The 57,293-nt window shown below is 61.7% G+C and carries 52 protein-coding genes and 1 pseudogene (2 of these 53 only partly in view); 34 read left to right on the top strand and 19 right to left on the bottom strand.

Annotation, left to right across the window (positions count from 1 at the left end):
- Both smc and zipA read left to right on the top strand, forming a co-directional pair.
- Positions 1-2,678, top strand: partial view of a chromosome segregation protein SMC gene (smc, locus tag GSQ75_RS04355; RefSeq protein WP_158753272.1) — the 3' portion only. The gene continues 832 nt to the left of window position 1, outside the view; only the last 2,678 of its 3,510 coding nucleotides appear in the window; its start codon lies off the left edge, out of view; it ends in the stop codon at positions 2,676-2,678.
- 7 nt (positions 2,679-2,685) lie between these two features.
- Entirely contained in the window at positions 2,686-3,666 is a 981-nt protein-coding gene (zipA, locus tag GSQ75_RS04350) for a cell division protein ZipA (protein WP_158753271.1), read from the top strand.
- 74 nt (positions 3,667-3,740) lie between these two features.
- Here zipA and GSQ75_RS04345 read toward each other — a convergent pair whose 3' ends face one another.
- Positions 3,741-4,280, bottom strand: a complete 540-nt coding sequence (locus GSQ75_RS04345) for a DUF2058 domain-containing protein (RefSeq protein ID WP_158753270.1) — start codon at positions 4,278-4,280, stop codon at positions 3,741-3,743.
- Positions 4,281-4,549: 269 nt separating this feature from the next.
- Here GSQ75_RS04345 and GSQ75_RS04340 point away from each other — a divergent pair, with 269 nt between their 5' ends.
- Entirely contained in the window at positions 4,550-5,815 is a 1,266-nt protein-coding gene (locus GSQ75_RS04340) for a patatin-like phospholipase family protein (protein WP_158753269.1), read from the top strand.
- A gap of 111 nt (positions 5,816-5,926) precedes the next feature.
- On the opposite strand, the gene GSQ75_RS04335 is transcribed toward GSQ75_RS04340, so the two are convergent.
- Complete coding sequence (locus tag GSQ75_RS04335; RefSeq protein ID WP_216840603.1) at positions 5,927-6,958, bottom strand: LysR family transcriptional regulator; 1,032 nt, start codon at positions 6,956-6,958, stop codon at positions 5,927-5,929.
- A gap of 35 nt (positions 6,959-6,993) precedes the next feature.
- Here GSQ75_RS04335 and GSQ75_RS04330 point away from each other — a divergent pair, with 35 nt between their 5' ends.
- The 15 genes from GSQ75_RS04330 to GSQ75_RS04260 all read left to right on the top strand — a co-directional run bounded on the left by GSQ75_RS04330 (position 6,994) and on the right by GSQ75_RS04260 (position 21,197).
- On the top strand, positions 6,994-9,474 hold the full coding sequence (locus GSQ75_RS04330; RefSeq protein WP_158753268.1) for a PAS domain-containing sensor histidine kinase: 2,481 nt from the start codon (positions 6,994-6,996) through the stop codon (positions 9,472-9,474).
- 5 nt (positions 9,475-9,479) lie between these two features.
- Positions 9,480-10,193 carry a response regulator transcription factor gene (locus GSQ75_RS04325; protein ID WP_158753267.1) on the top strand — a complete coding sequence of 238 codons (714 nt, stop codon included), beginning with the start codon at positions 9,480-9,482 and terminating at the stop codon, positions 10,191-10,193.
- A gap of 323 nt (positions 10,194-10,516) precedes the next feature.
- Positions 10,517-11,230: a pirin family protein gene (locus GSQ75_RS04320; protein ID WP_158753266.1), complete on the top strand. Its 714-nt coding sequence runs from the start codon at positions 10,517-10,519 to the stop codon at positions 11,228-11,230.
- A 226-nt stretch (positions 11,231-11,456) separates the two neighbouring features.
- Positions 11,457-12,281 carry an alpha/beta hydrolase gene (locus tag GSQ75_RS04315; protein ID WP_216840638.1) on the top strand — a complete coding sequence of 275 codons (825 nt, stop codon included), beginning with the start codon at positions 11,457-11,459 and terminating at the stop codon, positions 12,279-12,281.
- Between the two features lie 30 nt (positions 12,282-12,311).
- The gene (locus tag GSQ75_RS04310) at positions 12,312-12,797 is read left to right on the top strand and encodes a hypothetical protein (protein ID WP_158753264.1); all 486 of its coding nucleotides are present in this window, start codon (positions 12,312-12,314) and stop codon (positions 12,795-12,797) included.
- 200 nt (positions 12,798-12,997) lie between these two features.
- On the top strand, positions 12,998-13,651 hold the full coding sequence (locus GSQ75_RS04305; protein WP_158753905.1) for a hydrolase: 654 nt from the start codon (positions 12,998-13,000) through the stop codon (positions 13,649-13,651).
- A 62-nt stretch (positions 13,652-13,713) separates the two neighbouring features.
- Complete coding sequence (locus tag GSQ75_RS04300) at positions 13,714-13,992, top strand: XapX domain-containing protein (protein ID WP_158753263.1); 279 nt, start codon at positions 13,714-13,716, stop codon at positions 13,990-13,992.
- A complete protein-coding gene (locus GSQ75_RS04295; protein WP_158753262.1) occupies positions 13,989-15,878 on the top strand; it encodes an amidohydrolase in 1,890 nt (629 codons plus the stop codon). The genes GSQ75_RS04300 and GSQ75_RS04295 overlap by 4 nt, the downstream gene beginning before the upstream one ends.
- Positions 15,857-16,321 carry a DoxX family protein gene (locus tag GSQ75_RS04290; RefSeq protein ID WP_216840602.1) on the top strand — a complete coding sequence of 155 codons (465 nt, stop codon included), beginning with the start codon at positions 15,857-15,859 and terminating at the stop codon, positions 16,319-16,321. The genes GSQ75_RS04295 and GSQ75_RS04290 overlap by 22 nt, the downstream gene beginning before the upstream one ends.
- Positions 16,322-16,352: 31 nt before the next feature.
- A complete protein-coding gene (locus tag GSQ75_RS04285; protein ID WP_158753261.1) occupies positions 16,353-17,282 on the top strand; it encodes a glyoxalase in 930 nt (309 codons plus the stop codon).
- A gap of 130 nt (positions 17,283-17,412) precedes the next feature.
- Positions 17,413-17,904: an ester cyclase gene (locus GSQ75_RS04280; protein WP_158753260.1), complete on the top strand. Its 492-nt coding sequence runs from the start codon at positions 17,413-17,415 to the stop codon at positions 17,902-17,904.
- Between the two features lie 11 nt (positions 17,905-17,915).
- Positions 17,916-19,334 (top strand): alginate export family protein, encoded by a 1,419-nt coding sequence (locus GSQ75_RS04275; protein ID WP_216840601.1) that lies wholly within the window; start codon positions 17,916-17,918, stop codon positions 19,332-19,334.
- 59 nt (positions 19,335-19,393) lie between these two features.
- Positions 19,394-20,071 carry a YoaK family protein gene (locus GSQ75_RS04270; protein ID WP_158753259.1) on the top strand — a complete coding sequence of 226 codons (678 nt, stop codon included), beginning with the start codon at positions 19,394-19,396 and terminating at the stop codon, positions 20,069-20,071.
- A gap of 43 nt (positions 20,072-20,114) precedes the next feature.
- Complete coding sequence (locus tag GSQ75_RS04265) at positions 20,115-20,516, top strand: OsmC family protein (protein WP_158753258.1); 402 nt, start codon at positions 20,115-20,117, stop codon at positions 20,514-20,516.
- Positions 20,517-20,567: 51 nt separating this feature from the next.
- A complete protein-coding gene (locus GSQ75_RS04260) occupies positions 20,568-21,197 on the top strand; it encodes a hydrolase (RefSeq protein WP_158753257.1) in 630 nt (209 codons plus the stop codon).
- A gap of 132 nt (positions 21,198-21,329) precedes the next feature.
- Here GSQ75_RS04260 and GSQ75_RS04255 read toward each other — a convergent pair whose 3' ends face one another.
- From GSQ75_RS04255 to GSQ75_RS04230, 6 genes are read right to left on the bottom strand one after another with little or no spacing between them, the layout of a single operon-like run.
- Positions 21,330-21,560, bottom strand: a complete 231-nt coding sequence (locus tag GSQ75_RS04255; protein WP_158753256.1) for a formate dehydrogenase subunit delta — start codon at positions 21,558-21,560, stop codon at positions 21,330-21,332.
- On the bottom strand, positions 21,557-22,420 hold the full coding sequence (fdhD, locus tag GSQ75_RS04250) for a formate dehydrogenase accessory sulfurtransferase FdhD (protein ID WP_254058431.1): 864 nt from the start codon (positions 22,418-22,420) through the stop codon (positions 21,557-21,559). The genes GSQ75_RS04255 and fdhD overlap by 4 nt, the downstream gene beginning before the upstream one ends.
- Positions 22,407-25,298, bottom strand: coding sequence for a formate dehydrogenase subunit alpha (gene fdhF, locus GSQ75_RS04245; protein WP_158753255.1), 2,892 nt, complete (start codon positions 25,296-25,298; stop codon positions 22,407-22,409). The genes fdhD and fdhF overlap by 14 nt, the downstream gene beginning before the upstream one ends.
- 28 nt (positions 25,299-25,326) lie before the next feature.
- Positions 25,327-26,886, bottom strand: coding sequence for a formate dehydrogenase beta subunit (locus GSQ75_RS04240; RefSeq protein ID WP_158753254.1), 1,560 nt, complete (start codon positions 26,884-26,886; stop codon positions 25,327-25,329).
- Positions 26,883-27,383, bottom strand: coding sequence for a formate dehydrogenase subunit gamma (locus GSQ75_RS04235; RefSeq protein ID WP_254058430.1), 501 nt, complete (start codon positions 27,381-27,383; stop codon positions 26,883-26,885). The genes GSQ75_RS04240 and GSQ75_RS04235 overlap by 4 nt, the downstream gene beginning before the upstream one ends.
- An 11-nt stretch (positions 27,384-27,394) precedes the next feature.
- Positions 27,395-29,044 carry an OFA family MFS transporter gene (locus GSQ75_RS04230; protein ID WP_158753253.1) on the bottom strand — a complete coding sequence of 550 codons (1,650 nt, stop codon included), beginning with the start codon at positions 29,042-29,044 and terminating at the stop codon, positions 27,395-27,397.
- 203 nt (positions 29,045-29,247) lie between these two features.
- Here GSQ75_RS04230 and modA point away from each other — a divergent pair, with 203 nt between their 5' ends.
- The 12 genes and pseudogenes from modA to GSQ75_RS04175 all read left to right on the top strand — a co-directional run bounded on the left by modA (position 29,248) and on the right by GSQ75_RS04175 (position 38,760).
- Positions 29,248-30,054: a molybdate ABC transporter substrate-binding protein gene (gene modA, locus GSQ75_RS04225; RefSeq protein WP_254058429.1), complete on the top strand. Its 807-nt coding sequence runs from the start codon at positions 29,248-29,250 to the stop codon at positions 30,052-30,054.
- Between the two features lie 6 nt (positions 30,055-30,060).
- Positions 30,061-30,747 carry a molybdate ABC transporter permease subunit gene (modB, locus tag GSQ75_RS04220; RefSeq protein ID WP_254058428.1) on the top strand — a complete coding sequence of 229 codons (687 nt, stop codon included), beginning with the start codon at positions 30,061-30,063 and terminating at the stop codon, positions 30,745-30,747.
- A complete protein-coding gene (modC, locus tag GSQ75_RS04215) occupies positions 30,740-31,858 on the top strand; it encodes a molybdenum ABC transporter ATP-binding protein (RefSeq protein WP_216840600.1) in 1,119 nt (372 codons plus the stop codon). The genes modB and modC overlap by 8 nt, the downstream gene beginning before the upstream one ends.
- Before the next feature lie 108 nt (positions 31,859-31,966).
- A complete protein-coding gene (locus GSQ75_RS04210; RefSeq protein WP_158753252.1) occupies positions 31,967-33,169 on the top strand; it encodes a molybdopterin molybdotransferase MoeA in 1,203 nt (400 codons plus the stop codon).
- A gap of 1 nt (position 33,170) precedes the next feature.
- Positions 33,171-34,226 carry a GTP 3',8-cyclase MoaA gene (gene moaA, locus GSQ75_RS04205; RefSeq protein ID WP_158753251.1) on the top strand — a complete coding sequence of 352 codons (1,056 nt, stop codon included), beginning with the start codon at positions 33,171-33,173 and terminating at the stop codon, positions 34,224-34,226.
- Positions 34,227-34,715 (top strand): cyclic pyranopterin monophosphate synthase MoaC, encoded by a 489-nt coding sequence (gene moaC, locus GSQ75_RS04200; RefSeq protein ID WP_158753250.1) that lies wholly within the window; start codon positions 34,227-34,229, stop codon positions 34,713-34,715.
- Entirely contained in the window at positions 34,712-35,314 is a 603-nt protein-coding gene (locus tag GSQ75_RS04195; protein ID WP_158753249.1) for an NTP transferase domain-containing protein, read from the top strand. Before moaC ends, GSQ75_RS04195 begins: the two co-directional genes overlap by 4 nt.
- On the top strand, positions 35,311-35,553 hold the full coding sequence (locus GSQ75_RS04190) for a MoaD/ThiS family protein (protein ID WP_158753248.1): 243 nt from the start codon (positions 35,311-35,313) through the stop codon (positions 35,551-35,553). The genes GSQ75_RS04195 and GSQ75_RS04190 overlap by 4 nt, the downstream gene beginning before the upstream one ends.
- Positions 35,550-35,954: pseudogene (locus GSQ75_RS19330) on the top strand (molybdenum cofactor biosynthesis protein MoaE); the annotation flags it as partial. The gene GSQ75_RS04190 and the pseudogene GSQ75_RS19330, both read left to right, overlap by 4 nt.
- An 81-nt stretch (positions 35,955-36,035) precedes the next feature.
- Positions 36,036-37,118 carry a HesA/MoeB/ThiF family protein gene (locus GSQ75_RS04185; protein WP_343160915.1) on the top strand — a complete coding sequence of 361 codons (1,083 nt, stop codon included), beginning with the start codon at positions 36,036-36,038 and terminating at the stop codon, positions 37,116-37,118.
- A gap of 14 nt (positions 37,119-37,132) precedes the next feature.
- Entirely contained in the window at positions 37,133-38,386 is a 1,254-nt protein-coding gene (locus GSQ75_RS04180) for a molybdopterin molybdotransferase MoeA (protein WP_158753246.1), read from the top strand.
- 23 nt (positions 38,387-38,409) lie between these two features.
- Positions 38,410-38,760, top strand: coding sequence for a hypothetical protein (locus tag GSQ75_RS04175; RefSeq protein ID WP_158753245.1), 351 nt, complete (start codon positions 38,410-38,412; stop codon positions 38,758-38,760).
- Between the two features lie 40 nt (positions 38,761-38,800).
- Here GSQ75_RS04175 and GSQ75_RS04170 read toward each other — a convergent pair whose 3' ends face one another.
- From GSQ75_RS04170 to GSQ75_RS04160, 3 genes are all read right to left on the bottom strand, one after another.
- Positions 38,801-41,098, bottom strand: a complete 2,298-nt coding sequence (locus GSQ75_RS04170; protein WP_158753244.1) for an FdhF/YdeP family oxidoreductase — start codon at positions 41,096-41,098, stop codon at positions 38,801-38,803.
- A gap of 75 nt (positions 41,099-41,173) precedes the next feature.
- Positions 41,174-41,761, bottom strand: coding sequence for a nucleotidyltransferase family protein (locus tag GSQ75_RS04165; protein ID WP_158753243.1), 588 nt, complete (start codon positions 41,759-41,761; stop codon positions 41,174-41,176).
- A gap of 38 nt (positions 41,762-41,799) precedes the next feature.
- Complete coding sequence (locus GSQ75_RS04160; RefSeq protein ID WP_158753242.1) at positions 41,800-42,891, bottom strand: XdhC/CoxI family protein; 1,092 nt, start codon at positions 42,889-42,891, stop codon at positions 41,800-41,802.
- Between the two features lie 300 nt (positions 42,892-43,191).
- Between GSQ75_RS04160 and GSQ75_RS04155 the strand changes: the two genes are divergently transcribed.
- The 4 genes from GSQ75_RS04155 to GSQ75_RS04140 all read left to right on the top strand — a co-directional run bounded on the left by GSQ75_RS04155 (position 43,192) and on the right by GSQ75_RS04140 (position 47,902).
- Positions 43,192-43,695, top strand: a complete 504-nt coding sequence (locus tag GSQ75_RS04155; protein WP_158753241.1) for a (2Fe-2S)-binding protein — start codon at positions 43,192-43,194, stop codon at positions 43,693-43,695.
- Positions 43,692-45,968 carry a molybdopterin cofactor-binding domain-containing protein gene (locus GSQ75_RS04150; protein ID WP_158753240.1) on the top strand — a complete coding sequence of 759 codons (2,277 nt, stop codon included), beginning with the start codon at positions 43,692-43,694 and terminating at the stop codon, positions 45,966-45,968. The genes GSQ75_RS04155 and GSQ75_RS04150 overlap by 4 nt, the downstream gene beginning before the upstream one ends.
- A complete protein-coding gene (locus GSQ75_RS04145) occupies positions 45,965-47,269 on the top strand; it encodes a c-type cytochrome (protein ID WP_158753239.1) in 1,305 nt (434 codons plus the stop codon). Before GSQ75_RS04150 ends, GSQ75_RS04145 begins: the two co-directional genes overlap by 4 nt.
- 120 nt (positions 47,270-47,389) lie before the next feature.
- Complete coding sequence (locus GSQ75_RS04140; RefSeq protein ID WP_158753238.1) at positions 47,390-47,902, top strand: molybdopterin-dependent oxidoreductase; 513 nt, start codon at positions 47,390-47,392, stop codon at positions 47,900-47,902.
- Positions 47,903-47,944: 42 nt separating this feature from the next.
- On the opposite strand, the gene GSQ75_RS04135 is transcribed toward GSQ75_RS04140, so the two are convergent.
- The 8 genes from GSQ75_RS04135 to GSQ75_RS04095 all read right to left on the bottom strand — a co-directional run.
- Positions 47,945-48,700, bottom strand: a complete 756-nt coding sequence (locus GSQ75_RS04135) for a molybdopterin-dependent oxidoreductase (RefSeq protein ID WP_158753237.1) — start codon at positions 48,698-48,700, stop codon at positions 47,945-47,947.
- A complete protein-coding gene (locus GSQ75_RS04130; protein WP_254058427.1) occupies positions 48,693-49,562 on the bottom strand; it encodes a cytochrome b/b6 domain-containing protein in 870 nt (289 codons plus the stop codon). The genes GSQ75_RS04135 and GSQ75_RS04130 overlap by 8 nt, the downstream gene beginning before the upstream one ends.
- Before the next feature lie 672 nt (positions 49,563-50,234).
- Positions 50,235-51,806 (bottom strand): APC family permease, encoded by a 1,572-nt coding sequence (locus GSQ75_RS04120; RefSeq protein ID WP_158753236.1) that lies wholly within the window; start codon positions 51,804-51,806, stop codon positions 50,235-50,237.
- Positions 51,807-51,860: 54 nt separating this feature from the next.
- Entirely contained in the window at positions 51,861-53,591 is a 1,731-nt protein-coding gene (locus GSQ75_RS04115) for a DUF885 family protein (RefSeq protein WP_254058426.1), read from the bottom strand.
- Between the two features lie 57 nt (positions 53,592-53,648).
- A complete protein-coding gene (locus GSQ75_RS04110) occupies positions 53,649-53,903 on the bottom strand; it encodes a hypothetical protein (protein ID WP_158753234.1) in 255 nt (84 codons plus the stop codon).
- A gap of 20 nt (positions 53,904-53,923) precedes the next feature.
- Positions 53,924-55,144 carry a Xaa-Pro peptidase family protein gene (locus tag GSQ75_RS04105; protein WP_158753233.1) on the bottom strand — a complete coding sequence of 407 codons (1,221 nt, stop codon included), beginning with the start codon at positions 55,142-55,144 and terminating at the stop codon, positions 53,924-53,926.
- The gene (locus tag GSQ75_RS04100) at positions 55,141-56,736 is read right to left on the bottom strand and encodes an aldehyde dehydrogenase family protein (RefSeq protein ID WP_158753232.1); all 1,596 of its coding nucleotides are present in this window, start codon (positions 56,734-56,736) and stop codon (positions 55,141-55,143) included. Before GSQ75_RS04100 ends, GSQ75_RS04105 begins: the two co-directional genes overlap by 4 nt.
- A 1-nt stretch (position 56,737) precedes the next feature.
- Positions 56,738-57,293: the 3' portion of a dihydrodipicolinate synthase family protein gene (locus GSQ75_RS04095; RefSeq protein WP_158753231.1), read on the bottom strand. It continues 350 nt past the right edge of the window; the window shows 556 of its 906 coding nt (coding positions 351-906); its start codon lies beyond the right edge, outside the window; it ends in the stop codon at positions 56,738-56,740.

The following is a 57,293-nucleotide window of genomic DNA, read 5'->3' as shown; positions in this document are numbered from 1 at the left end:
ATCACACCGGTGCCAGCGAGCATCTGAACGCAGTACAGGCTGAGGTGTACAAGGTCGGCGCCGAGATTGCCCGGGTCGAACAGCAGGTGCGCCACAACCGTGAAACCGCCGACCGACTGCAGCGCGCGCATGGCGACGCCGAGCGCGAACACGTCGAGCTGGCCGCGCACATCGCCACCGACAGCCAGCAGATCGAAACACTGCGCTTGGCGCTGGCCGAAGGCGAACCGAAGCTCGAAGCCTTGCAGCAGCTGCAGGACGACACGGCCGAAGCCCAACGGGACGCTGAGACCAAACTGGCCGACTGGCAGCAGCGCTGGGACAACCACACCCGCAACGCCGGCGAATCCAGCCGTGCGGCCGAGGTGGAACGCACCAAGCTCAACTACCTGGATCGCCAGAGCATCGATCTGTCCAGGCGCCGCGAAGCGCTGGAAGCCGAACAGAAAGCCACCGATGTGGCTGCGCTGGATGCTGCCGGTGAACAGCTGCATGGCGAGCACGACACCCAGCGTGAACGCGTCGAAACACTCGGCAGCCTGCTCGACCAGCACAAATCCAGCCACGAGAAAGTGCAGGAAGAAGAGCGCCAGGTGCAGTCGGCGCTAAACGAGGCGCGCCAGCAATTGCAGGCCGCCCGTGGTCGGCATGCCTCACTGGAAGCGCTGCAACACGCTGCGCTCGGCCAGGAGGAAAGCGCCGCCAGCGGTTGGCTGGCCCGGCTCGGGTTGGACAAATCGCGTCGGCTCGGTGAATCGCTGCAGGTCGAAGCCGGCTGGGAAACCGCCGTGGAAACCGCCTTGAGCGGTTTCCTGGACAGCGTGCTGGTGGACGGTTCGCACACACTGGCTGCCGAATTCGGCGCGCTCGACAACGCCGACGTCGCCCTGCTCGATGCCGCCGACGGTGGTGCCAATACAGCCGGCACCCTGGCTGCGCATGTGCGCGGACCGGCAGCGGCAATGGCGATCCTCGGCCATGTGCTGACGGCTGAATCACTTGATGATGCTCATCAACGTGTAGCTTCGTTGTCCGCACTGGCGCCGTATCAATCGGTGATTACCCGCAGTGGCGAGTGGCTGGGTCCGGGCTGGGCGCGCGTGCGTCGTGCGCAAGGCAGCCAGGTGGGCGTGTTGGCGCGCGAGCGCGAGATACGCCTGCTGGCCGAGCAGATCGAGACGCTGGAAGCGCAACTGGAAGAAGCCAGCGAACGGCTGGATAGCTTGCGTACCAGCAAGTTCGAAACCGAGCGAGCGCGCGATGATGCGCAGCGCGAGCTGTACAACGCGCATCGCCGCCAGTCCGAGCTCGCCGGGCAGTTGCAGAGCCATCGCGGCAAGCTGGAAACCGCCCGTGCCCGCGCCGAGAAGGTCACCGGTGAACTGGCCGACCTGGCCGCCCAGCTGGATGACATGCAGGGCCAGACCCGTGATGCGCGCGCGCGGCTAGACGAATCCGTCGGCCTGATGGGCGATCTGGAAGACCAGCGCCGCGAACTGGAAAATGAGCGGCGTGCGCTGCTCGAGGCGCGCGAGGAAGCGCGGATGAACGCGCGCGAGGCAGCCGACCAGTCGCACTCACTGGCGCTGGGTCTTGAATCGAAGCGTTCCGCGCTGGCTTCGCTGGAACAGGCGCTGGGTCGGATGGATTCGCAACTGCGCCAGATCGAGGCGCGTCGTACGGAAATCACCGAGCAGCTTGCGGCCGGCTCCGATCCGATCGCCGAACTGGAGAACGAGCGCCAGACCTACCTGGACCAGCGTCTGCTGGTCGACAAGCAATTGGTGGACGCACGCCGTGCGCTGGAAGATTGCGACCTGGAATTCCGCAAGCTGGAACAGCAACGCCATCTGGCGGAGCAGGGCCTGGCCACACTGCGCGAGAGCCTGTCCGAGAAACGCCTCTCCGCACAGGCATTGCATCTGCGCGCCGAACAGCTGGCCCAGGCGATTGCTGCCTCCGGCCTCGAGCTGGAAACGCTGCTGGCGGAACTGGCCGAGAACATCGACGCCGACCAGTGGCGTCAGCAACTCGGTGATCTCGCGCAGAAGATCGCCCGACTGGAGCCGGTCAACCTCGCCGCGATTCAGGAACATGCCGAGCAGAGCGAGCGCAAGACCTACCTGGACAACCAGCTGGCCGATCTCGTCAGCGCGATGGAAACGCTGGAAGGCGCGATCAAGAAGATCGATCGCGAGACCCGCCAGCGCTTCAAGGAAACCTTCGACAAGGTCAACGCTGGCGTGCAGGAGTTGTTCCCACGCCTGTTCGGTGGCGGCCACGCGTATCTGGAACTGACTGGCGACGACCTGCTGAATACCGGCGTGTCGATCATGGCGCGGCCGCCCGGCAAGCGCATCTCCAACATCACGCTGCTCTCCGGCGGCGAGAAGGCGCTCACAGCCGTTTCGCTGGTGTTTGCCATCTTCGGCCTCAATCCTGCACCGTTCTGCCTGCTCGACGAGGTAGACGCACCGCTGGACGAAGCCAACGTCGGGCGTTTCTCCAGCCTGGTCAGGGAGATGAGCGAGAAAGTGCAATTCATCTTCATCAGCCACAACAAGGCCACGATGGAAGCGGCTACCCAGCTGTGCGGCGTGACCATGAATGAGCCGGGCGTATCGCGACTGGTGCAGGTGGATCTCGCTGAAGCGGCTAAACTGGCAGGAGCTGCCTGAGGACTCCATGATGACGCAACCCTTGCTCGCTTTCGCCTGGAACCCGGTCCTCGGCATACCGCTGTTGATCGTCGGCCTGATCGTGCTGGCCCTCATCTGGCTGTTCGGCCAGCCGAAGAAGGAGCAGGGCACGCGACGTCCTGTCCAAGGTGAACACACAGGCGAACGCCGCGAGCCTACGCTGGGCGAACGGAGCCTGGCAGACGATCCGGTATTCAGTGCGCTCGATCAGTCCGGGTACGGCGATCATCATCACGATGCGCCACAGCCACAGCAGGGTGAGCTGGAGGTTGGCTTGCGCGAGGAACTCGAACGGCTGGGCGCCACGCTCTCTGGCGAACGTAATGCTGCCAAGCCGAAGCCCACGCTGGAAGGTCATGCTGCCTCCATCGTGGACGCGCTGCGGGCACCGAGCTCCAGTGGCGAACCCCCGCGTCCAGTCACCGCTCCAGTCACTGCCACCGCCGCAGCTGCCGAGGCGCCCACAACGGCGGCGAAGACTCCACCACGCTCGGATCTTGGTCGGCGTCCAGCCCAACTGCAGGTGGAACGCATCGTCACGCTGTTCGTGGTCGCGCGCGAAGGCGAGCACTTCAACGGCCCGAATATGGTGGTAGCCGCTGAAAAAGCCGGCCTCGAATTCGGCGACATGGGCATCTATCACCGGCTGGTCGACGGCAAGCGCGAACTTGGCCCGATCTTCAGCGTGGCCAACATGCTCAAGCCCGGCAATTTCGATCTGGGCAAGCTGGATACGTTACGTACGCCCGGCGTGAGCTTCTTCATGACGTTGCCCGGACCCTTGCCAGCGCTCGATGCATGGGATGCGATGCTGCCCACCGCGCAGCGGCTGGCTGAGCTGCTGGACGGTCTCGTGCTCGACGAGGAGCGCAACGCACTCGGGCGCCAGCGCATCGCGCATATCCGTGACCAGCTGCGCGGCTGGGACCGCGACCACGAAGGCAAGGAAATCATCTTCGGGCGATGAGCATCCGTCTGGTTGGCTCAATTGAAGGGCTGCTCTCCTTCAGTCGATAAAGGGCATAACTGGAAGATGGTTACTTACCAGATCAGATCGTCAGGGACTTGGAACTGTTTGTAGTACTCGTCGTCCCCGCTCGTCTGAGCGATCGCTTCGACGCGCCCATGGTCGAGCACGATCATGGCTGCGTCGCGATCGTAGACCTTGTCGGCAGCAGGGCGAGGCAGCAGTTCATAGCCTGAGTCGTGGCGGACGATAACCAGTGTGCCGTTGGCCAGCTGCGCGCGTAGCGGTTCGTTGACCAGCAGGCTCTTGATCATGTCGCCGTCGGTGAAGCGGTAAGCGATCTCGCCTTCGCGTTTCACCTTGTGCATCTCCACGATCTGACGAACCTGCGCGCGTTGCTCGTTGGCGCGGGACTGCGCGTTGCGTTCGGCAGCCAGCGCACGATCGCGTTCCGCACGCTCGACCTGCAAGCGCTGTGCATCCACCTGTTCGGTGCTGGGTGGCGCCGGCGTCTTGCCCTGGCGCTGCTTGGTCTGCTCACGCACTACCTGGGCGGCCTTGGCCTTGTTGACCAAGCCGGCCTTGAGCAGTTGTTCCTGCAGGGGATTACGCATACGAAGACGGAGATTGGCTTGGCGGGATTGCGGGGGCAATTGTAACGCTGTCGCCCACACGCAGCCCGATCCGACGCGTCAGTTGACTGACGAACGCCGTAATTGTACTGGGGTGAATAGATCAGAATGCCATCGGCCCGACCAACACCGATCGGAATGGGTGTTCAACATGGCCGAAATCCGCAACATAGCCATCAATTCGCTGCGACATGTATGTACTAACAAGGTGTGCGCTCATAAAGTTGCGTTGCAAGTTTGAGGGAAGCCCTATGCGTATCAGCAAGTCACTTCTTTCCCTGGCATGCCTGATTTCCCTGGCCGGTTGCGTCACTCACAGCCGCAAGCCGCCGCCACCCACGCTCATCTCGAACACGGCGCCTATCGGCTTCGATGCCAGCATACGTATCGTCACGACGGATCGGCATCGCTTCTCCACCATTTCACCACCCATTATTCAGGGATTGCGTCAGGTTGCACACGGCGGCCCGGTAAATATTCTCGCGTTGTCGGGAGGCGGATCCGGAGGAGCGTTTGGTGCTGGCGCCCTGGCCGGCATGACGCGAGGGGATAACCGACCGGACTTTCAGCTGGTTACCGGAGTGAGTGCTGGAGCTTTGATCGCTCCGTTTGCGTTCCTGGGTTCCTTGTGGGATCCCGCATTGCAGGATGCCTTCGGAGGTGAACGGAGCTACTTGATACATTCACCGAAGTCGAGCTTTCTGGCACGACTGCTCTTTCCTTCCGGCCTGGGAAACCACGGGCGGCTTTATGAGCTCGTGGATCACTTCGTTACACCCAAGATGGTCGCTGACGTGGCAGCCGAAACCTCGAAGGGGCGAAGGTTGATCATCGCCACGACCGATCTCGACAAGCGGGAAACGGTGCTTTGGGACATGGGCGCTATTGCGGTGCATGGTGGCACCGCAGCCAGACAGCTGTTCCGTGATGTGCTTATCGCGTCCGCGAGCGTGCCAGGCATGTTTCCGCCCGTGATTATCCACGTCAGCGATGGGGTTCATTCCTATGACGAACTGCATGTGGATGGCAGCGTGACCACGCCATTTTTCATCACCCCGCTGGTCGCGGATGTTGTATCGACGAGTCTCGATCAACTGAATGGATCGAACGTCTATGTGATCGTAAACAGTCAACTGGCGAGCCCGCCTCATGAATCGTCGCTCGAGACCTTCGAACTTCTCGGCAGGAGCTTCTCTGCACAACTGATGTACAAAACGAAGGAAACGATTGCCCTCGTCGACAGCGTGACAAGAGAGCATCACATGCAGCTTCGGATTGCCGTGATACCTGCAGACTATCCGGATCACAGCTTCGCCGACTTTCGTTTGAAGAGCTTGCAGCAGCTTTTTGATTACGGCGCCGACTGCGCCACACGCGGACTGTTGTGGGCAACACCAGAGCAAGGCATTCGGCGGGACCAGGCCACCATAATCGGTAGCCCGCATGCTGTGGTGTCTTGTCCGGGTTCGGCTGCTACGTCATCCAGACCCGATGGCGCTACGCAGCTTGCAAGGTAGTCCTTCTTTCCAACGTTCAAGCCGTTATGACAAGGACTTCGGCAGCCGCCTAGCCCGATGATGTCAGACAGTCATCCAACGATCCCAGGGTGGATCACCGGCGAACTCCTGTTACAGGAACTCTGTGAACGTGTGGACCTTCGCGGACACGAATCGACGTGTCGGGTAGATGATCACTGCATCGGTATGCGGTGGTTGCCATTTCGGCAATAGTGGCACCAACTCACCGCGCGCAAGATCGTCGCCGACGATGAATGTCGGCAACAGAATGATCCCTTGCGCTGCAAGCGCGGCACTGCGGAGTAGATCACCACTGTCAGCGCGGAAGTCCCCGCGAACGCGTACGGTAACGACACCGTCCGCGCCCTCGAGCGGCCAGCGACCTTCGAACCCGCCGCTCGGTAGCGTCAGGCAGTTGTGTTCTGCCAGGTCCTCTGGCGTGCGTGGTGTGCCGTGGCGCTTGAGATAGTCCGGCGCCGCGCAAACCACCAGTCGCACCACAGTCAGCCGACGTGCCACACAGGTGGGAGGAATCTCCAGCGACAGGCGCAGGGCGAGATCGAAGCCTTCCTCGATCAGGTCGACGCGCCGATCCGTGGCATGTACTTCAAGTTCCACCTCGGGATACTTCATGCGGTATCGGGGAAATAGGTCGGACAGGTGACGAACCCCAAACGAGAGCGGCACGCTGATGCGCAGCCGCCCTCGTGGTGTCGTCGTTGCTGAACCGACCTCGGCTTCCGCTTCTTGCAGGTCGGTCAGCAATTGCGTCGCGCGTTCGATAAAGCGGTGGCCGGCATCCGTCAGATGAAGCCGGCGCGTCGTTCGCTGCAGCAGGCGTGTGCCGAGATGCTCTTCGAGCTCGGCGATCAGCCGCGACACCGAGGTGGTCGACATGCCGAGCTTCTCGGCGCCGCGCACAAAACTGCCGGCTTCGACCACTTTCGAGAATGCCTGACCGCTTTCCTGGCCGGGAGATCCATGCCGGTCGTGCGCTACTACATTGGTGGTCAACTCGTGCCAAGCTCCATGGCGGTCCATGGTCATGCGTACCATTAATGGCGAGCCATGTAGATGCGACATTGCCAGGTCATTGCACTTGGTTCGACTGACCAGCTTACTTTTGGGGTTTTGGCAGCGCATGCTATGCGCGCAATGGCGCGGAAAAGACACTGGATATGGCAGAAACGCAGGATTCATCACACTCCGAATTGACACCGTGCCAGCGAGAACTGGAGGCATCTCTTGGTCGCTTGCTTCAGTTGGAGAGTCTCTTTACGCACATTGCTGACCCGATATTCGTTATCGAATTCGACGGTCGCATCATTGACGCGAATCCCGCGGTCTCTACGGCCTTGGGTTACACCCGCGACGAATTGCTGTCCTTCCATCTGTGGGACGTTGTGCTCGGCGCACCGAAGGAAGAAATTATTGAGCTTGTGGAAAGCAAGCCGCTTGGTGTGCCGGTTACGTTGCAAAGCCGCTGCAAGACCAAGAGCGGGTACCAGCCGATCATTGATCTGAGCCTGGCGCGCTGCGTTCTTGAGGAGCGCCATCTCATCGTTGTGACCTGTCGGGATGTCACAACACAATGCCTGGCGAATGAACAGCTGGAGAGCGCTCTGGCTGCGGTCAAGGAATCGAAAGAACGCCTGCAACGGAATGAGGCCTATCTGGCGGAGGCCCAACGGCTGAGTCGCACCGGCAGTTTCGGCTGGAACGTTGCCACAGGTGAGTTTTTCTGGTCCGCGGAGACATTTTGCATTGTGGGGTATGACCGAGAAACAACCCCGACCTTGGATCTTGTCTTCCAGCGCCTCCACCCGGAAGACATCGCGTTCGTGCGAGAGACGATTGATCGTGCGGCCCGTGACGAGGCGAATCTGGATTTCAAACATCGCCTCCTGATGCCGGACGGTATGGTCAAGCATGTCCACGTCCTGGCGCAACCCACGAGAAACCGAACCGGTGCGCTGGAGTTTATCGGTGCCTTGATGGACATCACTGACCAGAAGCGCGCCGAGGAAGCCTTGTGCCGGAGCGAAGCGTATCTGACCGAGGCGCAAAAATTGAGTGGCACGGGCAGCTGGTGTCTGCGCGTGGCCAGCCGGGAGCTCATCTCCTCTGCGCAGACCGTGCGCATAGGAGGGTGGGATCCGGGCACCAATCCCTCACTTGAGCAGGCGCTTGAGCGAGTACATCCGGATGACCGGATGCGTGTTCAAACAACGCTGGAAAAGGCACTGCAGGATGGAACCTTCCTTGAGTACGAACATCGGTTGTTGATGCCCGATGGAACGATCAGGCATGTGCACACGGTTGCTAACCCCATGCGGGATGCTGCGGGCCAACTGGAGTACGTCGGTGCCGTGATCGACATCACGGAGAAGAAGAAGTCCGAGGATGCGCTGCATGAGGCAGCCGAAGCCTTGCGTCTATCCGAGCATCTTGCCCGCGGTCAGTTGGCGGCGCTGACCCGCACACTGGATTCGCTTGCACAAGAATTCGATCCGGACAAACTGCCGAAGCACGTCGTGACGACGATACTCACTCAGATGGATGCGCATAGCGTCACGGTCTGGGAACGAAACGCCGATGTGCTGGATATCCTGGGCGTCGTAGAGGGAGGGCGCTTCAAGACGAGCATCGAAGCAGGGTATTTTGGGGGGAGCATCTCCATTCTAAAGAATACGCCGCCGCTCTGGAGCGATGCTCTCAAGGTTGGGATGCACTTTGTAATTGAGGACATCAGTAAGGATCCTGCGCGAATCATCCTTGCTGATGGCCGCACTGCCGTCTGGCCTACAGCCGAGTTGCCCAGACCGTTTGCCGATCTGAAGACGTATTTCATGACTTCGGGTGTTAGCGCATTGCTGATTGCGCCCATGGTGATGGCCGGTCAGCTTGTTGGCATCATCGGCATCCGCTTCACGGGCTCCCGGGTCTTCGGAGCGGAGGAGATCGAATTGACGAAAGCGCTTGCCCATCAGGCAACGCTGGCAATCCGGCTCATGCGCTTGTCCCAGCAGAGCCGGGAGGCTGCGGTATTGGCAGAACGCAACCGGATGGCACGCGACATCCATGACACGTTGGCACAAGGTTTTACGGGTGTCATCGTGCAGCTGGAGGCCGCGAAAGGCACGCTCCTGCGACATGACGGCACCAGTACGAACATGCATATCGAGCGTGCCAGCGAACTGGCACGTGCGAGCCTGCGCGAAGCGCGTCGCTCGGTGCGTGCCTTGCGGCCACATTCGCTGCGCAACGCGACTTTGTGCGCGGCGCTTGAAGATTTGCTCAGAAAAATGGCGGAATGCGCTCAACTGAAAGCGTCGTTTCGGGTCATAGGCCAGGAACAAGCGATGCCAGCACAGTGGGAAGAGGATCTGTTGCGCATCGCTCAGGAAGCGCTGACCAATACGATCAAACACGGGCAGGCACGACATTTCCGGATCACGCTTCGTTTTGGTCAGGAAGACATCGAACTGCAATTGGCCGATGATGGACGAGGCTTCGATGTGGATGCCGAACACGAAGGTTTTGGTCTGATGGGCATGATGGAACGCGTAGAGCGCATGAAAGGTGGCTTCGCGATTCGTTCGAAGCCAGATTCTGGAACCGAGATAGTTGTCATCTTGCGCATCCCGATAGACGAGTAGCAGCAATGGCGAGCTCCAAGAGAACTACCGGTGATGGTGTACTCCGTTCCGAAGTCGGAAACCACCAGCATGTCGATCGAAACGATAGCGTTACCAAAATCCGCTTGTTGATCGTTGAGGACCATACCGTCGTTCGCGACGGATTGATCGCGATCCTTGAACAGGAGACCGACATGGAGGTTGTCGCTGAAACGGGCAACGGGCGCCAGGCAGTCGAGCTTTGGAAAGAGAAACGACCCGACGTCACTCTGATGGACCTGCGCATGCCAGGCCTGGATGGCGTGGATGCGATCCATGAAATTCGCGCCGTTGATCCCGGCGCACGCATCATCATTTTGACGACGTACGATGGCGACGAGGACATCTATCGCGTCATGCATGCAGGAGCCAAGTCGTATCTGCTGAAAGACGTGGGACGCGAAGAAATGTGCCGATCCATACGCGAAGTGCATGCGGGGAAGACACTTGTTTCCCCCGCGGTTGCGATCAGACTGGCTGAGCGCATGCCGCTGGAAGAGCTGACTCCACGCGAATTGGACGTCCTGCGCCTGTTGGCCCTTGGCAAACCGAACAAGCTCATCGGCGCGGCGCTGGCGATCTCGGAAGTCACGGTCAAGAGCCATATGCAGGCCATTTTCAGAAAGCTCAATGTGCTGAGTCGCACCGAAGCCATCGCCGTGGCAAATCGCCGTGGTCTATTGCGTTCAATGAGTATCTGACTGAAGCGACAGTCCTCAGCGCATCCGTCGGCATGGTGCGGATGGACTTTTAGCGATCCGTCCGCATCCAAGCTCCGTTTTATCCAACGTCATCAGCGGCGCTTGCAAGCGATCTTGGTGGTCTTGCCGGTCATGTGCGACAGCGCGGCCTTATCCTACTTTCGAAGGGCAACCTTGCCCCTCCTATGTGCGATTTTTTCGAAGTCGGGCTTTGGATACGATTGCTGCATGGTTTAAGGAGACTTGGCCGGATGCTCAATTGTCCGTTGACCAGTTTCCACGCCAGAGTTTGGAACTGATTTGTATCCAGCGAGGCGACGCCCGTGCTCACTCGACGCTCAAACGAACGTGGCTACGCTGACTTCGGCTGGCTGCAAAGCCGCCATACGTTCTCCTTCGGACAGTACTTCGATCCAGATCACATGGGTTTCGGCCCGCTGCGTGTCATCAACGAAGATCGTGTTGCGCCTGGCGCGGGTTTTGGCGAACACCCGCACAGGGATATGGAAATTCTTTCCTGGGTGCTCGAAGGCACGCTTGAGCATAAGGACAGCCTCGGTACTGGCGCACAGATCCAGCCGGGTGAGTTACAGCGAATGAGCGCGGGTACCGGCGTGACGCACTCGGAGTTCAACGCTTCGAAAAATGAACCTGTGCACTTCCTGCAAATCTGGATCCTGCCGGAGAAGCTTGGTCTCGCGCCCGGCTACGAGCAACGCCATTTTGCGCTAGCGAAATCGATGAATCGGTGGCACTTGATTGGTTCGGGTAGTCCGCGCAATGGAGCCGTGAAGATTCATCAGGACGTTGATTTATATGCGGCGCGACTAGGCGCTGGGAACGAACTGGAGCACATCCCCATGGGCAGCCGAAACCTTTGGCTGCAAGTTGCTCGTGGCAGCGTGGAAGTTGACGGCGAGGAGCTCAACACCGGGGATGGCGCAGCCTGGACGACCGCCGGAAAAATCAGTGTACGCGCCAGGAGCGATGCGGAAATCCTGTTGTTCGACATGACGGTTTCTGACATGACGAACTGAGTCGATCAGCAAATTTGTGGTGAGGACACCTCAAGAGAGCATGCACTTACAGGGGAATGCCATGACAAACAGCGATCGATCCACCGATGTCAATGAAAGTCGTCGCGCCTTGCTTCGCGGGGCTGCCATCACCGCAGCCGTCGTGGCTTTTCCGATCGTCGGCAGCGCAGCCTCAACACGCCCCTCAGGCATGCCTTCTTCTCCATCCAATCGCGGGAGCCAGAACATGAGCAGCATCAGGACCAAAGACGGTGCTGAGATCTATTACAAAGACTGGGGACATGGCCAGCCCATCGTGTTTAGCCACGGTTGGCCGTTGTCCGCAGACGACTGGGACGCTCAGATGCTGTTCTTCCTGAGTCATGGCTATCGGGTGATCGCGCATGATCGGCGGGGACACGGCCGCTCCACGCAGACGGCCGAAGGCAACGACATGGATCACTACGCGGCCGATCTCGCGGCGTTGACCGAGGCCCTCGATTTGCGCGACGCCATTCATGTGGGTCATTCGACCGGTGGCGGCGAGGTGGCTCGCTACGTGGCTCGCTATGGCCAACACCGCACGGCGAAAGCCGTACTCATCAGTGCCGTGCCACCCATCATGGTGAAGACACCAAATAACCCGGGCGGACTTCCGATTGAAGTTTTCGATGGCTTTCGTTCGGCGCTCGCGGCCAATCGCGCGCAGTTCTACCTCGACATTCCCACGGGACCGTTCTACGGCTTCAATCGCCCGGGCGCAAAGATCTCCGAAGGGGTTATTCGCAACTGGTGGCGGCAGGGCATGATGGGTGGCGCCAAGCCACAATACGACTGCATCAAGGCATTCTCCGAGACCGACTTTACTGAAGATCTGAAAAAGATCGATCAGCCGACGCTCGTGATGCATGGGGACGACGACCAGATTGTTCCTTGCCAAGACGCAGGGGTTCTGTCAGCGAAGCTTCTGAAGAACGCGACCCTGAAGATCTATCCGGGTTTCCCGCATGGCATGCCGACGACGCATGCCGACGTCATCAATGCGGACCTGCTCGCTTTCGCCAAGGCGTAAGCATTGAACTGAAACGGGAGGGACCGCCTCATGATCACCGGACTAGGCATATTCACGGCCATCCATACGTTACTCAGCATTGTCGCGCTGCTGTCCGGCATGCCGCTGGTCGCCGATCTCCTCCGTGGCTCGCGGTCATCCAGGTGGTTCGGGTTGTTCTGGACGACTGCAGCAGCAACGAGTGTCACGGGATTCTTCTTTCCCTTTCATGGCATGACACCAGCCATTGGTGTGGGCGTTGTCGCCGTGATCATTCTGGCCGTCGTGCTGATGGTCGCGCGAGGAACTCAACGATCACGCCTTGGCTCCTTCATCTTTGCCAGCGGCCTGGTTACCAGTGAATACCTGCTTGTCTTCGTGGCCATCGCTCAGGCGTTCGGGAAGATCCCATTGCTGCATGCCGCTGCGCCGACGTTGAAGGAGCCACCCTTTGCCGTAGCGCAGTTCGTTGCCTTGGCGGCATTCGTGCTGCTGGGAATTCTGGCCACGAAAAAGCTCAAGGTTTCGGTGCTGTAAGCGTCCAGCTTCTATCGAATGGTTTATCGCCGTTCGTTCGAGTGTCCTCAAGTGACTTTCCATCCTTCGTCGTCAACTTCATCCAAGAGAGGAACGGCATCGGGCGCCATAGTCACCTCGATACGTTCGCATCGCAACGCGCTTCGTTTCGTGAAGACAGAGACGATGTGATGACCTTTCCTTCTTCAAGGAGATACGTAATGTCCATCACGGCCAAACCAACACCTGGAAAGCTTCTACTGACACCGAAGGATCATGCGCTGATCATGATCGACTTCCAGTCGCAGATGTCCTTTGCCACACACTCCATCGACGCGATCACTTTGCGCAACAACGCCGGGCTGGTTGCACGTGCCGCGGCAAGTTTTAAAGTGCCGACGATCCTCACCACGGTCGCGGAAAAGAGTTTTTCCGGGCCGATGTTTGCCGAGGTCACGGATCCTTTTCCGGGCCAGGGATTGCTCGATCGCACCTCGATGAATACCTGGGAGGATGCCGCGGTCATCAAGCAGGTGAATGCCATCGGCAAGGAGCGTCTCGTGCTTGCCGGCCTGTGGACGTCGGTCTGCATCGTCGGCCCCACGTTGTCTGCCATCGAGCAGGGATTCGAGGTCTATGTGATCGCCGATGCATGCGGCGACGTCTCTGCCGAAGCCCATGACCGCGCAATGGACCGCATGGTGCAAGCTGGCGCGCGCCCCATGACGGCCGTGCAATACCTGCTGGAGCTGCAGCGCGACTGGGCACGCTCTGAGACCTACGAGAGCACCACCGGTATCGCGAAGCTGTATGGCGGTTCCTACGGCCTTGGCCTGATCTACGCCAAGACGATGTTCCACGCGCAGGGTGGTTGATCATTCGCACCCGACCATCGCCGCAGCACAAACGATTGGATTCCACGCGTCGGAGGTGTTTCATGAGGCCGTATCTGTTGTCACTCGCTGCAGGACTTTTGGTAGGTCTGGTCTATAGCCTGGTCCGTGTTCGCTCTCCGGCACCACCTGTTATTGCCCTGGTGGGTTTGCTGGGAATACTGGCCGGCGAACAGATACCGACACTGATTAAGCAGGTGCTTGGTCGTCAGGTGAGTGCAACGGCATGGGTAACCCAGCAGGTCAAGCCGCATTGCTTCGGGCAGTTGCCGCAGGGCACGCAGCCGCCTGCGGCAATCAAAGATAAGGAGCCAACGTCATGAGCGATGCGAGAACCGAACCGGAATTGCTTTTGTACAACGGGCGGTTTGCTACGCTCGATCCGGACAAGCCCCAAGCAAGCGCCGTCGCCATCGCCAACGGGCGATTCGTGGCTGTCGGCGACGACTCCGGTGTGCTGGCCATGGCGGGCAGCGCGACACGAAAAGTCGATCTTGCTGGTCGTTGTGCGCTACCAGGCTTGATCGACAACCACTTGCACATCATTCGTGGCGGCCTGAATTTCAACATGGAGTTGCGCTGGGACGGCGTGCGCTCGCTTGCTGATGCGATGGACATGCTGCGGCGGCAGGTAGCGATCACACCGCCGCCGCAGTGGGTTCGTGTCGTTGGCGGCTTTACCGAGCATCAGTTTGCGGAGAAGCGCCTTCCAACGATCGCTGAACTCAACGCCGTGGCACCGGATACACCGGTGTTTCTGCTGCACCTCTACGACCGCGCGCTGCTGAACGCTGCTGCACTGCGCGCCGTGGGATATACCAAGGACACACCCGAGCCGCTTGGTGGTCAGATCGAGCGAGACAAGGCAGGCAATCCGACGGGGCTGCTGCTGGCCAAACCCAATGCCGCCATCCTGTATGCGACGTTGGCGAAAGGGCCGAAACTACCCTTCGATTACCAGCTCAATTCCACGCGTCATTTCATGCGCGAGCTCAATCGGCTCGGTGTCACCGGTGCCATCGATGCCGGCGGCGGCTTCCAGAACTATCCCGAAGATTACGCCGTGATCCAAAAGCTGTCCGATGATGGCCAGCTGACGATCCGGCTGGCCTACAACCTGTTCACACAGAAGCCGAAAGCGGAAAAGGAGGACTTTCTCAACTGGACGAAGACCTCCAAGTACAAGCAGGGTGACGACTACTTCCGGCACAACGGCGCCGGTGAAATGCTGGTGTTCTCGGCGGCGGACTTCGAAGACTTCCGGCAGCCGCGTCCCGATATGCCCGAGGCCATGGAAGGGGAGCTCGAAGGCGTCGTGCGCCTGCTGGCCGAGAATCGCTGGCCATGGCGCATGCATGCGACGTACGACGAAACGATCAGCCGTGCTCTGGATGTGTTCGAGCGCATCAATCGCGATATCCCGTTGCAGGGGCTCAACTGGTTCTTCGACCACGCCGAAACGATTTCGGAGAAATCGATCGATCGCATTGCGGCGCTCGGCGGCGGCATCGCCGTGCAGCACCGCATGGCCTATCAGGGCGAGTACTTCGTTGAACGCTATGGCGCGGCGGTAGCCGCCGCCACACCACCTGTCGCCAAGATGTTGGAAAAGGGCATCAAGGTGTCGGCTGGTACTGATGCCACACGCGTCGCGTCGTACAACCCCTGGGTCTCGCTCGCCTGGCTGACCACCGGCATGACCGTGGGCGGCCTTCGCCTCTATCCACAGCGCAACTGTCTGGATCGCGAAACCGCGTTACGGATGTGGAGCCAGTACGTGACTTGGTTCTGCAACGAAGAGGGCAAGAAAGGGCAGATCAAGGTCGGACAGCTCGCGGACCTCATCGTGCCCAGCGGCGATTACTTCGCCTGCGCCGACAACGCGATCGCGGACATGACCTCGGATCTGACGATCGTCGGCGGCAAGGTTGTCTACGCCGCTGGCAACTTCGCGTATCTGGACGAGAATCCATTACCGCCGGCGATGCCGGACTGGTCGCCTGTTCGCGTGTACGGTGGCTACGCGGCCTGGGAGGATGCCAAGTCCATGGCGGCACGGCAAAACCACGCGAATGCCTGCAGCTGTGCCTGTGCCTGCTCGGTCCACGGTCACGACCACATCAGCGCGTGGTCAGCCAAGCTCCCTATAGCGGAGTCCGACCTGAAGTCGTTCTGGGGTGCGCTCGGGTGCGCGTGCTGGGCGGTATGAGCATGAATACGTCGCGATACAGCGGCGATACACCGGCTATCATCGCCGCCATTCTCGGTACTCCGGCAACCATGTGGCTTGCGCGCATCGGCCTGACCCTGCCGTACTGGTGGAGCGGCATCGACAAGCTTCTGCACCCGCAGGCAGCCTTGGCCGAGATGCATGCGACCGGCTTACCTGCATCGTGGTTGCTCTATGCACTCATCCTGATTGTTCAACTGGGTGGGTCACTGACGATCATTTGCAATCGCTACGCATGGCTGGGAGCGGGTGCTTTGGCGGTATTTACGGCCTTGGCAACCTATCTGGCGCATGCTTTCTGGAAACTGGATGGCGCGGCGCGCTTTGCCGAGATGAACGTTTTCATGGAGCACATCGCCCTGATCGCCGGCATGGCGTTCGCGGCGCTGTACAGCTATGCCACCAAGAGGCGTGACGCCTAGGTTCTATCTAACCCATCGGAAGAGGCGCTTTATGCACATCAACTCATTCACCAACGTGGTTCGCGCGACGATCACCGTTGCCGTCATCGCACTTTTGTCGACGGCGCCTCTTTCGGTAAGTCTGGCGAAGGAGGCTGCGAGCAACGCCCCGGGCGTCGCCGTCGGCCCGCAATATGACACCACCCATGTCTATATCGCCCCGGGCGATTTCGATACCTTCGTCAACAGTTTCACCGGCACGTTTGGTGGCAAGCCCTCTCCACGCGGCACCTTCAATGTGTTGCCGGTGCCCAGCAGTACCGAAGGGCAGTATGTCTGGACACCGGTGGGCACACTGTCGACGTTCGCCTTCCTGACGCCGATTCCATACCCGTTCGGCCAGGAGCGTACTGGTTACCTGGTGACCGATATGGATCAGGCGCTCAAGCTAGCACGTGTGGCCGGTGCCGAAGTAATCGTCGACAAGTTCAAGGACCCGATCGGTTTCGATGCAGTGATCCAGTGGCCCGGTGGCGTCAAGATGCAGCTTTATTGGCACTTCAAGGCGCCATCCTACGGCGTGCTGGAGACGGTTCCGGACAACCGGATCTATGTATCGCGCGATGCCGCCGACACGTTCGTACGCGACTGGCTGCGATTCTCGCAGGGCAAGGTGGTTGCCGACGACCGTAAGGCCGATGCGGGCGAGATCGGCAAACCTGGCGAGACCTATCGCCGCATCCGTATCGAATCCGGCTTCGGCAAGATGCAGGTCAATGTGACGGACGGGCATCTGCCGTATCCGTTCGGTCATGAGATCAGCGGCTATGAGGTCAAGGATCTCGATGCGACGCTGGCCAAGGCCACATCCAATGGAGCGAAGGTGCTGGTGCCGCGCTACGACGCCAGTGACCGCAGTTCGGCCATCGTGCAGTTTCCGGGCGGATACATCGTGGAAGTGCACGCAACGAAAGCGCATTAATTGATTCTTTGTGGCGGCGCGCCTCGACGAGATCATTCGATGCGCGCCCAGCCTATCTGCTGCTTGCTCAAGGCGAAGGCGTCAGAACCCGCCACCCATCATGAACATCTAGGCGCTTGGAAACCATGCCATGAAACGACTTGCAGCAGCATTACTTTTGATTCTTGGGGCCATGTCCGCGACCGCCGCAGACGCTCCGGTCACGCATGCCGATGTCGATCGCTGGGCACAGGCATGGAACAGCCACGACATCAACCAGGTCATGACACTGTTCGCACCTAACGTCCAGATCGATCAGCCGGAGAATCCCAAGCCGCTCGATCTCGCCGGCACACGTGCTTTCTTTGGCATGATCTTCCGTGCGTACCCCAACTTTCATGTCGAGGTGAAGCAAGCTGTCGTCGAGGGCCTGACCGCCGTCTCGGTCGAGCGTGTAACAGGTACCTGGTCGGGGCCCTTTGTCGATCCGGCAACGGGGAAATCCACGCCGGGCAATGGTCGAGTCTTTGATCATCCCGGTGTAATGCTGATCCAGTACGCGCCGAACCACACGATCACGCATGTATCCATCTATTGGGACCAGCTGACGGTGGATCATCAGCTCGGCATCACACCGAAGTAGGTGGCTTGCCCATGCCGACCGCTCGTATGCTGCTGTTGGCGTGGGCTTGCTTCGCGAGCTTAAGTCACACCGCGCTAGCCGAAGATCAGACTGCGACATCAGATCCCACCAATTTGCAGCGCCCCACGATCGATTTCTACCGATGGCAGGAGGATTGGTCGGTACTCGCAGATCCCGGGCTCCGAACCGAGCCCGGCGACGCGTTCAAGTACATATCGCTGTCGAAAACCAATCCCAAGAGCTATCTGTCGTTTGGCTTGACCCTTCGTGAGCGTTTTGTCAGCGTGGATCCGGCGTTATTCGGTGTGGAAGGCGGTCGCCGCCAAAGCTATCTGTTGCACCGCCTGGAGTTTCACTTGGACGCCCATCTCACGGACAACACACGTATCTTCGTGCAGCTGGAGAATGCGCTTGCTCCAGGTCTGGCGAAACCTTCGCCCGTGGACGCGAACAAACTCGACTTGCGGCTTTTCTTCCTGGACACCCAGGCCAACGTCGATGGTGGCTTGTTCAAGTTGAGGGTCGGGCGGCAGGAGATCGCGTTCGATCTGCAGCGCTTCGTCTCGGTGCGCGATGGCCCCAACGTGCGCCAGGCCTACGATGCGATCTGGGCCGACTACGAGCGTGGTGGATGGCGTATCACCGGTTTCGCAAGCCAGCCGGTGCAATACCGGAACGAATCGGACTTCGACGATTACAGCAATCGGCATCTGACCTTCAGTGGTGTACGTGCCCAGCGGCGCATGACGGCTACCAGTGAGCTCAGTATCAGCCTCTCGGAATTCCGGCAGGACGACGTGCACTTCCTGGCGGCCTCCGGCAACGAGGTACGTCAAAGCATCGACGTGCATTACAACGGCCGTGCGGATAATTTCGATTGGGATGTCGAAGGCATGAAGCAGGGCGGCAGCATTGGCGCGAAGAATGTCGATGCCTGGGCTTTCGGATCATTGACTGGCTTTACCTTCACCGGGGCGAGCTGGAGCCCGCGCATTGACCTCCAGCTGGATGCGGCCTCAGGCGATCACAATCTGTCCGGCAACACGGTGGGGACGTTCAACCCGCTGTTTCCGAACGGCTACTACGTCACCTTATCCGGCTACACCGGCTATACCAACTTCATCCATTTCAAGCCATCGTTGACGCTGACACCGATGCAGGACGTAAAGCTGGTGGCAGCTGTCGGCGAACTGTGGCGGCAGACCACGCACGATGCGATCTATGCGCAGCCGGACATACCCGTTCCAGGCACGGCGGGAGAGCCGGGGCGTCGCAGCAGCACTTACGGGCAGCTGGAGTTGAACTGGAATGCGACCCGCAGTCTTGCTTTTGGCATGGAGTTCGATCGCTACTTCGTGGCACCGGCCTTGCGGCGCGCAGGTGGTCATGACTCGGACTATTTTGGCGCCGAAGTGCGCTGGGGCTGGTAACGCATGCGAATGTCTGTAAATGCAACGGGCTGGATTGCCATTGAGGCTCAGGTGTCCTTATGAAAAGACCCACGCTCCCCACACTGCTGAGCTTCAACGCCGGCTATGTCGATACCGCCGGTTTCCTGGCTTTGCATGGGCTCTTTACCGCGCATGTAACGGGCAATTTCGTCACTCTCGGTGCATCGCTGGTGACCGGTACCACAGGCGCCATAGCGAAGTTGCTGGCCCTGCCAACCTTTTGTGCAGTCGTGGTTTTGGTAAGGCTCTTGCGCTACGCGCTGATTCGCCGCAAGCGTCACGTGCTACGCACGATGTTCATGTTGAAGCTGCTGCTTCTGATCGCAGGCACGGCATTGGCGTTCTATTTCGGCCCGTTCGCCAATGGCGACAGCGTTCCAGCCATCGTGACCGGCTTGACCTTCGTCTCCGCCATGGCGATTCAAAACGCGGTCCAGCGCGTACATCTCTCCCACGCGCCGCCGACGACCTTGATGACCGGCACAACGACGCAGGTGATGCTCGATCTCGCCGACAAATGGCATGGCGTGTCGGGTACTCAGAAAGATGCCATCGATGCGCGCATTACGCGCATGGTGACGAATGTATGTGCCTTCGCCCTGGGCTGCGGAGGTGGAGCCATGCTTTTTGACCTGTTCAGCGTCAAATGCTTTGTCGTACTACCTGTCATTGCCTTGCTGACTTACAGCCATGAGGAAGCCTACGCCACCACGTAAGTCAAATGTTTCCAATAATGATTCATTGCCGAAAGAGGTGGTTATGAAAGCTCAGTTCAGGGCGAGCGTGGTGTCCGCCGGGACAAACTACGCTCACCGGATTCATGCCGGTCATTTCGATCTGACTACGGACGAACCGGCAGCATTGGGAGGGCAGGGAGCGGGACCTGCGCCTTACGATTATTACCTTGCGTCACTGGCCTCTTGTACGGCGATCACCCTGCGCATGTACGCCGAGAAAAAGGGATGGAACCTGGGCGAATTCCGCGCCGATTTGAGCATGGAGCGTGATGAAGACGGCAAGGTACGCATACATCGCGTGCTGCATTCCGATCAGCCACTCAGTGACGAGCAGTGGCAGCGGCTGCTGGAAATCGTCGCCAACACGCCGGTAACCAAGACGATGCGCGACGGCGCCGACATATCCAGTGAACGTGGTGCCTGATGCGGCCCGATTCCTGGATGTATTTCCCTACCAAGTTTGGAGGAGTTCGACATGGCAAACACTGCGACTCTACTGACGCCCAAGGACTGCGCACTGCTGTTGATTGACCAACAAGCGGGGCTTGCCTTCGGCGTTGGCTCGATCGACCGTCAGACACTGCTCGGCAATACCATTGCACTGGCCCGAACAGCCGTGGTGTTTGGCCTTCCCATCGTCGCGTCCACCTCGGCCAGCAAGGTGTATAGCGGCCCACTGATGCCGGCCATCCAGGAGGCCCTTCCCGATGTGAAGGCCATCGAACGCCGTAACATGAATGTCTGGGAAGACAATGCCGCCAAGGATGCGGTCGTCGGCACGGGACGCAAGCGCCTGCTCATCTCCGGCCTGCTCAGCGAGGCCTGTGTCTCGTTCTGTGCATTGTCGGCCTTGGCCGATGATTACGACGTATGGGTGGTTGCCGATACCTGCGGTGGCTTGACAGCGACGAGCCACGAACTGGCGCTGCGTCGCATGGAGACGGCCGGCGTCAAACTGACCTCCTGGATTCAGGTGCTCTTGGAACTCCAGAGAGATTGGACCCGGCACGAGACCTACGATGGGGCGCGTGCGATCGTCGAATCGCATGGCGGAGGCTATGGCATCGGTCTTTCCTATGCCAGAGACATGATCCGGCCAAGCTAGAGTTCGTGGTAGTGCATATATAGCCCGCCTCGCGTCACATCGCGACGTGGGTGCTATCAACGCGTTAAGTCGATCTTGGCGGGGTTTTGATTCCGGAAATCTCAGGCTTCTGAAGGGGTCATCCGCGCGCCCTCAGTTTGCGGCATTCGAAGGTACGTCCAGGCGTTCGACGGCTTCGCGGGCAAGGGGCAGCAGGCCATCACCGCCCGCCGCTATGTGCGCCTTGAGCTGGCGGCGCATCACTGGATCCCAGAACCTGGTCAGGTGATTGCGGATGCCCTCGACGGCCACGGCGTGGTCTGGCTCGGCGGAGAAGTAATTCGTAATGTCGTTGGCCATGGTGATTAGTCGCTCGATGTTCATCGCGGCTCCCGAGGGTGTGCGGGTATGAGTCGATCTGGATGGGTGTAGATGTTGTGACTACCGGGGCGGGTGAAGCCGATCAAGGTGATGCCAGCACTACGCGCCAGTTCGATCGCCAGGGCGGTTGGTGCGGATATCGCTGCGAGTACGGTGATGCCGGCACTCGCCGACTTGGTCACCATTTCGTAGCTGGCGCGGCTGGTGATCAGGGCCATGCCCGCGTTGGGATCGATGTCCGCACGGCGCATGGCGCCGATCAGTTTGTCCAGTGCGTTGTGGCGACCGACGTCTTCGCGAACCAGCAGGATGTCACCGTTGCTGTCGGCCCAGGCAGCGGCGTGCACCGCGCCAGTAGCGGCGTTCATTGGCTGGCGCGTCTGCAATTGGGCCAGCGCGCGTTCGAGCGCATCGCGGGTGAGTGTGCCGCCGGCGCCTACCGGTGGGTTTTGCCGGATCGCCTGTTCCAGGTCACGGGTGCCACAGATGCCGCAGCCGCTTCGCCCGGATAGCAGACGTTCGTGAGCGCGGTCCAGGTGTGCGGCGTGCGCTTCGGGTGCAACCTGCATCGCGACTTTGATTCCTTCCAGCAGCGTATGCACCTGCACATCCAGCAACTGTTCCGGCGCCTGGATCAAACCTTCGCTGAGCGAAAAGCCAAGTGCGAAATCGTGCAGATCATGCGGTGTCGCCATCATTACGGCAAAACTCACGCCGTTGTAGACCATCGCGATCGGCATCTCCTCAGCCACGCAATCGTCCTCATGCGTAGCTTGGCCGTGGCGCCAGCGATCGACGCGGCGGGTAACGAAGCCGACAGTAGCTGGATACTCAATCGTCGTACCGTCGTCAGGGTTGCCCAAGCGTATCCACCGATTGATCGAGCAGTGCCTGCTGTTCGCTGGAGAACGTGCGGAAGCGCTTCTGCCATTCGGATGGCTGCGAAACGCGGGTGACCTGCACAGCGGTGACCTTGTATTCCGGGCAGTTGGTTGCCCAGTCCGAGTTCTCAGTGGTGATCACGTTTGCGCCGGAGCCAGGGAAATGGAAGGTGGTGTAGACCACGCCGGGCTGCATCCGTTCAGAGATCATCGCGCGCAATACGGTGTCACCGGCACGACTGGTAATGCCTACCCAGTCGCTCTCGTTGATGCCGCGCTCTTCCGCGTCGTGCGGATGGATTTCCAGCCGGTCCTCGTCATGCCACATCACGTTGGCGGTGCGCCGGGTCTGCGCGCCGACGTTGTACTGGCTGAGGATACGTCCGGTGGTGAGGATCAGCGGGTGCTCGGCGTTGACCTTCTCGCTGGTCGGCACGTACTCGGTCAGCATGAAGCGGCCCTTGCCGCGCACAAACTCGCCCACGTGCATCACCGGCGTGCCTTCGGGGTGATCATCGTTGCATGGCCACTGGATCGAGCCGAGACGATCGATCTTGTCGAAGCTGACGCCATGGAAGGTCGGTGTCAAGCGCGCGATTTCGTCCATGATCTCGGAGGCGTGGCCGTAGTTCATCGGGTAGCCCATCGCCCGTGCCAGCTCCTGGGTCACCTCCCAGTCGGCATAGCCGGCTTTCGGCACCATCACCTTGCCCACGCGCGAGATGCGGCGCTCGGCATTGGTGAAGGTACCGTCCTTCTCAAGGAACGAACTGCCGGGCAGGAAGACGTGTGCGTACTTGGCCGTCTCGTTGAGGAATAGGTCCTGCACCACAATGCATTCCATCGCGCTGAGTGCTGCGGTGACGTGCTGGGTATCGGGATCTGACTGGGCGATGTCTTCGCCTTCGATATACAGGCCCTTGAAGCTGCCATCCAGCGCGGCCTCGAACATGTTGGGAATGCGCAGGCCAGGTTCGTCCAGCAGCGGCACGCCCCAGGCTTTCTCGAACAACTCGCGCGTGGCCACATCGCTGACGTGGCGATAGCCGGGGAACTCATGTGGAAAGGAGCCCATGTCGCAGGAGCCCTGCACGTTGTTCTGGCCGCGTAGCGGATTGACGCCGACGCCTTCGCGACCGATGTTACCGGTCGCCATGGCGAGGTTGGCGATAGCCATCACCGCGGTGGACCCCTGCGCATGTTCGGTGACACCCAGGCCGTAGTAGATCGCGCCATTGCCACCAGTGGCGTACAGTCGCACCGCGCCACGGACCGCTTCGGCCGGTACGCCGGTCTGCGCTGCCATCGCTTCGGGACTGTATTTTTCCTGGGCAACAAATGTGCGCCACTTGGCGAACGCTTCCGGTTCGCAGCGCTGCGCCACAAACGCTTCGTCGACCAGGCCTTCGGTAACGATGACATGGGCAAGCGTGTTCAACATCGCGACATTGGTGCCGGGTTTGAGTTTGAGGTGATAGTCCGCCTTGATGTGCGGCGTGCGCACCAAGTCGATACGGCGTGGATCGATCACGATCAGTCTGGCGCCCGCGCGCAGGCGCCGTTTCATCTGTGAGCCGAACACCGGGTGAGCGTCGGTGGTGTTGGCGCCGATCACCAGCACCACGTCGGTCTGTTCGATCGAATCGAAATCCTGCGTGCCGGCAGATTCGCCCATCGTGGCTTTGAGGCCGTAGCCGGTCGGCGAGTGGCAGACGCGAGCGCAGGTATCGACGTTGTTGTTGCCGAAGCCGGCACGCACCAGCTTTTGTACCAGGTAGGTTTCCTCATTGGTACAGCGCGAGGAGGTGATGCCGCCGATCGCATGCTTGCCATAAGTGGCCTGCAGGCGCTTGAACTCGCTCGCTACATGGGCGAACGCAACTTCCCAGCTGACGATCTGCCATGGATCGGAGATCTTCGTGCGGATCATCGGCGTGTTGATGCGGTCCGGATGCGAGGCGTAGCCGATCGCGAAGCGGCCCTTCACGCAGGAATGTCCGTGGTTCGCGTGGCCGTCCTTGTTGGGCACCATGCGCACGATTTCTTCACCCTTCATCTCGGCACGGAAGCTGCAGCCAACGCCACAGTATGCGCAGGTAGTAATCACGCTGTGCTCGGCCTGACCCTTGTCGATCAGTGATTTCTCCGACAGCGTGGCCGTGGGGCAGGCCTGCACGCAGGCGCCGCAGGAGACGCATTCGGAATCGAGGAAACGGTTGTCCTGGCTGGCGGCCACCTTGGAATCGAAGCCGCGGCCCTGGATGGTCAGCGCGAACGTGCCCTGTACTTCATCGCAGGCACGCACACAGCGCGAGCAGGCGATGCACTTGGAGGGATCGAACGTGAAGTAGGGATTGGATTCGTCCTTGGCGACGAACAACGGATTCGCTTCGCCCTGTTTCGTTTGCGCATGGACATGGTTGGCGCCGTCGTAGCCGTAGCGCACTTCGCGCAGGCCGACCACACCGGCCATGTCCTGCAGCTCGCAGTGGCCGTTCGCGGGGCAGGTGAGGCAGTCCAGCGGATGATCGGAGATGTACAGCTCCATCACACCGCGGCGGATCTCGGCCAGCTTCGGCGTCTGCGTACTCACCTTCATGCCGGCAGTGACCGGTGTGGTGCATGAAGCCGGATAACCCTTGCGTCCCTCGATCTCGACCAGGCACAGCCGGCATGAACCAAACGCTTCGAGCATGTCGGTTGCGCACAGCTTGGGGATGCTGATGCCGGCTTGAGCGGCGGCGCGCATCACCGACGTGCCTTCGGGCACGTTCAATGTTCTGCCGTCGATCTGCAGCTCGACCGTCTTTTCGGACGTAGCCCTGGGTGTGCCGTAATCGATATCGACGATGGACAACATGATGCATGTCTCTCCTCGGAAGCTGTCTTCAGGTCGCGGCTTTCTCGGCAGCGCCTGAAAAATCTTCGTGAAAATGATCCAGTGCGCTGAGCACCGGGAACGGTGCCATGCCGCCGAGCGCGCATAGCGAACCGCACAGCATGGTCTGGCACAGGTCGCGCAGCAGAACCTCGTTGCGTTCGCGCTCGGCCGCATCGCCAGCAACCATGCGATCGATCACCTCGACTCCACGCACCGAACCGATACGGCACGGCGTGCATTTGCCGCAGGATTCGATCGCGCAGAATTCCATCGCATAGCGCGCCTGTGCCGCCATGTCGACGCTGTCGTCGAACACCACGATGCCGCCATGGCCGAGCATGCCGCCGATCGCGATGAACGCCTCATAGTCGATCGGTGTATCCAGTTGCGATATCGGGATGTATGCGCCGAGCGGCCCTCCCACCTGTATCGCGCGCACAGGTCGACCACTCGCGGTGCCGTCGGCGTAACCCTCGATCAGCTCGCGCAACGTGACGCCGAAAGCGCGCTCGACCAGGCCTGGCCGCTTGAGGTTGCCGGCCAGCTGGATCGGCAGCGTGCCGCGCGACTTGCCCATGCCGAAGTCCCGGTAAAACGCGGCGCCCTTGTCCAGCACGATCGGCACGCTGGCGAGCGTCACCACGTTGTTGATCACCGTGGGTTTGCCGAACAGGCCCTGGATCGCGGGAAGTGGTGGCTTGAAGCGAACCTGCCCGCGCTTGCCTTCGAGACTTTCCAGCAGCGACGTCTCTTCGCCGCAGATATAGGCGCCGGCCGCCATGCGCACTTCCAGATGAAATGCCTTGCCGCTGCCGCGGACATCGTCGCCGAGATAGCCTTCGGTTTCCGCTGCTGCGATCGCCGCCTCCAGTGAGCGCTGCGCATGCGGATATTCCACACGCAGATAGATGTAGCCGTGCGTCGCGCCGACGGCCAGGCCGGCGATGGTCATGCCTTCGATGAGGACGAACGGGTCGCCTTCCATGATCATGCGATCGGCATAGGTTCCCGAATCGCCCTCGTCGGCATTGCAGACGATGTACTTCTGATCGGCGTTGGCGTCGAGACAGGTCTTCCACTTGATGCCTGCAGGAAACGCGGCGCCACCGCGACCACGCAGGCCGGCATCAGTCACGACGTTGACGATGTCGGCACTGCTCATGCGCAGCGCGGCTTCCAATCCTCGGTAGCCGTCGTGCGCACGATAGTCGTCCAGACTGCGCGGATCGACGATGCCGGTACGGGCGAAGGTCAGCCGCTGCTGACTCTTCAGATAGGCGATGTCCTCCGTTGGCCCGAGACCCAGCGCATGCTTGCCTGCGTGCAGGAAATCTGCCTCGAACAGGGCAGAAACGTCCTCGAGCTGGACCGGTCCGTAGGCGTAGCGACCCGCTGGGGTCTCCACTTCCACCATCGGCTCCAGCCAGTACAGGCCGCGCGACCCGTTGCGCACGATATGCACATCGGCGCCACACTGTTTAGCCTCGGCGCTGATCGCTTCGGCGACAGCTTCGGCACCCAGTGATAGTGCGCTTGCATCGCGCGGCACATAAACCGTGATGCTCATCCTTTCTCCGCGGCCAGCCATGCATCGAAACGTTCGGGCGTCAGCCGGCCTTTCAATTCATCGTCGACCATGATCGCCGGCGAACACGCGCAGTTGCCCAGGCAATAGACCGGTTCGAGCGAGTACGCGCCATCGGTGGTGGTCTGGTGAAAGTCTACGCCGAGGCGCTGCTTGATGTGTTTTTCCAGTGTGACGGCGCCCATCGCCTGGCACGATTCCGCGCGGCAGACATAGATCACCCGCCGTCCCGGCGCCTTGCTGCGAAAGAAGTGATAGAAGCTGATGACACCATGGACATCGGCACGTGAAAGATTCAACTCGCGCGCAATCAGCGGCACCGAGATTTCCGGCACGTAACCGAGCGCTTGCTGAATGCCGTGCAATACCGGCAGCAGTGCGCCCGGCAGGTCCTTGAGCCGAGTCGTGACGTCCAGCACCGCTGCGCGGACATCCTCGGGGATGTCCGGCAGCAAGGTGATATTCGGAGCGCGTTTCACTCGTGTCACCTTCAGAACAAGGCAGCGGCTTTCGCCAACGCAATATATAGACCAATCAGGAACGGGACGCCAACCGCCAGCCAGGCGAGCACACCCACCGCGCCAAAGCTTCCGCGGGCCGCCGTTTCGGCGGTGATGGTCACGCGATCCTCGTGCTGCAGCGAGCGTTCGCGGGCAAGCTCCTCGTCACTCATGAACACCGATGCTTTCACCGGCTTCACGAGCAAGTTGCAGATCAGGCCCAGCAGCAGCAGGAACGCCATGATGTAGAGCGTGCGGTCGTACACCAGGGTTTTGGCGACGCCTGCATCGATCTGCGTCTGGCGGATGGCGGCGATCAGAAACGGGCCGATCACGCCGGCCGCCGACCATGCCGTCAACAAACGGCCATGGATGGCGCCGACCATTTGTGTACCGAAAAGATCCGCCAGGTAAGCAGGGATGGTCGCAAAGCCGCCGCCATACATGCTCAGGATGACGCAGACGGTAGCCACGAACAGCCCGGCCAGCGCCAGATGTCCCCAGGTCGGCAACAGGCAGTACGAGACAATGCCGAGCGCGAAGAACGTGTAATAGGTGTTCTTGCGGCCAATCTTGTCCGATAGCGACGCCCAGAAGATGCGCCCGAGGCTGTTGAACAGGCTGATCAAGCCGACCAGACCCGCTGCTGCCGCGACCACGGCAGCCTTCTGTGCAGCGCTGAGTTCGGCGGCGGTGTTCGCCAGTCCGACCAGCTTGCCGCCGAACACGTCCTGGAGCATCGGGCTGGCCATCGAGATCACCGAGATGCCGGCTGTCACATTCAGAAACAGCACGCCCCAGAGCAGCCAGAACTGCGGGGTTTTCCACGCGCGGTTCAGATGCACATGGCGGTGGGTGATCATCGACTTGCCATCATCGGCGATCGGCGCTGTCCAGCCGGCCGGTTTCCAGCCGTTGGGGGCTACGCGGAAACCCAGTGCGCCGCAGGCCATCACGATGAAGTAGATGGCGCCCATCGCCATCAGCGTCGACGCCACGCCTTGTGCGCTGACATCGGAAAAGTGCTTCATCAGCGCCACTGCGAGCGGTGCGCCGATCATCGCGCCGCCGCCATAGCCCATGATGGCAAAGCCGGTCGCCATGCCGCGCCGATCCGGGAACCATTTGATCAGCGAAGATACGGGCGAGATGTAACCCAGGCCCTGGCCGACGCCGCCAAGTACGCCACAGCCCAGAAACACCAGCCACAGCTGGTGCATCGACACACCGATACCGCCGATCACCAGGCCACCACCCCAGCACAGGGCGGCGATGAAGCCGGCCTTGCGTGGGCCGGCATGTTCCAGCCAGCCACCCCACAATGCGGCTGAGATGCCGAGCATCGCAATGAAAGTTTCGAAGATGTGAGTGACCTGCGGTACCGTCCAGTTGCAACTGGTCGTGGTGAGCGCAGCGAAGAAACCCAGGTTCGCGCAAACAGTGGGGTCGGTGTTGCCCAGCAACTTGCTCATCGGCAGCCAGAACACCGAAAAGCCGTAAGCCATGCCGATGCAAAGGTGGATCGCCAGCGCCGCGGGCGGTACCAGCCAGCGGTTGAAACGTGGTCCGGCGATGGTGCGTTCCCTGGAGAAGAATCCGGCTGATCCATCCACCGCATCTGTTCCCAATTCCCGAGCCATACATACCCCCTTATAGTGGCCGGCGCTGCGCCGGATGTCAGGTTTCGATCTTGGTAATGATGACCATGTTTCAATTGCGTGCCAGTCGATCAAAGTCTAATGACAGTTGGATGACGTGCGCCTCGGCGGCGAGAATGCCATGATGCGGCGAACCCTCTGCTTTCCTTTAATGCGGCGCAGCATGGTGCGCTAGGAATCCCGATATGCGCATTCGTTTCCGTTGGTTGTTTGCTCTGGGCATGACGGTCGCGGCACTGTATGCGCACGCTGCTGCAGATCAGCCTGTCGGGCAGCGAGCTGCCGAAAGCCGGCACATTACACTGGCCGCTGCCGCCGATCTGCATTACGCGATGGACCACGTCATCGCCGCCTATCGGCATGATCATCCCACCGATAGCATCGACGCCGTGTACGGATCGTCCGGCCAGCTGCTGACGCAGATCGAGCAGGGCGCGCCGTTCGAGCTGTTCTTTTCGGCCGACAGTGATTACCCGAAACAACTGGTTGCGCATGGCGATGCCGGCGGACAACCGGTGCCCTACGCGGTGGGTCGCATCGTGTTGTGGAGCGCAAGTATCGACATGCACGGTGTGCAGGTAGCCGACTTGCTGCAGTCGCGCTTCGGCCGCATCGCAATCGCCAATCCGCAACACGCTCCTTATGGAAAACGGGCCGAGCAGGCGCTGCGTAGCGCCGGTATCTGGGATCAGTTGCAGTCGAGGCTGGTCTACGGCGAGAACATCGCGCAGACGGCGCAGTTCGCGCAAAGCGGCAACGCCCAGGTCGGCATCATTGCGCAATCGCTGGCGCTGGACCCGGCCATGGCCAAGGGCAGCTATGCGCCAGTGCCGCCCACGGTGTACGAGCCGCTGCAGCAGAGTTTCGTGCTGACCAAACGCGGTGCCGACAATGCGCTGGCGCGGGATTTCGCAGGCTACATGCAGAGTGCGGCGGCTCGCGTCATTCTCGCGCGCTACGGCTTCACCCTGCCAGGTGCCGCGGATCACTGAGTGACGATGATGCCGCTACTGTCGACGCAGGATCTGCAGGCGTTTGGGCTGACCTTGCGGCTGGCTGCGACGGTCACCGCCGTGTTGCTCCTTCTTGGCACACCACTGGCGTGGTGGCTCGCACAGACTCGTTCGCGCTGGCAACGCCCCGTCGCCGCGATGATTGCCTTGCCGCTGGTGCTGCCACCGACCGTGCTGGGTTTCTATCTGCTGCTGCTGCTCGGTCCACAGGGAGCCGTTGGGCGGCTGATCGCGGCGATGGGCTTGTCCGCACTACCGTTTACCTTCGGTGGATTGGTGGTCGGCTCGGTGCTGTACTCGCTGCCGTTCGTGGTGCAGCCGTTGCACAACGCGTTTGAGGCGATCGGGGCGCGGCCACTGGAGGTCGCCGCCTGCCTGCGGGCGAGTCCATTCGATCGTTTCTTCTCCGTCGCGTGCCCGATGGCGCTGCCCGGTTTCATCACGGCGGCAGTGCTTGGCTTTGCACACACCATGGGCGAGTTCGGTGTCGTGCTGATGATTGGCGGCAATATTCCGGGCCAGACACGGGTGTTGTCGATGCGTATTTTTGATCACGTCGAGGCGGGCGAATACTCGCAAGCGCACACATTGTCATTATGTCTGCTGGTGTTCTCGTTCGCCGCGTTGCTGGCGATGTCGTTGTTGCGTCCGCGCAGGGTCGAACGTGACTGAGCCGTGGGCGCCAAACCTTTCGGAACGGGAGGATCCTCGTGGCCTGAAGGCCACGCTGGCGTGGCGCCGTGGCGAGCTCGCGATCGAGTTGGATATCGCACTGCCACCACGCGGGATCACCGCGTTGTTCGGCCCTTCCGGTGCCGGCAAGACCAGCTGCCTGCGTGCGATTGCCGGGCTCGATCGCGGCAGCGCGGGCACGGTAAGCCTTGGCGACGAGGTGTGGCAGGACAGCGCGCGGCACGTGTTCGTGCCACCGCACCGGCGCCGGCTCGGCTATGTCACGCAGGAGGCCAGCCTGTTCGTGCATCGCTCGGTGGCAGGCAACCTGGACTATGGCTATCGCCGCGCCGGTCGGCCGAAACATATCGATCGTGACGCGCTGATCGAGCAGTTCGGCTTGCGCGCCATGCTTGGGCGACGCGTGGATGCGCTCTCCGGTGGCGAACGCCAGCGCGTTGCCATCGTGCGCGCGCTGCTGTCCGATCCGTCCTTGCTGCTGTTTGATGAGCCGCTGTCAGCACTCGATACCACTGCGCGCAACGACCTGCTCGGTCGGCTGGAAACCCTGCATTCGACCTTGGCAGTGCCGATGATCTACGTCAGCCATGCGATCGACGAAGTCGCCCGGTTGGCTGATCACCTGGTCTTGCTTGACGCGGGCCATGTCGTGGCGCAGGGAGCCCTGCAGGCAACACTTACGCGCCTAGACCTATCTGCGGCGCTGGGCGAAGCCGTCGGCGCGGTAATCGAAGGCACTGTCGTCGGCCATGACGCGCACGACCATCTCACCGAGCTGGCGTTCGCCGGCGGTACGCTATTTGTGCCGCGCCGTGGTGACATTGTGGGCCAGCGACTGCGTTGCCGCGTCGGCGCGCGCGACGTGGTGCTGACGCTTGAACGCCAGACCGGCAGTAGCGCGCTGAATCAGGTTCGTGCACGCGTGGTTGCGTTGGCGGATGCGGACCATCCATCGCAATGCCTGGTGCAGCTCGATGCGGGCGGCTGTGTGTTGTTGGCGCGCATCACCCGACGCTCCTGGCATGCGCTTGCGCTGATGCCGGGCAGAGAGGTGTGGGCACAGGTCAAGGCGGTGGCGCTGGGTGCGTGATACGACGTCGGTACCCGCCGCAGCGGTTGTCAAAGGTCGCTCATACCACCATGATTTCCTTTCACGGCGCCCTGGCGCCCTGCCGCAGCCTTGCAGGTCATCGCGTCGATGAATGAGTTGATCAGCGTTGCCGAAGCCGAAGCCCTGATCGCCCGGCATATGCCGTCGTTTGGAAGCGAGCGGGTGGGGCTGGACGACGCGGCTGGCCGCATCCTGCGCGGGCCGATCCACGCCGAGCGCGATCAACCGCCGTTCGATCGCGTGATGATGGACGGTATCGCGCTGCGCCGGAGCGGTTCGTTGCCGCGCAGTTTCAAGTTGAGTGGTGTGCAGCTGGCCGGCATGGCGGCGCAGACGCTTCTTGACGAGGATTCCTGCATCGAAGTGACCACCGGCGCGATGCTGCCGGATGGCTGCGACTGCATCGTTCCGGTCGAGCAGACGCGACGCGATGGCGATCGCTATGTACTGGCTGAGGATTATCAGCCGGCGCATCGCCAGTTTATCCACGCCCGCGGCTCCGACTGCGTGATCGATGCGTTGTTGCTGGATGCCGGCACATGCATCGGTGCCCCGGAAATGGCGGTGCTTGCGGCGAACGGCGTTACCGACGTCGAGGTCGCCATCGTGCCATCAGTCGCCATTATTGCGACCGGCGATGAGCTGGTAGACGTGGGGGCAGTACTCGGCGAAGGGCAGATCCGACGTTCCAACGATCGCGCGCTGGCCGCCGCGCTGCGTACCCGTGGTTTCCATCGCGTGGCACTGAGCCAGGTCGCCGACGATCTTGGCGCGACGATTGCCACACTCGACGCGCTACTGGCGACGCATGAGGTGCTGATCCTGTCCGGCGGCGTCTCGATGGGGCAGCGTGATCATGTGCCGGCCGCGCTCCACGCACTCGGCGTACGTCGCGTGTTTCATCGCATCGCGCAACGGCCGGGCAAGCCGATGTGGTTCGGCATCGGGCCGCAAGGGCAGGCGGTATTCGCGTTGCCTGGCAATCCGGTATCAGCCCTGGTCTGTGCGATTCGCTATGTGATGCCGGCGTTGCTGGCGTCCATGGGTACCGTCACCGAGCCGCCGGAACACGTCTGCCTGGATGGGGCGGTCGACACCAACGCAAACTTGACGTGTTTTGTACCTGCGCACGTGCAGCATGATTCATCCGGCAGGGCGTTGGCGCATCCGGTGCCGTCGCGGACTTCAGGCGATTTCTCCTCGTTGCCGCGCACCCACGGTTTCGTGCAGTTGCCGCCGGGCCAGAACATCGTTGTAGCCGGCACGGCTGCAGCGTTCTATCGTTGGTGACATGACCTCTTCCAACACCAGCGCGAATTCACCGATTGCCGCCGAAATGCCGCGTGATCGTCTCGGCCGGGCGCTGCACGACCTGCGCATCTCGGTGATGGACCGCTGCAACTTTCGTTGCCCGTATTGCATGCCCGAGGCGACCTACGGCGAGCATTTCGAATTCCTGCGCAACGACGAGCGCCTGAGTTTCGACGAAATTGAGCGGTTGTGCAGGGTGGCCGCGCAGCTGGGTGTGAGCAAGCTGCGCCTCACGGGCGGCGAGCCGCTGCTGCGTCCCAAATTGGCCACGCTGGTGGCGCGCCTGCGGCGGATCGAAGGCATCGAGGATCTGGCGATGACCACCAATGGCGTGCTGCTGCCGCGCCATGCCGCTGAACTTCGCGATGCCGGTCTCGATCGCATGACGGTGAGTCTGGATACGCTCGATCCCGCGCTGTTCCATCGCATGAGTGGCGGGCGCGGCGCGCTCGACGACGTGCTGGCCGGCATCGACGCGGCGCAGGCGGCCGGCTATCCGCACGGGGTCAAGCTCAACGCAGTGGTGCAGCGTGGCGTCAACGACCATGCCGTGACCGATCTGGTCGAGCGCTTCCGTGGTAGCAACATCGTGGTACGGCTCATCGAATATATGGACGTCGGCAATCGCAACGACTGGGCACCCGACGACGTGGTGCCCTCGCGGGAGCTGATCGAACGCATCGACGCCCGCTGGCCGCTGGAAGCGCTGCCGGCGCGTTACCCGGGCGAGGTCGCCACGCGTTACCGCTACCGTGATGGAGCTGGTGAGATCGGCGTGATCTCCTCGGTCAGCGAACCGTTCTGCGGTAGCTGCACGCGTGCCCGGCTATCCTCCGAAGGCATGCTCTACACCTGCCTGTTCGCCACCCAGGGCACCGACCTGCGTGGCCCGCTGCGCGCAGGAGACAGTGACGAACAACTACTCGATCGCCTGCGTGACGTTTGGCTGCGTCGTGCCGACCGTTACAGCGAGGAGCGCGCGGAACGACGTAACAGCGCACGCCGTAAAATTGAAATGAATTACATCGGAGGATAGATGAAGCTTTCGCACGTCGACGATTCGCAGCAGCCACGCATGGTGGATGTCGGCGCCAAGCCCGTCACCCATCGCACGGCGCAGGCGCGTGCGCGCGTGACGTTCCCGGCGGACGTGGCCGACGCGCTGCATGCGGCCGGCTACGTCACCCCGAAGGGTGCGGTTTTCAGCGTGGCGCAAATCGCCGGCGTGATGGGCGCGAAGGTGACCTCGCAGCTGATTCCGCTGTGCCATCCACTGAGCCTGGACAAGTGCGATATCGCGATCGACATGGACGGCTGCGATGCGCTGATCGTTTGCACGGTATCGTGCCGCGGCAGCACCGGCGTGGAGATGGAGGCGCTCACCGGCGCCAGCATTGCCGCGCTCACTATTTACGATATGTGCAAGGCGATGTCGCACGATATCGTCATCGGTGAGATTCGCCTGTTGAAGAAGACCGGTGGCAAGCACGATATCGATCATGTTGGCGGTGGGGCCGTCGCATGAACAGAAGGGCTACGCCACCGATCTACGGCCTGCTGCTCTCTGGGGGCGCTAGCCGGCGCATGCAGCGCGACAAGGCGCAGCTCGCCTATGCTGGCGAGCCGCAACTGCTTCGTACGTGGCGTCTGCTCGAAGCGGTGCTTCAACGCGCCTTTGTCTCCGTGCGCGACGAGCAACGCGGCGATCCGCTGCGCGCGGGTTTGCCGCAGATCGTCGATCGTTACGACGCCATCGGTCCTGCCGCTGGCATCCTCTCCGCGCAGGAGACGTACCCGGACGTCGCGTGGCTCGTCATTGCCTGCGATTTACCCTTGCTGGATGAGGCCACGCTGCAGGCCCTGATCGACGCGCGTGATGCAACCGGCGACGCCACTGCCTTCACCAGTCGCTTCGATGGCTTGCCCGAGCCGCTTTGCGCACTGTGGGAGCCCTCCAGCCATGGACTGCTGAAACAACGCGTCGATGGTGGCAGCTACTGCCCACGCAAGACTTTGATCCTGTCGCGCACGAAACTTCTCCCGGCACCGGGTAACGCCCTGGACAACATCAATACCCCGGAAGAATTCGAACAGATGCAACGCCAGATCGAGATGCCTTCATGACGACCGTCACCTTGCAGTACTACGCACAGCTGCGCGAACAGGCGCGCATCAGCGGTGAGCAAGTCAGCACGTCGGCAGCCTCGCTGCGTGATTTGTATGAAGAACTGCGTGTCCGCCACGGTTTCAGCTTGTCGTCCGATGCGCTCAAGGTGGCAGTGAATGCCCAGTTCAGTGACTGGAACCGGACGCTGCGTGATGGCGACACCATCGTATTCATTCCACCGGTGGCCGGTGGATGAAGCACTTCAGTCTCGCCAGCGATGCCATCGATCTCGCCCGGTTGCACGCATCACTGCAACATCCGGGCAGCGGCGGCTTCTGTGCGTTCGAGGGTTGGGTGCGCAACAGCAACGAAGGGCGCGCGGTCAATGGCCTTGAGTACGAGGCATATGCCGAGCTGGCACTGGCTGAAGGCGAACGCGTCGTCGAGGAAGCCATTGCACGTTACGGCGTGAACGCCGCGCATTGCATGCATCGTACCGGGAATCTGGCGATTGGCGACCTTGCAGTGTGGATAGGTGTGTCGTCCGCGCATCGCGACGAAGCCTTCCGCGCCTGTCGCTACATCATCGACGAAATCAAGCACCGCCTCCCGATCTGGAAGAAGGAGCACTACATCGATGGCGATACCGCCTGGGTCGCCTGCGCGCACACGTATCGCGAGCATGAGCACGAACATAAGCATGGGCATGATCACGCGCACGAACCAGCCGCAGCATTCGTGCCGGACTATTCGCGCCAGACACGCCTGCGCGAAGTCGGTGAAGTGGGGCAGGCGAAGCTGGCCGCAGCATGCGTGCTGGTAATCGGCGCCGGCGGTCTCGGCTGCCCGGTGCTGACTTATCTCGCCGGGGCAGGTGTTGGAACGCTGGGCATCGTCGACGGCGATCGCCTCGATGCGAGCAACCTGCACCGACAGACGCTTTACGACGCGCGTGACATTGGTGAACCCAAGGTGGATCTGGCCGCACGGCGTATCGCTGCGCTCAATCCCACCGTGACCGTACGGACCTATGCGGACCCCTTGCACGCCGGGAACATCGTCGACGTGTTCGAGCAATACGACCTGGTGGTGGAATGCACCGATGATCTGGGCAGCCGCTATCTCAGCAATGATGCAACGATCCTTACCGGCACCCCGCTTATCCTCGCCAGCGTCTATCAGTATGAAGGCCAGTTGCAGGTGGTCACGGCCAAGCCGGGGGATCCGTGCCTGCGTTGCCTCTGGCCACAGGAACCGGCCGCCGGCGTAGCCGGCAGTTGCATCGAGTCCGGCGTGCTCGGCCCGGTGCCGGGGGTACTTGGCAGCATGCAGGCCATCGAGGCACTGAAATTATTGCTCGACCTGCCACGCCAGGCCGACCATGCCTTACTGCTTATCAATCTGCTCGATGGCACCAGCCAGCGCTTGCCCATTGATGCTGCCCAGGGGTGCATCTTGCATGACGGTTGCATCGAGGCGGCGCGCCGTGGTCTGGCTACGGCGCAGGCCACGCACGATGTCGATATCGTGTTTGGCGATCTCGATGCTGCCATCGCGGCCGGTTACACGCTGGTCGACCTGCGCGAAGCCAAGGAGATCGCTGCACAACCCCTGCATGCACCATCGCAATGGATACCTTCTGCGTTGATTGGCGAACGTGCCACCGAGCTGGTCAAGGGACCGATGTTGCTGATTTGTGCGTCCGGCCGTCGCAGTGGTGTAGCCGCACGCATGTTGCGCGGGCAGGGCATGCTCAACATCCATTCGCTGGCTGGTGGTATGGCTGCCCTGGCAACGCCGCACGATCGCTTTGTCGGTTGATCCACGACATGCCCATGATCGAGTACACAGATGCCCTGCAACGCGTGCTCGCACAAGCTTTGCGATTGCCGCCCGAAAGCTGTCCACTGGAGCAGGCGTTGGGACGGGTTACCGCCGCCGTAATCCACAGTCCGTTGGCATTGCCAACGTTCGACCATGCGGCCATGGATGGGTATGCCTTGCAGGTGCGTGAACCGCTGGCACCCGGTTCCGAACATGCGGTGCATGGTTCGCAGGCTGCCGGTGATCGTGCCTGTGCAGCCACCGGTGATGCCTGCGAGATCATGACCGGCGCGCGACTGCCCGAGGGCCTTAACAGCGTAGTCGCCGTGGAAGACACGCAGCTTCTGGCCACGCACGCCGATGGCACGCCGGCACGCATCCGTCTGTTGCAGTCACTCGACGCCGGACAAAACGTTCGCCATGCCGGCTCCGATGTGGCGATGGGAAGCGAAGCCCTCCGCCCTGGCATACGCATCGACGCCGCGCATGTGATGCTGCTGGCGGCGCTGGGCATCGGATCGATCGATGTTGTGCGTCGCCCGCGCGTTGCGATCATCTGCACCGGCAAGGAACTGCAAGCTGACCGTTCGCAGCCGCTGCTCGCCGAGTGCATTCACAATTCCAATGGTCCATACCTTGCTGCGGCGCTGGGCGAGGCCGGGGCGCACGTGCACTCGTGCGTGACCGTGGACGATACCGCAGTGACCTATGCCGACGCCCTCGCGCGGGCAGTCGATACCGGCGTGGATCTGGTACTCAGCACCGGCGCCGTATCGATGGGGCGGTATGACTTCGTACCCGAAGCACTTCGTGGCCTGGGAGCTGAACTGTTGTTCCACGGCGTGGCGATTCGCCCCGGCAAGCCGCTGTTATGCGCACGGCTGGTGCATGGCCCCCTGTTGCTGGCATTGCCCGGCACGCCGATGGCAGTCGCGGCAGCCATGCGCTTCTTTGTTGCGCCTGTGCTGCGCACGATGGCGGGGCAGGGCACGGAGCCAGTACTACATGCCGTACTGGACACCTCACAACACCCCAAGCCTGGCCTGCGCCATTTCCTGCGCGCCACCTTGCATCTGGCTGACGATGGCCGGCTTCACACCCGTGTACTGCCGCAGCAGCAACCATTTCGCATCTATCCCTATGCGGAAAGCGGCGCCTGGGTGGTGTTGCCTGAAAATGCCGGGGTCTGCAATGAAGGCTCGATCGTGGAGATCGCAAGCCTGATGCATGGCGAATCGCCACGTATCGATCGCGCACCACCCTGAGCCAGACTACGGAGCGTTTGCACATGAAACTGCAGATCGAAGCCCAGCATTTGCGGATCCGCATTGACGAAGACGAGCTGGCGCAGCTGCTGGCCGGCAACGTCGTTGCAGGGCATACGCAATTCGCCAAGGCTTTCATGATGCACTTCACGCTGCGATTGCAGCACGAGGGCGAACCTGTGCTCACCGGTTATACCGATGCCTGGCAGATCGGACTACCCGAAGCCGCGGTTCGCGAGCATGCGGCGCGTCTGCCAACGCGCGAAGGACTGCGTTACCTGTTGCCATGCGAGCAGGGCGTCGACGCGTTGGAGTTGCTGTTCGATGTGGATGTTCGCGACAGCGTGCGTCGGCGGTACGGGGCGAAGTCCTGACGGGTAGTTTTACCTACCAGGCGCATCATGGCCAGACTCATCAAGGCGTGACCGGCTGCGCCGCCAGAATCCGCACGGGCACCGATTTGTAGGATGGCGTCCCCGAGCGGGCATCGTAGTTATCGAGCGCAACCAGCGCATTGCCCTCCGGGTAATACATCGCGACCGAACCCTCGGCGATGGGATAGGCCACGGCGGTATAACCGCGAACGACGCGTGGTGCGGAGCCTGGTTTGCCTACGGCTTCGACATCGATGCAGTCGCCATGCTGCAGCCCGCGGGCGGCAAGATCGTCCGGGTGGATGAAGATGACGTCGCGCCGCCCGGTGATGCCGCGGTAACGGTCGTCCATGCCGTAAATGGTGGTGTTGTACTGGTCGTGCGAGCGCAAGGTGGCAAGGGTGAGCGTGTCCTCGGGACCTTGCACATCCTCGTCCAGACCCTTGGCAAGCAGGAAGTGCGCGCGTTGATCGGGTGTGTCCCACACACCCTCGGATGCGGCGATGTACAGGCGGAAGCCGCCCGGTTCGCGCACCCGATCGTTGAAACGCTCGAAGATCGGGAACACAGCCTCGATCGCATCGCGAATGTGGTCGTAATCCGCAACCATGGCGTTCCAGTCCACCTTGGAGTCGGGCAGCGTCGCCTTGGCCATCGCAGCGACGATGGCAGGCTCGGATTTCAGCAGTGGACTGGCTGGTTTCAGCCGACCGGCAGAGGCGTGCACCATCGACATGGAGTCTTCCACCGTGACCGACTGCGGGCCGCCTGCCTGCATGTCCAGTTCGGTGCGGCCAAGGCAGGGCAGCAGGATCGATTCGCGTGCCATGATCAGATGCGAACGGTTGAGTTTGGTCGCGATATGCACCACCAGGTCGAGCTTGGCCATGGCGGCGAACGTGACTTCGGGATCGGACATGGCTACCGCCAGATTTCCGCCGAGACAGATCAGCGCATGTGAGCGCCCATCGCGGATCGCCTTCACTGCCTCCACTGCATCGTGGCCGTGTGCAGTCGGAGGGTCGAAGCCGAAGCGTTTTCGGATACCTTCGTTCAGCGCCTTGTTCGGTTTTTCCGTGATGCCGACCGTGCGGTCGCCCTGGACGTTGGAATGTCCGCGCACCGGACAGATACCCGCGCCTTCGCGCCCGATATTGCCGCGCATCAGCAACAGGTTGGCAATCTGCTGCACGTTCTCGGTACCGTGGTTGTGCTGGGTGATGCCCATGCCGTAGCAGACGATCACGCGCTCGGCGTTCGCATACACCGCGGCGGCAGCCTCGAGGTCGGCACGGGAGAGGCCGGATTTTCGTTCGATCGCCTCCCACGTGGTGGCTTGCAGATCCGCGACGAGTGCCTCGAAGCCGGTGGCGTTGGCGGCAATGAAATCGTGGTCGATCGTACCGGGGCGGCCGGCGGCGCGTTCGGCTGTATCGGTATCGAGCAGATATTTCATCATGCCCTTGAGCGCGGCAACGTCGCCGCCGACCTTTACCCTGTAATACGTCGAGGCAATCGGCGTGGATTTTCCAGAGAGCATCTCTGCCGGACTTTGCGGCGCCATGAAGCGTTCCAGGCCGCGTTCGGGCAGAGGGTTGAACACGATGATCGGCTTGCCGCGCAGCGATATCTCGCGCAACGTGGAGAGCATGCGCGGATGGTTGGTGCCTGGATTGTGGCCGAACGAGAACAGCGCATCGCAGTGGTCGAAATCCTCCAGCGTCACCGTGCCCTTGCCGACGCCGATGGATTCGGGCAGGCCGACGCTGGTCGCTTCATGGCACATGTTCGAGCAGTCGGGAAAGTTGTTGGTGCCGTACTCCCGTGCGAACAGCTGGTACAAGAACGCGGCTTCGTTCGAGGCACGGCCCGAGGTGTAGAACTCCGCCATATTCGGATCGGGCAGGGCACGCAGACCCGCACCGATGCGTTGCATGGCTTCGTCCCAGCTCACCACGACATAGCTGTCAGTAGCTTTGTCGTAGGCCATCGGATGAGTCAGTCGGCCTTCGTTTTCGAGTGCGTGGTCGTGCCAGGTCCAAAGCTCGCTGACCGTGTGCTGGGCAAAGAACTCGGGCGTGGTGCGCTTGGAGGTGGCCTCCCAGGTTACCGCCTTGGCGCCGTTTTCGCAGAATTCGAACGAGGAGGTATGTTTCGGATCGGGCCATGCGCAACCGGGGCAGTCGAAGCCGTTGGGCTGGTTCATGCGGCGCAGCGCTTCCATTTCGCGTATTGGCGCCATCTGCTGCCGCACAGCACGTGCTACTGCTCCTAGCGCGCCCCATCCGCCTGCGGGATCGTGATAGTCGCTGACTCCTGGAACCTTTTTCTCGCTCATGACCGTAACCACGCTGACCGACTTGGTCGAAGATATTACGCTGACGATTTAGATGATGTGATTGCCGATTAAGTACTAACGAGAACTATCGGTTGCCAGCCAGTCACGTACGTGCTGAAGATCTTGCGGTGTATCGACGTCGATACCGTTGCTCGAAGCAAATCGCTCTACGCGTGCAGCTTCCCGCTCAATCAATGCATATGCGCCGTGCGGACCCGACAACGCCGTCAATGCTGCAAAGCAGTCGCGCGGAAACAACACCGGTGGACCAGATATACCGTCCTGCTCGGTGACGAGTACACGTTCAGGCGCCTCTGCATGTCGCTGGAGCAGTTGCTGGACAAGCACCTTGCCCAAGAGCGGCTGATCGGCCAGGCACAGGAGTGCCGCAGAAGCTTGTGGAAAGGACGCATCCACGCCACGAATGCCAGCAGCGAGCGAGCTACCCATGCCGTCTTGCCAGCCAGCGTGGCGAATGATCTGGAGCGGCAAGTCGTCAAGCACCGCCTCGACCCGTTCGGCATTGGCACCAGTCACCATGATGACCGGTACGCCGTGCTCCAACGCGGCACACGCGACGCGGCGCACCATCGGTTGACCGTCGATCTCGGCCAATTGCTTGATGCCGCCATAACGCCGGCCTTCACCTGCCGCCAGCAGCACGATGACCGGCGAGGTCGGGTTTTGGAGGGGCACGATCGTCAATGGATGGCGCCTTCGTTGTCACGCAGTGGACCACCGCTGCGGGTGTTAATCACAGCCATGATTTCAGCGGCGATGGCCAGGGCGATTTCTTCGGGTGTTTCCGAACCGATATCCAGGCCCGCGGGAGCATGAACGTGCAGGCCGGCAAGCCCAGCGTTGTTGCGCATGCGTGCAACGCGTTCACGTGATCCGAGCGCACCGATATAAGCCACGCTTGCGTCGCGTAGTGCTCCCAGATAGGCGATATCCTGTTCAAGATTGTGCGTCATCACCACGACTGAGCTCTGCGCATCGAGCGGTAGGGCACCGCGCAAGCTGGCAGGCGTTGCACAAACCGCATGCAATCCAGCCGGCAGATGTGTTGCCTGCAGGCGCACCGGGTCGTGATCGACCAAGGTGGTCTGCCAGCCCAAGGCCTTGGCCAGCGGCAACAACGCACGCGCGGCGGCACTGCTGCCGATCACGACCAGCGCGTGAGGCGGGACAATGGGTTCCACCAGAACATCGACCAGGCCTCGCGCAGATGGCAGGCGCAGGGTGATGGGACGTCTCCCTGCTTCAAACGCGGTGGCGTCGACGATGGACCGAGTCAACGCGGGGGCAGCGATATCGTCGTGCAACACGTCGTGTTCGTCCCACAATACCCGCTGTGGCATCACCACCATCCCATCGACGGCGAACAACGTGGCCATGTGGGCACAACGCCGTTCATCGAGACATTGGGCTATCGCATCAACAAAGTCCGTGGCATGCGCTGCCACCAGCGGCTCGATCAATACCTCAAGCTCGCCACCACAGCCCATCTCCATCAATACATCGAGGCCTGAATCCGCGTTGTAACAAACCAGGCGGGGAAGGGCACTGGCGATGACTTCGTGCGCGCGCGCCACGATGTCACGTTGCGGGCATCCCCCGGAGAGTTCGCAGACCACATGCCCATCGCCCAGCACGAGCATGCGCGTGCCGGGGCGGCGAAAGGTGGAGCCGCGGGTGCGGGTCAGTGTTGCCAGTGCAGCCTTCGGTGATGTTTCGCCGCGCAGGGTGCGCAATGCCTCAATCAGCGTGTTCAGCTCGTGCGCCGAATTCATCAGTCATGTCATCCAGCTATGGATTGGGGAACAGCAGTGGGCGAAACACAAGACCTTTCAAATCAAGGTTTCAGTCTAGCGCTACATTTGTTCATGGATGCCCTCATTCGGGTATCGCGTGCTGGTGCCTTTGGGTATACGGTACTTTTACGGATGTGCTGCTGAAATGGCGATTCAAGGGCGCATATTATGGGGACGGGCTTTGGGATGGGCGCCAAAGTGGCTCGATGGTTTGCGGTCTTTGTTGCCAAGCTGCCAAGTATCGTTTTCCCGGATTCTCTACGCTGAGTGGAGGTACCTATGTTGTCCTTGTCTGTTAACGGCGAGTCGCATTCGGTCGATGTTCCCGCTGACATGCCTCTGCTTTGGGTTTTGCGGGACGTCATAGGGATGACCGGTACCAAGTTTGGATGCGGTATCGCTCAATGCGGAGCCTGCACGGTGCACCTGGATGGCCAGCCGGTCCGTTCATGCGTGCTTCCCGTAGGGTCGATTGGCAGCAAGGCCATCACCACCATCGAAGCCATCGGCGATACGCCGAGTGGGCAGAAGATCCAACAGGCGTGGCTGGATGTAGATGTCGTGCAGTGCGGTTACTGCCAGTCGGGGCAGATCATGTCGGCGGCGGCCCTGCTCAAACGGTCACCGAATCCCAGCGATGCAGACATCGACGCGGCCATGTCCGGCAACATCTGCCGTTGTGGTACTTACGTGCGTATCCGGGCAGCCATCAAGCAGGCGGCGACGGGCAAGCTCGAAATCCTGCAGACGATCGTCACCTCACCTGAGGGGGCCGCGTCATGAAGCCGAAAACAGGTAAGCCTCAAACAGCTGAACAGATCGACCTGAATCGCCGGCACGCCATCCAGTCGGGTGGTCTGGCAATCGCCTTTCTATGGCTGGGCGGCAGCGGCATAGCATCCGCCGCCATCAATGCGCGTAAGCAACCGGGCGATGCCGCCGCCGCCCTGGCGGACGGCAACCCGGCCTTCGCGCCGAATGCCTTCATCCGCATTGGCATCGACGGCACCGTGCGGCTGGTCATGCCGACGGTGGAAATGGGGCAGGCGATCTATACCGGTTCAAGCATGTTGCTTGCCGAGGAGCTGGGCGTCGGCATGGATCAGATCACCGTCGAGCATTCGCCGCCCAGCGATGACTTGTACGGCATGCCGCTCCTGGGCGGCCAGATTACCGGCGGCTCCACTAGCACGCGCGGCACCTGGCAGGTGCTGCGCGAAGCCGGCGCCGTAGCGCGGACATTGCTGGTGGCTGCCGCAGCGGCACAGTGGCATGTCGACCCGTCGACATGCACGGTGGACCGGGGCATGGTTCACCACACCCCATCGGGCCGCAGCGTTGGCTTCGGCGCGGTGGCCTCGGCGGCAGGCCAGCTGCCGATGCCGGACAAGGTGCAGCTGAAGGATCCGAAGGATTTCCAGCTGATCGGCAAACCGCTGCGGCGCGTGGACTCCGCCGACAAGGTCAAGGGTGCCACCCAGTTCGGTCTGGACGTGCGTGTGCCTGGCATGAAGATCGCCGTCGTCAAGGCATGCCCTACCTTTGACGGCAAGCTCGCTTCGGTCGACGACAAGGCCGCACGCGCACTGCCGGGCGTTGTCGACGTGATCCGCATCGGCGATGCGGTCGCCGTGGTCGGCGAACATTTCTGGGCCGCGAAGCAGGGACTCGAGGCACTGGGTATCACGTGGGACCGCGGCGAGAACGCCAACCTCACCACCCAGCAACTTCGCGACGCACTCGCGGAGAGTGCGCTTAACGGCAAGTCGATCGTTGCGCGCGAGGTCGGTAGCCGACCGGCCGATGGGAAAGCAGTCGAGTCGGTCTATCAACTGCCCATGCTCGCCCACGCCACCATGGAGCCGCTCAACGCCACCGTCTTCGTGACTTCAGACAAGTGCGAAATCTGGCTGGGCACCCAGGTGCCTGCGCGTGTTCTCGACGCGGCGGCAAAGATCACTGGCCTGTCTAAAGACAAGATCATCGTGCACAACCAGTATCTCGGCGGTGGCTTCGGGCGACGCCTTGAAACGGATTCGGTCGAGCAGGCTCTGGCCCTGGCCAAGCAGGTGTCGTATCCGCTCAAGGTTGTCTGGACGCGTGAGGAAGACATCCGCCACGACCGTGTGCGACCGATGTACCACGACCGCATTTCGGCTGTGCTCGATGCGAATGGCCGACCGGCCTGGTATGGCTATCGCACCAGCGGTGGCACCGTACTGGGGCGCTGGGCGCCGATGGCCATGGGCAAGGATGGCCTCGACAGCGATGCAGTGGAATGCGTCGTGGAAGTGCCTTACGAAATCCCGAACCTCAAAGTCGAATGGATCCGCCACGACATGCCTCCGGGGCTGATCGTCGGCTGGTGGCGGGGCGTGGGATCGACGCATAACCTGTTCGTCGTCGAAAGCTTCATGGACGAGCTCGCACATCACGCCGGAAAGGACCCGCTGGAATACCGACGTGCCTTGTTGCAGAAGAACCCGCGCTCACTGGCCTTGCTCAATCTTGCCGCGGAGAAAATCGGATGGGGCGGTCAGCCGTTGCCCGCGCGGGTAGGGCGGGGCATCGCGCTGGGCGAACCCTTCGGCAGCCGGGTTTGCGCCATCGTCGAAACCGAAGTCACCGCGCAAGGCGAAATCCGGCTGCGCCGTGCCGTCGTGACCCTGGATTGCGGCATTGCGGTCAATCCCAGCTCCATCGAGGCACAGATCCAGGGTGGACTTCTGTTTGGGCTCAGCGCGGCGCTCTATAGCGAGATCACGATCAAGGATGGCGCGATCGAGCAGGGCAATTTCAACGACTATCGAAACCTGCGCATCAACGAGACTCCGTTGATTGAAGTCCATCGCATCGAAAATAACGAGGCACCCGGTGGCCTGGGCGAAGTCGGTACCGCGATCGCGGCGCCGGCCCTGGCTAATGCGATCTTTGCCGCGACAGGCGTGCGTCTCTACAAGCTTCCAGTGGACCGAGATCTTCTCGTGCAGAACGCCAACGCACTCAAGAGCGTGGTATCTGCAACAGTCGCCAGCCAGGGGAGGGATGACGCGTGAAACGCTTCCTCATCATCGTGGCCTTCGTGCTGATTCTCGGCAGCGTGGCGTATTTCGCACTGAATCGCACCGACAGCTCCGATGGCACCGCACCAGCCATTGCCGGTGCTCCCGCCACCGCCGATGTACTCGCGCGCGGCGAATATCTCGCCAAGGCGGCTGACTGCACCGCCTGTCACACCGCGCCTGGTTCGGGCAAGCCGTTTGCCGGTGGCGTCGCATTCCGCCTGCCTTTCGGCACGATTTATTCGTCGAACATCACGGCCGATATGCAAACCGGCATCGGTAACTGGAGCGATAGTGATTTCGTTCGCGCGGTACGCGAAGGCGTACGCAAGGATGGCAAGCGGCTTTACCCGGCATTCCCCTATACCTCGTACACTCAGTTGAGCCGCAGCGATGTCCTCGCGATCAAGGCCTATCTCTTCAGCCTGCCGAAGATTTCGCAGCCTGACCAGCCCAATGCTCTCGGTTTTCCCTTCAACCAGCGCTGGGCGATGGGCTTCTGGAATGCGGCGTTCTTCAAGAGCCAGCGCTTCGTCGCCGATGCATCGAAATCCCCCCAATGGAACAGCGGCGCCTATCTTGCTGGCGCGCTGGGGCATTGCGCGGAATGCCACACGCCGCGCAATGTGGGCTTCGGGCTGGAGCACGGTAACGAACTGGCTGGTGAGGTATTACAGGGCTGGCGCGCCTACAACATCACCTCGGATACGGCGCACGGCATAGGTGCATGGAGTGATGGCGAGATCGCCAGCTATCTGTCCACCGGACACGCGGATGGGCGTGGCTCCGCCGCCGGACCGATGGGCGAGGCTGTTGATAACAGCCTTCAGTACCTGAAGCCCGAAGACACGGCAGCCCTGGTGACCTATCTGCGCAGCGTTCCTGCACGGGGAGGGAAGGACCCGATCACGATCGATGCGAAAGCGGCACCCGCGTTGGCCTCCAGTGACACAGCCCCAGGCGGAGACAGCGCAGACGCAGACAGTGCTGGGCTAAAACTCTTCGAAAGCGCCTGCGCAAGCTGCCACCAATGGAACGGCCAAGGCCAGGAGACACCGTACGCCTCATTGCTAGGTACGCGTGGCGTGAATGACATCAGCGCTGCCAATGTCACCCAGGTCATTTTGCATGGTTCCAGGATGCGCCTCGATGGGCACGATGTCTTCATGCCTGCATTCGGTCGCGCATACTCGGACACGGAGATAGCAGCTCTGGCGAACTATGTCATCGCGCACTTCGGCAATAAGCAGGGAACGGTCACGCCCGACACTGTCGCGCAAAGCCGTAAACTCTAAATTGCGTATGCCGTTTTGGCGTCGATCGAATCAGGAGGCGGCATGAAGCATCAGGGCAGGCGCGTTGTGAAGACCTTCATGATGAAGTTCGTTGTCTGTGCATGCCTGGCGTCGACTCTCATGCTTCCCGTCAGGGGAGCGGAGCTACCCTCAGGCACATCGAACACTGGATATGTCCAGGTTCGGGTGGCTGGCAAGGAAACCCGCACGTTCAACGAAAGCGATCTGGCGAGTCTTCCCCGCAGCAGCATCACGGCCGGTGCGCATGACGAGAAGCCGAGCCTTTGGGAAGGCGTGGCACTGGTCGAGCTTCTGCGGCGCGCGGGCGCACCGCTGGACAAGCAGTTGCGTGGGCGCGAAATGGCCAAGTTCGTTCGCGTCACTGCCGCCGATGGCTACCAGGTGGTTTTCAGTCTGGCCGAGCTGGATGCGGCCTTCGGCGACCGCAACGTACTCGTGGTCGACCGGCAGGATGGCCACCTGCTGTCAGGCAAGGATGGTCCCTTGCGGCTTGTCGTGGCAGCGGACAAGCGGCCGGCCCGATGGGTACGTGAAGTGGAGACCATCGAGGTGGTCGATGGCTCCGCGCCAGGCCATTCGTCATTGCACGGCGACGCCACTCCCGACAAATAGGCACGCGTTGGCATGCGGCTCGCGCTGTGTAGCACAGCCCGATCAGATGCCCGCGTACCACTCGTAGCCCTGGTCTTCCCAGTAGCCACCCTTGCCGCCACCGATCGCGTTGAAGGATTTGACTACCTCGATGCGGCTCAGGTATTTCGCCTGCTTGTAGCCAAGTTGCCGACCCACGCGCAAGCGCAAGGGCGCACCGTTTGGTACTGGCAACGGTTTGTCGTTCAAGGCAAAGGCCAGCAGCGTTTGTGGGTGTCTCGCCTCGCCGATGTCCACGCTCTCGTAGTAAGGCGTGTTCACATCCATGTCATCGAAGCAGTGGAAAACGACGAAGCGCGCCTGCGGATCGACCCCGACATGATCGAGTACGGCGGAGAGCAGAGTGCCTTGCCACTTGCCGATAGCGCTCCAGCCCTCTACGCAATCGTGCCGGGTGATCTGCGTGCGCGTGTCGATTTTCTTCAGGTCGTCGATTGACAGCAGGGCGGGTCGGCTGACCATGCCGTCCACCTGCAGCTTGTAGTCGCGGAACTGGTTCGCCAGCAGTGCCTGGTACGCCGGCGTGCCGGGCATCGTGGTGCCGTTGGGATGAAATACCGAGGAGATATCGGCCTCGGTGTATTCCTTCGCCATGGCGCTGGAGGGTGCCAACAAAGCCTGCACTCGGCGGTTCAGCCCTTCGGCCTTGTCCAGCACCTTCGGGCCCCAACTGTTTTGCGAAATGCGATCGCAGCCGGCAACGATCAGGCTGGCCGTGCTCATGATGGCCATGCGCAGGAACGATCGGCGGTCAGTCATGGGAACACTCCTCGGCAGAGATCGTCTCGTCGGGTTTGGCAGCATCGGTCCCGCCAGGATCAGCCCCATCTGTATCGACTTTGTAATAGCCGGTGATCATGCCGCGCAGCTGATTGAATACGCCGCTGATAAGCACCTCGAACACATGGATCAGCACGAAGGCCACGAAGGCCCAGGCGATGATGAAATGGATGGTCCGCGCCGACTGCCGGCCGCCAACGGCCTCGACCAAGGGTGAGAGCACCGCATCCATGCGCGGCGACATTGCCAGGCCCATCAGCACGATACCTACACCGAACACGAAGATCACGGTCAGGTAGGCAAGTCGTTGCAGGATGTTGTAGCGCAGCGCCTCTTCGCCATGCGGATGCCTGAAGCGAATGTGCTCGAGAATCGAATGGCCGATACCGCGCCAGTCGCCACGCGTAGGCCACAGGTCGCGCTGCAGGTGCCGTCGGGCGAGAGAGTAACCAACATAGCAAAGCCCGTTGAGTACGAACACCCAGGCAAAAAAGAAGTGCCAGCGCCTTCCCATTGCCAGCCAGCCGGGGCCTGGCACGGTGAGCCAGGATGGAAAACCGCGTACTTCGGGCGTGCCATCACTGCCCTTGGATACGCCCAGAACCCCGGTTGTAGTGAATTCGTGGCCGCCAATCCGGGTGGTACCGACAAGGTTTCCTGCCGAATCCCGATGGGCGCCCAAGGTCAGGAGCTCCTTGCCCTTGTCGGATCGGTTGCCCCAGTAAAGGCTTGGATGCGCATTGAATATCTGCAAACCGCTGAACAGCATCAGCGACAGTGCGATGACATTGATCCAGTGCATGATCCGGATCGGCAATGTATGCCGATAGACAAGCCGCATGGAAGGCTCCGGCAACACATGTATTGGCGTGTCCATCTCGGCAACAGCAACACTTTCCGTATTCACGTTGAGCACCCCGGCAAAACATGGTGAACCGAGCAACCTAATATGGCAGCGACAGTAGTGGATGTTTCACGACCCAAATCGATCCTATCCTGCCTTACTTCGCTGCCATGCTGCGTGAGGTTACTTGAGGCTCCGGCGACGGCTTGCGCGATCCTGGTGGCAGTCAGGCATCGCAGATCGTGGGTGACGCTACGCAGGAGGCTCTCAGAATCCGTCGGGGAACAGGTGCCAGCCCCCCGCAGGCTGGTGCTTGGCCGGCTCGGGTGGATCATCCTTAATTTCGCAATCTTGGTACTTTCGGGGGCCCTTTGCGCGGCAAATCACTTTTCCCGCAAGGCCCCAACAGACCTTAGTCCATAGCATGGCGTTGCGTTGGTGTGATTACTCTGCATGCTGCGTACCGATTACCGGAGTGCCGGTGCAATTTCGGCGTGGTGATCAAGGCATGCCGAGGCTGGCAGCGACGGCACCGGTGGTGGCTACGCCTTGCAGGAAGCGGCGTCGATCCACAGTCAAACGCTTGCGACGGCAAATAGCAGGCCTGCGGAGGCCTGGAACAACAGGCCGGGGGAGTTTTCGCGTATCCGGCCGACGTGGTGTGCTGTCTCAGTCCTCATCGGCCGAGCCCAGGGCGAGTCGGGATGCCGGTACGCCGGTACGCGCACCCCAGTAATAGACGGCCAGGGCGACGGCGATAACCAGCAGCGAATCCCAGGGTTGACTGATGATGCCGCGGCCTCCGAATGTCCCCAGGCACGACACCAGCATGATCAGCGCATAGAAGCCGATCAGCCACAGGGAAGAGTACACGTCCTGCCGCAGTTTCAGGCGGTCGTTGCCCGTGCCCCGTTTCCAAAGCACATAGATGGCGAAAATGCCGATCTGCAGACCCAGCAGCCACGACACGGTGTCCCAGTCGGACCAGTAGACGATCAGCGCGGCCACCGCAAACGAGGCTGGCCCCAGTACTGCAAAGCCACGCAGAAAGAACGGACGTGGCAATTCGGGGGCGTTGCGGCGCAGGGCGGCCACGGTGATCGGTGCAACCGCATAGCTGAGCACCAGCGCCGCCGATACCACCCGGATCAGCGCTTCCCAGGAAGGAAAGGGCAGCGTCCAGAAGATCGACAGCGCAAAGGTCAGCCACAGCGCCGGACGGGGAATGCCCGACTTCGCGTCGATCCGCGCAAACAGCGGGAAGAACGAGCCGCTGCGTGCCCAGCCGTAAATCACGCGCGGGGTGGCGTTCATGTAAATGTTGCCGGTGCCACTGGGCGAGATCACGGCGTCTGACACCACCAGCAAGGCCAGCCAACCAAGGCCGAGTGCCAGCGCGATGTCGTGGTAGGGCAGCGAGAACATCGCGCCGATGCCGCTCCAGCCGTGGTCCAGCAACTGCGTGGGAATGCTGCCCAGGAAGGCGACCTGCAGCAGCAGGTAGATGACGGTGGACAAGGCCACCGACAGGATCAGCGCAATCGGAATCGTGCGCTGTGGATGGCGTACTTCGCTGGCCACGGCGATGATCGGGGTCAGCCCGAGGTAGGCGAAGATGATCCCGCCTGCCGAGACCGCCGCTTCCACGCCGCTGAAGCCGAAGGGGGCAAAGCCGTGGATCTGCATGTTCGGCGCATGGAAATGATTCAGCAGCACCACGATCACCAACAGCGGCACGATGAACTTGAAGACGCTGATGATGTTGTTGGCCATGGCGAAGGTCTTCACGCTGGAATAATTGAGCGCGAAGAACACCGTCAGCAGGGCCAGCTGCACCAGCCAGCCGAGCACGGTCGGGTTGCTGCTGCCGGGCTGGCTCAGGGCCGGGAACCAGGCCGCGGCATACTGCCGGCAGGCGACGATCTCGATGGCGATCAGGCTGGAAAAGGCAATCAGCGTGATGAAGCCCATCAAGGAGCCCAGCAGCATGCCGTGGGAATATTCGGGGTAGCGCACCACGCCCCCGGCGCGGGGCAGTGCCGCCCCCAGTTCGCAATACACCAGGCCCAGCAACAGCACGGCAGCGCCGCCGATCAGCCAGGACACGATACCTGCCGGGCCAGCGAGCGCCGCGACGTGACTGGCCGAGAACAGCCAGCCGGATCCGAAGATCGCGCCAAGGCCGATGAAGGTCAGGTCGATGAGGCTGAGCTGTTTGCGAAACTTTCCCGGTGCGGGCATGGGCTGATCCGGCGGCAGTGGCGGAGTATCTGGTAGCTGATGCGTGACGAGAGGTCAGTGGGTAGCATCGGCGTACGGTGACTTGCCACCGTTGGCGATGAACTGGTCGATGCGTTCGTTCAGCACCGGCAGCGGCACCGAGCCGGTCGAGAGCACGGCATCGTGGAAGGCGCGGATATCGAACTTCGACCCCAGTGCTTTCTCGGCACGGGCGCGGTCATCGCGGATGGCCATCTCACCGAGGTAATAGGACAGCGCCTGCGCCGGCCACGCGATATAGCGATCCACCTCGGTCTCGATCTCGTGATCGGCCAGCGCGGTGTTTTCGCGCAGGTAATCCTGCGCCTGCTGGCGCGTCCAGTGCAGGTGATGGATGCCGGTATCCACCACCAGTCGCGCCGCGCGCCAAGCCTGATAGCTCAGGTAACCGAACTGCTCATACGGCGTATGGTAGATGCCCATTTCCTGGCCAAGATATTCGCAGTACAGCGCCCAGCCTTCGCCGTAGGCGGAGATATAGGTGTAGCGACGGAAGTCCGGCAGACCCTCCATCTCTGCTGCCAGCGGCATTTGCAGCGCGTGGCCGGGGGAGGATTCGTGCAGAGTCAGCGCCGGCAGCGAATACAGAGGACGCGAGGGCAGGTTGTAGGTGTTGACCAGGTAGATGCCCGGGCCACCGCGGCCACCGGTATAGATCGGCGCAAGGTCGGCCGGTACCGGCTCGATCGCAAAGCGGCGACGTGGCAGACGACCGATATAGTCGCCGACCTTGCCGTCGACTTCCTTGGCGACCCAGGCCGCGTCCTTGAGCAGCTCCTCTGGGGTCTTGGCATAGAAGCCAGGATCGGTACGCAGGTAATGCAGGAAGTCGGCAAAGCTGCCCTTGAAGCCGGTCTGCTTGATCGTGTCCAGCATCTGCTGGTGAATGATCGCCATCTGCTCGAGACCGAGCTGGTGGATGGCATCGGGGCTCATGTCCAGCGTGGTGAATTCGCGGATCTGGGCCTGATAGTAGGCCTTGCCATCAGGCAGGTCTTCGGCGGCGATATCGGTACGCGCCTTGGGGATGTACTCGTCCTGCATGAAAGTAAGCAGCTTGGCGTAAGCGGGGATCACCTCATCCTTGATCGCCGCCAGCGCTTCGGCGCGCAACCTGGCCTGCTCGGCGGCGGGGATGCTCGCCGGCATATGCTTGAACGGGGCGTAGAAAAGATTGCTCTCGCCAGGCGCATCGGCAACCGCGCTGATCGACTGCGTGCGATCCTGCAGAATGATCCTTGGCTGACTGAAACCGCGCGCCAGACCCAGCCGCATATTGTCGGTTTGCTCGTGGAAGTAGCGCGGGATGTCACGCAGCTTGCCGAGGTAGTCCTGATATTCCTGCGGTTTGGTATACGTGGCGCGGGCGGTGAAACCCAGGTCGCTCCAGAAGCCCGAGTCGCTGTTGAATGGCATCTGCCAGGTCTTGAACTGCTGGTCGCTCAGCAGCACTTCGATCTGCTGCTTGTAGACGGCGTAGTTGACCGGGTCTTCGCCGGTGAGCTGGGCCTTGGGGATCGTCGCCAGCGTCTGCAACACCTTGGCCCAATAGGCTTCGCGCATCGCCTGGGTGGCTGCATCCACCTTGGGCAGGTGATCGGCTGCTTTACCGCTGCTGTCTTCGTCGTCGGCGCCGGCAAGCTGCTCCTGACGCCAATGCCATTCGCTTGTGTAAAGGGCATGGAAGCGCTGGTCGGCGCGGGTTTGTGCGCCGTGGGCGGCCAGCGCTGGAGTCATTGCAAACATGCTCAATCCCAGGAAACAGATGGAACAGATAAGGCGAGATGCCATGAGCGATTCCGGTTAAAGAGAGGTGGCAAGCGGAGTCGACGGGGCATGGCCAGCCTTGACCGCGGCGATCCAGGCATGGGTGCTCGCATCGAGCAGGTCCAGCGGCACCGCGCCACCGGAAAGCATCTCGTCATGGAAGGCACGAATATCGAATTTCGCGTCGCCAGCGTTCGTTCTCCATGCTCGCCGCTGCAGCACGGCACGTATAGAAAGCATTAACCCCACGTCATGCGGAATTGAGCATAACGTGGGGGTCGCGTTGGTCATCGGCAGCGGATGCAGACAGACTAGGCAAACGGCCGGTCGATCGCCGGCGAGGGCGGTGTAAACCAGGCCGCGCCGTCTTCGGTGACGTAGAAGTGGTCTTCCAGGCGGATGCCGAACTGGCCGGGCACCACGATCATCGGCTCGTTGCTGCAGCACATGCCCGGGGCCAGTACGGTGTCGTTGCCGCGCACCAGGTAAGGTTTTTCATGGATGCTCATGCCGCAGCCGTGGCCGGTGCGATGCGGCAGGCCGGGCAGCCGGTAATCCGGACCCAGGCCAGCGGCTTCGAGTACGCGGCGTGCGGCCGCATCCACCTCGTCACAGCGCACGCCCGGACGCACGGCATCGAACGCCGCTTGCTGGGCAGCTTGTTCCAGCAACCAGATGCGTTCTTGCTCGGCATTAGGCGTGCCGAAGATATAGGTGCGGGTGATGTCCGACTGGTAGCCCTCGACGCTGCAACCGGTGTCGATCAACACCAGCTCGTCCTGGCGCAGGTGCTGTTCGCCGGGAATGCCGTGCGGATACGCCGTAGCGTGACCGAACTGCACGATGCAGAAGGTCGAGCCGCCTTCGGCGCCCAGCGCGCGATGGGCCTGATCGATGAAGCGCTTGATCTCGCCCGTACTGATGCCGACGCGCATCAGACCGGCGGCCAGTCGATGTACGTGCAGGGTCATCGCGGTGGCCTGCTTCATCAAGGCCAGTTCAGCCGGCGACTTGCACATGCGACAGCCATCGACGATCGCGCTGGCATCGACGATGCGGCGATCGCCGATCACAGCGCGCAGGCGCTCGTGGATGACAAACGCTGCAGCCGGGTCCAGCGCCAGTTGCTGCACGTCCTGCTCGATCATCACATCGGCGACGATCTGCTGCGGGTTTTCGTGTTCTTCCCACAGCCACGCCTGCACCGGGATCTTCAACTCGTGGCTGAGCGAGCCCTCTTCGAAACTCGGAGCCAGCACGATGGGGTCGCCCTGCAAGGTCAGCAGCATCGCCACCAGGCGCTCACTGACACCCCAGGTGATACCGGTGAAATAACGCAGCGAACTGCCCGCGGTAATCAGCAGCGCGCCATCACCGCGCTGACGCATCAGCGCACGGGCCTGGGCGAGCCGTTGCTCGTACTCGGCAGGCTGGATCGGCGCTGCCTTGTGCGGCCACGGCTTGAGCAGGACCTGGGCGTCCTCCAGGCGGTGTCCACCGATTTGCGGCTTGCCGGCGGCTTTCCGCGTCATGCCGAGGTACCCACGGCGGCATCGCTCCAGCGTCCATCGATCAGTCGTTGCAGGCCCGCGACCGCGGCATCGCGCAATTCGACCGGCAGCAACGCTTCGGGTACGCCGTCATAGCTGTGCAGGGCGGTGAAGCGATGGATCGCCGCCGGCATGCCGACCGCGGTAAAGCCCGGATGGCTGGTGCTGGGATACGGACCGCCGTGGTTCATCGCCGGACTCACTGCTACGCCGGTGGGCATCTTGTTGGCGATCAAGCGGCCTACGCGTGTGCGCAAGGCCGGGGCGATGGCTTGCCAGACATCGTCGTCGCAGCCATCGGCAGCACGGTACAGCGTGCCGGTGAGGTTGCCCTCGAAGCTGGCAGCCAGGGCGGCCATGGCGGCGGTGTCGTCGGCACGGACCAGCAGGCTGACCGGACCGAAGGCTTCGGTCTGCAAGACCTCGGCGTGGGCGATGAAGGTCCCGGCATCCACGCTGAGCAGGGTGGGCTGGTAGTGGTAGCCCGCGCCATCACCGGCGTTGCCGCCAGCGAGCAACTCAGCCCCAGCACCCAGCAAGGTGGCCACGCCTTGCTCCAACCCCTGCTGCACGCCCTGCGAGAACAGCACCTTGGGCGTCGCTTCACTGAAGTGCTTGAGGGCGGCAGCGACAAACGCGTCGCCATCGGCGTTGCGTGGCACGATGACGATGCCCGGATTGGTGCAGAACTGGCCGCTGCCCATCATGCAGGAGTTGAAGAGTTCCTGTGCGAGTGCCGCGCCGCGTTCGGCCAGCACGCCAGGCAACATGAAGACCGGGTTGATGCTGGACAGCTCCGCATAGATCGGCACGCCCGCCTTGTCGGCAGCAACCTTCAGCGCGAGACCGCCGACGCGGCTGCCGGTGAAGCCGATCGCGCCCAGTCGCGCATCCCCGGCCAGCTTGAGCCCCAGTGCGTTGTCAAAGTGGTAAAGCATTTGCACAGCCGCCGCTGGCAAACCACTGGCGAGCAGGGCCTGATGCGCGAGCTGCGCCAGCCGTTGGCTGGTGGCTGGATGCGAAGGATGCGCCTTCGCAATCACTGGATTGCGTGCCGCGATCGCCGAGGCGAAGTCGCTGCCGGCAATCGCATTGAAGGCGAATGGAAAATTGTTGGGGCCGAAGATCAGCACTGGCTTGCCCAGCGGCGCACGATGTGCTCGCAGGCCAGCGGCGGTGTCGATCACCGGATCGGTCCAGGCATGACTGCGTGCCGCCTTGGCCGCCTGGCGTAGCTGGCCGCTGGCACGCGGCAGTTCCACCGAGCGCAAACGCGGTTCGGTGGGCAGGGCGGTCTCGGCATGTGCCAGTGCCACCAAGGTATCGGCATCGGCGTCGATGGCGGCGGCATAAGCGTCGAGAAAATCGGCGATCTGGGCGGCTGGCACGGCGGCCAGCTCGACGGCAACCGCCGAGGCGGCCGCCAGCGCCGCCTCCAGGTCGGCCGCGCCGCTGACTGGAAACGACGGGCCGATGGCCTCGGCCTGCGTCGGATCAGCCGCGCGGAAACTGCCCTGCGCATCCACCGACGCGGTCCACTGCCCAGCGATCAGTACGTGTTCCAGTGCACTCATTTCAGACCTCCGGCAGGGTGGCGATGGCGTGGTCGATCACCTTCAGTGCGGCGTCGCGTTCGGCGCCAGCGACCGGCAGACGTGGCGCGCGCACCGTCTCGCTGCCCATGCCGACCTTGGCCTGCACCAGCTTGATCAGCTGCACGAAGGTGGGCACGGTATCCAGACGCAGCAGCGGCAGGAACCACGCATACAGTGGCATGGCCGCCTTGGCGCCGCCATCGCGGGCCAGCTCGAACAGCTTCACCGACTCGGCCGGATAGGCATTCACCAGGCCAGCGACCCAGCCCACCGCGCCCATGCTGACGCCTTCGACAATGGCATCGTCCATGCCCACTAGCAGGTTCAGGCGATCGCCCAGCAAGGACTTGATGGCGGCGAAGCGGCGCACGTCACCGGAGGACTCCTTCACCGCCTGCAGGTTCGGGAATTCGGCAGCCAGCTCGGCCATCTGTGCCGGAGTGAAGTCGGTCTTGTAAGCCACCGGGTTGTTGTAGAGCATGCACGGCAGATCGGTGGCGCCGATCACCGCTTTCACATGGGCGCCCATTTCACGC

It is taken from the genome of Dyella sp. S184, from assembly GCF_009766065.1.
GTDB lineage: Bacteria > Pseudomonadota > Gammaproteobacteria > Xanthomonadales > Rhodanobacteraceae > Rhodanobacter.
This window is presented reverse-complemented; position numbering and strand designations above follow the sequence as displayed.

What these genes read in the sequence shown, in the direction of transcription:
- zipA (WP_158753271.1), top strand. Translation starts at nt 2,686, where the DNA reads ATGATGACGCAACCCTTGCTCGCTTTCGCCTGGAACCCGGTCCTCGGC.
- GSQ75_RS04345 (WP_158753270.1), bottom strand. Translation starts at nt 4,280, where the DNA reads ATGCGTAATCCCCTGCAGGAACAACTGCTCAAGGCCGGCTTGGTCAAC.
- GSQ75_RS04340 (WP_158753269.1), top strand. Translation starts at nt 4,550, where the DNA reads ATGCGTATCAGCAAGTCACTTCTTTCCCTGGCATGCCTGATTTCCCTG.
- GSQ75_RS04335 (WP_216840603.1), bottom strand. Translation starts at nt 6,958, where the DNA reads ATGCGCTGCCAAAACCCCAAAAGTAAGCTGGTCAGTCGAACCAAGTGC.
- GSQ75_RS04330 (WP_158753268.1), top strand. Translation starts at nt 6,994, where the DNA reads ATGGCAGAAACGCAGGATTCATCACACTCCGAATTGACACCGTGCCAG.
- GSQ75_RS04325 (WP_158753267.1), top strand. Translation starts at nt 9,480, where the DNA reads ATGGCGAGCTCCAAGAGAACTACCGGTGATGGTGTACTCCGTTCCGAA.
- GSQ75_RS04315 (WP_216840638.1), top strand. Translation starts at nt 11,457, where the DNA reads ATGAGCAGCATCAGGACCAAAGACGGTGCTGAGATCTATTACAAAGAC.
- GSQ75_RS04310 (WP_158753264.1), top strand. Translation starts at nt 12,312, where the DNA reads ATGATCACCGGACTAGGCATATTCACGGCCATCCATACGTTACTCAGC.
- GSQ75_RS04305 (WP_158753905.1), top strand. Translation starts at nt 12,998, where the DNA reads ATGTCCATCACGGCCAAACCAACACCTGGAAAGCTTCTACTGACACCG.
- GSQ75_RS04300 (WP_158753263.1), top strand. Translation starts at nt 13,714, where the DNA reads ATGAGGCCGTATCTGTTGTCACTCGCTGCAGGACTTTTGGTAGGTCTG.
- GSQ75_RS04295 (WP_158753262.1), top strand. Translation starts at nt 13,989, where the DNA reads ATGAGCGATGCGAGAACCGAACCGGAATTGCTTTTGTACAACGGGCGG.
- GSQ75_RS04285 (WP_158753261.1), top strand. Translation starts at nt 16,353, where the DNA reads ATGCACATCAACTCATTCACCAACGTGGTTCGCGCGACGATCACCGTT.
- GSQ75_RS04280 (WP_158753260.1), top strand. Translation starts at nt 17,413, where the DNA reads ATGAAACGACTTGCAGCAGCATTACTTTTGATTCTTGGGGCCATGTCC.
- GSQ75_RS04275 (WP_216840601.1), top strand. Translation starts at nt 17,916, where the DNA reads ATGCCGACCGCTCGTATGCTGCTGTTGGCGTGGGCTTGCTTCGCGAGC.
- GSQ75_RS04270 (WP_158753259.1), top strand. Translation starts at nt 19,394, where the DNA reads ATGAAAAGACCCACGCTCCCCACACTGCTGAGCTTCAACGCCGGCTAT.
- GSQ75_RS04265 (WP_158753258.1), top strand. Translation starts at nt 20,115, where the DNA reads ATGAAAGCTCAGTTCAGGGCGAGCGTGGTGTCCGCCGGGACAAACTAC.
- GSQ75_RS04260 (WP_158753257.1), top strand. Translation starts at nt 20,568, where the DNA reads ATGGCAAACACTGCGACTCTACTGACGCCCAAGGACTGCGCACTGCTG.
- GSQ75_RS04255 (WP_158753256.1), bottom strand. Translation starts at nt 21,560, where the DNA reads ATGAACATCGAGCGACTAATCACCATGGCCAACGACATTACGAATTAC.
- fdhF (WP_158753255.1), bottom strand. Translation starts at nt 25,298, where the DNA reads ATGTTGTCCATCGTCGATATCGATTACGGCACACCCAGGGCTACGTCC.
- GSQ75_RS04240 (WP_158753254.1), bottom strand. Translation starts at nt 26,886, where the DNA reads ATGAGCATCACGGTTTATGTGCCGCGCGATGCAAGCGCACTATCACTG.
- GSQ75_RS04230 (WP_158753253.1), bottom strand. Translation starts at nt 29,044, where the DNA reads ATGGCTCGGGAATTGGGAACAGATGCGGTGGATGGATCAGCCGGATTC.
- modA (WP_254058429.1), top strand. Translation starts at nt 29,248, where the DNA reads ATGCGCATTCGTTTCCGTTGGTTGTTTGCTCTGGGCATGACGGTCGCG.
- modB (WP_254058428.1), top strand. Translation starts at nt 30,061, where the DNA reads ATGATGCCGCTACTGTCGACGCAGGATCTGCAGGCGTTTGGGCTGACC.
- GSQ75_RS04210 (WP_158753252.1), top strand. Translation starts at nt 31,967, where the DNA reads ATGAATGAGTTGATCAGCGTTGCCGAAGCCGAAGCCCTGATCGCCCGG.
- moaA (WP_158753251.1), top strand. Translation starts at nt 33,171, where the DNA reads ATGACCTCTTCCAACACCAGCGCGAATTCACCGATTGCCGCCGAAATG.
- moaC (WP_158753250.1), top strand. Translation starts at nt 34,227, where the DNA reads ATGAAGCTTTCGCACGTCGACGATTCGCAGCAGCCACGCATGGTGGAT.
- GSQ75_RS04195 (WP_158753249.1), top strand. Translation starts at nt 34,712, where the DNA reads ATGAACAGAAGGGCTACGCCACCGATCTACGGCCTGCTGCTCTCTGGG.
- GSQ75_RS04190 (WP_158753248.1), top strand. Translation starts at nt 35,311, where the DNA reads ATGACGACCGTCACCTTGCAGTACTACGCACAGCTGCGCGAACAGGCG.
- GSQ75_RS04180 (WP_158753246.1), top strand. Translation starts at nt 37,133, where the DNA reads ATGATCGAGTACACAGATGCCCTGCAACGCGTGCTCGCACAAGCTTTG.
- GSQ75_RS04175 (WP_158753245.1), top strand. Translation starts at nt 38,410, where the DNA reads ATGAAACTGCAGATCGAAGCCCAGCATTTGCGGATCCGCATTGACGAA.
- GSQ75_RS04170 (WP_158753244.1), bottom strand. Translation starts at nt 41,098, where the DNA reads ATGAGCGAGAAAAAGGTTCCAGGAGTCAGCGACTATCACGATCCCGCA.
- GSQ75_RS04160 (WP_158753242.1), bottom strand. Translation starts at nt 42,891, where the DNA reads ATGAATTCGGCGCACGAGCTGAACACGCTGATTGAGGCATTGCGCACC.
- GSQ75_RS04155 (WP_158753241.1), top strand. Translation starts at nt 43,192, where the DNA reads ATGTTGTCCTTGTCTGTTAACGGCGAGTCGCATTCGGTCGATGTTCCC.
- GSQ75_RS04150 (WP_158753240.1), top strand. Translation starts at nt 43,692, where the DNA reads ATGAAGCCGAAAACAGGTAAGCCTCAAACAGCTGAACAGATCGACCTG.
- GSQ75_RS04140 (WP_158753238.1), top strand. Translation starts at nt 47,390, where the DNA reads ATGCTTCCCGTCAGGGGAGCGGAGCTACCCTCAGGCACATCGAACACT.
- GSQ75_RS04135 (WP_158753237.1), bottom strand. Translation starts at nt 48,700, where the DNA reads ATGACTGACCGCCGATCGTTCCTGCGCATGGCCATCATGAGCACGGCC.
- GSQ75_RS04130 (WP_254058427.1), bottom strand. Translation starts at nt 49,562, where the DNA reads ATGCGGCTTGTCTATCGGCATACATTGCCGATCCGGATCATGCACTGG.
- GSQ75_RS04120 (WP_158753236.1), bottom strand. Translation starts at nt 51,806, where the DNA reads ATGCCCGCACCGGGAAAGTTTCGCAAACAGCTCAGCCTCATCGACCTG.
- GSQ75_RS04115 (WP_254058426.1), bottom strand. Translation starts at nt 53,591, where the DNA reads ATGTTTGCAATGACTCCAGCGCTGGCCGCCCACGGCGCACAAACCCGC.
- GSQ75_RS04110 (WP_158753234.1), bottom strand. Translation starts at nt 53,903, where the DNA reads ATGACCAACGCGACCCCCACGTTATGCTCAATTCCGCATGACGTGGGG.
- GSQ75_RS04105 (WP_158753233.1), bottom strand. Translation starts at nt 55,144, where the DNA reads ATGACGCGGAAAGCCGCCGGCAAGCCGCAAATCGGTGGACACCGCCTG.
- GSQ75_RS04100 (WP_158753232.1), bottom strand. Translation starts at nt 56,736, where the DNA reads ATGAGTGCACTGGAACACGTACTGATCGCTGGGCAGTGGACCGCGTCG.